This window comes from Brucella pecoris, assembly GCF_006376675.1.
GTDB classification, from domain to species: Bacteria; Pseudomonadota; Alphaproteobacteria; order Rhizobiales; family Rhizobiaceae; genus Brucella; species Brucella pecoris.
The window spans coordinates 1-56,780 of the sequence record NZ_VEWK01000010.1 but is presented as its reverse complement, the minus strand read 5'-3'; the positions used below and the strand labels follow the sequence as shown (position 1 = coordinate 56,780).

The following is a 56,780-nucleotide window of genomic DNA, read 5'->3' as shown; positions in this document are numbered from 1 at the left end:
TTTGCCGACAATATGGAATCGAACACCGCATTCTGGTCTGGGACGAGGCCAAGCCGACAAATGGGCTTGCCGCAGCCGCGCGCACGGCGCGCTATCGCCTGCTGGTACAGGCGGCACGGGATGCGGGTGGAGCCTTCATCGTCACCGGTCATACGCAAGATGACCAGATCGAAACCTTTCTGATGCGCAAGGAACGCAGCGGCCATGCCGAGGCGCGTGGGCTTGCCTCCATGTCGTCGCGCGCATGGCTGGAAGGATCGATCGAACTCGATCGCCCGCTGCTCACCGTTTCCCGGCAGGCGTTACGCGATGAATTGCGCAGCAGAGGTATCGCCTGGGTGGATGATCCCAGCAACGCAAATACGAAATATGAACGACCGCGGATTCGTCTGGGCATCGCTGCCGAGACCGACAAGCAGATGATTCTTGACCAGATTGCCGGGGCCGGGGCCGCGCGCGAGCGTGACAATGCGGCCTTGATCGCCGCAATCGCCGATCCGGCAAGCTTGCGCGTTGATGCAAACGGAGCGTTGCTCGTTGCTCCAGAACTTTACGCTGCTCTTCCTGTCAATGTGAGGCGTCTTTTCTCGGGATTACTGGCGGCAATTGCCGGTGGGCGTCGTTTCCTGCCGGGCGATAGCGAGCGGTCACGCATTGAACGGGTTCTGTCTGGGGGAGACGACAGCCATCGCCTGACGGTATTCGGTGCTTTGATCGAGCGCGGCGAGGACGATTCACCACATCGGTTCCGTCGCGAAAAGCGCAACCTGCCGAAACTGCCGCTGGAGCCGGGCAAAGAAATTGTCTGGGACGGCCGTTTCCGTTTTTCAAATGAAAGCGAAACGGGTTTTGATCTTGCTGCGCCGGGACGACAGGAACTTACGGACTTTCTGAAGTCGCAGAACATTGAAACCGAATCTCGAAAGCGTGACGCGCTGCTGGTTCTGCCGGCCCTGTATAGAGATGGCAGACTTTTCGTTTTGCCGTTCCTGCCCGATGAGAATTTTCCGCAAAATATTCATATCAAACGACATTTTGCGATCTTCGATCACGTTCTGCCAGGGCATGATTTCGAGCTCGCAATGGCCGTTGAGGCCCGTCTTGGGCGCGACTGCGCGGAAATGTCCTAATTTTTGTAAACCAGAGTGACAAGAATCGCGGATGCGGGGCCGAACGCGCCTTGGCAAGGCCATCCTTCGATCCTATGTTAGACCGAAACATCGTTCCGTGCCCGCGGAATGGCCGTGGTATCGATTGGACCCGATATGAATCCGAACTATCGCAACTTCGCCCTCTGGGCGATCATTGCTCTTCTTTTGATCGCGCTGTTCAACCTGTTCCAAAGCCCAGGTCAGCGCTCCAATTCCCGTGAAGTTTCCTATTCGCAATTTATTGACGACGTATCCAATGGTCGCGTGAAAGCGGTCACGATCACCGGTCAGCGGATCAGCGGTACCTTTGCGGATAATGGCTCCACCTTCCAGACCTATTCGCCAGGCGATACAGGTCTTGTGTCGCGCCTTGAAAGCAAGGACGTCGCTATTACCGCACGCCCTGAAACCGATGGTTCCAGCTCGCTGATCGGCATTCTCCTGTCGTGGCTGCCGATGATCCTGATCCTCGGCGTGTGGATTTTCTTCATGCGGCAGATGCAGGGCGGCTCGCGCGGCGCGATGGGTTTCGGCAAGTCGAAGGCCAAGCTTCTGACGGAAGCGCATGGCCGCGTGACTTTCCAGGACGTCGCCGGTGTGGACGAGGCCAAGCAGGATCTTGAGGAAATCGTCGAATTCCTGCGCGATCCGCAGAAGTTCCAGCGTCTGGGTGGGAAGATTCCACGCGGCGTGCTGCTCGTAGGCCCTCCCGGTACCGGTAAGACGCTTCTGGCACGCTCGGTTGCGGGCGAAGCCAATGTGCCGTTCTTCACCATTTCCGGTTCTGACTTCGTCGAAATGTTTGTCGGTGTTGGCGCAAGCCGCGTCCGTGACATGTTCGAACAGGCCAAGAAGAATGCGCCTTGCATCATCTTCATCGACGAAATCGACGCTGTCGGTCGTCATCGCGGCGCCGGTCTTGGCGGCGGTAATGATGAACGTGAGCAGACGCTCAACCAGCTTCTGGTCGAGATGGACGGTTTTGAAGCCAACGAATCGATCATCCTGATTGCGGCAACCAACCGCCCCGACGTTCTCGATCCCGCATTGCTGCGTCCGGGCCGTTTTGACCGTCAGGTCGTGGTTCCGAACCCCGATATCGTCGGCCGCGAGCAGATCCTCAAAGTGCATGTGCGCAATGTGCCGCTTGCACCCAATGTCGATCTCAGGGTTGTCGCACGCGGTACGCCGGGCTTCTCCGGTGCTGATCTCGCCAATCTCGTCAACGAAGCCGCCCTTATGGCCGCACGCCGCAACAAGCGCCTTGTGACCATGCAGGAATTCGAAGACGCCAAGGACAAGATCATGATGGGTGCGGAGCGTCGCTCCGCCATGACGCCTGAAGAAAAGGCCAATACGGCCTATCATGAAGCCGGTCATGCCATCGTTGCGATCAATGTGCCTGCTGCTGATCCGGTCCATAAGGCAACCATCATTCCACGTGGTCGTGCGCTCGGCATGGTTATGCAGCTTCCGGAAGGCGACCGTTATTCGGCGACCTATACCTGGATGGTGTCGCGTCTTGCCATCATGATGGGCGGCCGCGTGGCAGAGGAGCTGAAATTCGGCAAGGAAAATATCACCTCTGGTGCTTCCTCCGATATTCAGCAGGCCACCAAGCTTGCCCGTTCAATGGTGACCCAGTGGGGTTATTCCGACAAGCTTGGTCGTGTGGCCTATGGTGACAATCAGGAAGAAGTCTTCCTTGGTCATTCCGTGTCCCGTACGCAAAATGTTTCGGAAGAAACTGCGCAGATCATTGACGCCGAAGTGCGTCGTCTGATCGACGAGGCTTATGCCGAGGCGACCCGCATCCTGACCAAGAAAAAGAAGGACTGGATCGCGCTCGCCGAAGGTCTGCTCGAATATGAAACGCTCTCCGGCGACGAGATCAAAGAACTGATTGCGGGCAACAAGCCGTCGCGCGATCAGGGTAACGATACGCCGTCCCGTGGTTCGGGTGTGCCGAAGGCTGGAAGCCCGCGCAAGCGCAAGGGTAGTGAGCCCGGCAGCGAACCCGGTATGGAGCCGCAGCCGCAATAAACGGCTCGAAAGCGAAAGAAAGCCGGGCTTGTCCCGGCTTTTTTGTTTCCTGACGTTGTTTTGGCTCGGGCCTGCCGCAAAGGCTCGTTAAGGATTTCGGTGCATCATATTGCACCAGCTTACGACTTTGGACGTGGGAACGTTGAACCTGCCGCCAAAGGCGAAATTGCTTTTGTGAGCGTTTTCGCGTTAAGAACAGCGAAAATCTGCTGTCCAATCGACAGCCTTTGCTCACCGATCATTTCGGGCGGCATATATTTGAAGGCATAGAGAGCGTTTCATGGCTCAGCGCAAGGCGAAACAGATGACACGGAAATATTTTGGAACCGATGGTATTCGCGGACAGGCAAACAGCTTTCCGATGACACCTGAAGTCGCCATGAAAGTCGGCATGGCGGTTGGCCACATCTTCCGCCGCAAGGGTCAGGCTTCGCGCGTTGTGATCGGCAAGGATACGCGCCGCTCGGGCTATATGCTGGAAAATGCGCTGGTGGCAGGTTTCACCGCCGCCGGTATGGATGTTTTTCTGCTTGGTCCGATCCCGACGCCCGCTGTTGCCATGCTTTGCCGCTCGCTGCGTGCCGATATTGGCGTGATGATTTCCGCATCGCACAATCCATTCTACGACAATGGCATCAAGCTTTTCGGCCCGGATGGGTACAAGCTTTCCGATGAGATTGAACTCAAGATCGAAGCGATGATTGACGGGGACCTGTCGTCCTACATGGCAAGCCATGGTGATGTCGGTCGCGCCAAGCGTGTTGATGGCGATATCTATCGCTATATCGAGTTCGCCAAGCGCACCCTGCCGCGCAATATCGATCTGAATGGTCTGCGTGTCGTTGTCGATTGCGCCAATGGTGCCGGCTACAAGGTCGCTCCTGCCGCTTTGTGGGAACTGGGTGCCGAAGTCATCACCATCAACAACGAACCGAACGGCATCAATATCAATGAGGATTGCGGTTCAACGCATCCGATCGGTCTGATGAAGAAGGTTCATGAAGTGCGCGCCGATGTGGGCATTGCGCTTGATGGCGATGCGGACCGCGTGTTGCTGGTCGATGAAAACGGTACCGTCATCGATGGTGACCAGTTGATGGCCGTTATTGCCGAAAGCTGGGCTGCAACCGATCGTCTTGAAGGCGGCGGCATCGTCGCTACGGTCATGTCCAATCTTGGACTGGAGCGTTTCCTCGCCGACCGTCACCTGACGCTGGCCCGCACCAAGGTGGGCGACCGTTATGTGGTCGAGCACATGCGCGAACATGGCTTCAATGTCGGGGGCGAACAGTCTGGCCATATCGTTTTGTCCGATTTCGCGACCACGGGTGACGGTCTGATTTCGGCGTTGCAGATCCTTGCCGTTGCGCAGGAGCAGGGCAGGCCGATCAGTGAAGTCTGCCGCAAGTTTGATCCGGTGCCGCAGCTTCTGAAGAATGTTCGCACCGCTGGCGGCAAGCCGCTGGAAAACAAGCGGGTAAAGAGCGCAATCGACGAAGCGACCGAGCGCCTTGGCGTTCAGGGGCGTCTGGTTATCCGTCCGTCCGGCACCGAGCCGCTCATCCGTGTCATGGCGGAAGGCGATGATCGCGGTTTGGTGGAAAAGGTTGTCAATGACATCATCGATGTGATTTCGTCCGAAAGCAGCGCTGCGGCCTGATCATCGCAAAGACAATGTTAGCAAGGCGCGGGCGAGACCTGCGCCTTTTTGCGTTTAATAAATTAGCGAATGTTAATGAACTTGGTAAAAAAACAAGGTTAAGTTGTATTTAACTTTTGCCGAATAGTCTCCCCCTCAAATATCCGTACCCGTCGCCTGCGGCGGTACGATTCTCCGATGGGGCAGACATATGAAAAGTCTTACGAAAACTCTTTTTGCCGGTGTGGCAGCATCGGTTGCCCTGATGGCTGCGGTGCCTGTCGTTCTTGCGGCGGATATCATCGAACCTGTTCCTGAAGTTGTTGTCGCTCCGCCTGCCGTTGGTGGTTGGTATCTGCGCGGCGACATCGGTTACTCCAAGGCCAAGTTCAGGGACGCCGATTACGCGACCATCGATAATTGCGCGACTTGCGGCGGCGGCTCGCCGACTTTTGGCAGCAACACGCTCTATGGTGACCTGAAGGGCTCGTTCCTTGTTGGCGGCGGTGTCGGCTATCAGGTGACGGACTATTTCCGCACCGATCTGACAGTCGACTACATGACCCGTGCCAAGTTCAACGGTCATACCTACGGTTCGGCCTGCAACGGTGATATCGATTGCGCTTCCGACGAGCGCGGGCGCTTCTCGGCTCTTTCCATTCTCGCCAATGCCTATGTCGACCTCGGCAACTTTGCCGGTTTCACGCCCTATGTCGGTGCCGGTATCGGCGGCACGCGCGTCAAGTGGGGCGATCTGGACGATGTTCGTTATGGAGGCACGCAGGAAGGCGCTGCCAACTGGCGCTTTACCTATGCGCTCATGGCCGGTGCATCGGTCGACCTCACGCAGAACCTCAAGCTCGATGCGGGTTATCGCTATCGCCACATCAACGGTGGCAAGATGTTTGAAGGCAACCAGTGGATCGGCGACGGCCACGACAATGGCATGAATGTGCACGATGTACGCGTCGGCCTGCGTTATATGTTTGGCGGCGCAGGTCCGGTCTATGCCCCGCAGCAGGTTTCGACCATCGTAGATGGTTCCGTTTACAAATAAATAGCAAATCGCAAGATGAGATAAGGCCCGGTCATCCGGGCCTTATTTGTTTAGAGATCGCATTGTCCCACGCAAAACCGCTTCGCACTTTTGCTGGAAATGCTTGAGAAACATAGTAAAAATATCCCTATATTTATGCGATCTTAACTATGTTCATTCATACATGATGATAAATTCATAAGCGGGGATTTCATCATGTCTATGCATTGGCGTGCTTTCTGTTCGTCGGCTGCTTTGCTGGCCGGATTGTGCTTTGCATCGCAGTCTTTTGCGGCCGATCTCGATATGATCAGCTATGAGCCGGGCGTTCCGATGCAGCAGCCGGTCGAGGTGGGTTCCGGGTGGTATCTGCGTGGTGATATCGGCTACAACCTCTCCTCCAAGGTCAAGATCCAGACAGAGACGTCTTTCTGGAATGGCTCTCAAAGCTATGATCTGGCCAAGACTGTCGTGCCCTCCATCGGTATCGGTTATCAGTTCACGGATAATCTGCGTGGCGACGTGACACTCGGCTATTCCAAACAGAGCTTCGACGATTATGACGTCGATGTCCGTAGCTGGGATATGATGGCCAATGCCTATGTCGATCTCGGCAACTACTCCGGCTTCACGCCCTATCTCGGTGCAGGCCTCGGCTTTGCCAATGTGCGTTATTCCATTGATACGGCTTATGGCGAATACAAGACAGATGATGATTATTGTCTCGCCTGGGCGCTCATGGCGGGTGTCGGTATTGATGTGGCATCCAACATCAAGCTCGATATCGGCTATCGTTATGGGGTCATCGAAGGCGCGGATATTGCAAGTGCCGCAGGCATCACGCTCAGCGACAAGGACATTCAGTCCCATCAGTTGCGTGCCGGTGTGCGCTTTACGACCTGGTAATACCAAGCCTCATCGAGACTTGGTTAAGCCCGTGCGGCAATTGAGCATTTTCAGGGCGTGATGCGTTAGCATCTTAGCGCCCTGCTATAATTGCGGCGGGCCTTATGGCCCGCTTTGCAATTCATTGTTTTAGCTATTTCGAATTTTTCGTTTTCATGTGCGGCCCGATTCCTTACAGGTGACAGAACGCGACGAATGCGTGTCCTGAAAAGGGGAGGGTTATGAAAGCAATTGCAGCATTTTCAGATTTCGTAGGCCGGACATTTGCCGTCTGGGTCATTGTCTTTGCCATTCTCGGTTTTGTTCTGCCGTCGACATTCAGCGTGTTTGCGCCGTGGATCGTGGTTCTGCTCGGCATTATCATGTTCGGAATGGGCCTGACGATTTCCGGCAAGGATTTTGCAGAAGTTGCCAAAAGACCTTTCGATGTTGCTATCGGCGTGCTGGCGCAGTTCATCATCATGCCGCTGCTCGCCGTGTTGCTGACGCGCATTATCCCGATGTCGCCGGAAGTGGCGGCGGGTGTGATCCTCGTCGGCTGCTGCCCCGGTGGCACGGCTTCCAACGTCATGACCTATCTGTCGAAGGGCGACGTGGCGCTGAGCGTGGCTTGCACAAGTGTCACCACCCTGCTGGCGCCGCTGGTGACGCCGTTTCTGGTCTGGTTCTTCGCCAGCCAATATCTGCCCGTCGATGCGATGAGCATGTTCATCAGCATTGTGAAGGTGATCCTTGTGCCTCTGGCGCTTGGCTTCGTTCTGCAGAAACTGGTTCCGGGCCTCGTCAAGGCCGCTGTGCCGATGCTGCCGCTTGTGTCGGTTATCGGTATCGTGCTCATCGTTGCAGCCGTCGTCGCGGTCAACAAGGCTGCCATCGCGCAGTCCGGCCTGCTGATCTTCGCGGTGGTGTTCCTGCACAATGGCTTCGGTCTGCTGCTCGGCTATTTCGCCGCGCGTTTCGCGGGATTGTCGCTGGCAAAGCGCAAGGCGATCAGCATTGAGGTTGGCATGCAGAACAGTGGATTGGGCGCAGCTCTCGCCAATGCGCACTTCTCACCGCTGGCGGCCGTGCCGAGCGCCGTCTTCAGTGTCTGGCACAATATCTCCGGTGCGCTGATTGCAAGCTATTATGCGCGCATGGAAGAGGAGCCGACAGAGACACAAACGGTCACGCGATAATGAAATTCTACTCGCCCGAAGCAATTCGGGCGAGTTGGATGAAAATATTCCCCGAAAGCCGTATTGAGGAAAAATGCACTTTCGGCTATCCCAGTAAGTGGGCCACGTCTCCCCAACGAGACGCGTGCTATCTGAGAGGATAGAAACAACATGACGACGATTGCGAAGCCGGCAGTTCGCCCGGCTAATCCTAATTTTTCATCCGGTCCCTGTGCAAAACGTCCCGGCTGGTCGCTGAATGCGCTGGTCGATGCGGCGCTTGGCCGTTCGCACCGCGCGAAAATCGGCAAGACCAAGCTGAAAGAAGCCATCGACCTTACCCGCGAAGTGCTGCAGGTTCCTGCCGACTACCGTATCGGTATCGTGCCGGCATCCGACACCGGCGCTGTCGAGATGGCGCTGTGGTCCATGCTCGGCGCGCGTGGCGTCGATATGGTCGCGTGGGAAAGCTTCGGCTCGGGCTGGGTCACGGATGTGGTGAAGCAGCTCAAGCTCGAAGATGTCCGCACCTTCGAAGCGCCTTACGGTGAGATTGTCGATTTTTCGCAGGTCGATTTCGACCGCGATGTGGTCTTCACCTGGAACGGCACCACGTCTGGCGCGCGCGTCCCGAATGGCGATTTCATACCGGCGGATCGCAAGGGTCTGACCTTCTGCGATGCGACCTCTGCCGCCTTCGCCCAACGTCTCGACTTCCCGAAACTCGATGTCGTCACCTTCTCCTGGCAGAAGGTGCTGGGCGGCGAGGGCGCGCATGGCATCCTGATCCTTTCCCCGCGTGCGGCGGAACGGCTGGAAAGCTACAAGCCTGCATGGCCACTGCCGAAGATTTTCCGCATGACCAAGGGCGGCAAGCTGATCGAAGGCATCTTCGTCGGCGAGACCATCAACACGCCGTCCATGCTCTGCGTGGAAGACTATCTCGATGCGCTGAAATGGGCGAAATCGCTTGGCGGTCTCGATGCGCTGGTTGCGCGCGCCGATGCGAATTTTGCGGTTCTCGACGGTTTTGTCGCAAAGACGCCGTGGATTGCCAATCTGGCCGTGAAGCCGGAAACGCGTTCGAACACTTCCGTCTGCCTTACGATTGTCGATCCGGAAGTGACTGCCTTGTCTGCCGACGAGCAGGCCGCTTTTGCCAAGGGCATCGTCACCGCGCTCGACAAGGAAGGCGTTGCCTATGATATCGGCGCCTATCGCGATGCACCTTCAGGTCTGCGTATCTGGGCTGGCGCGACGGTGGAAGCTTCCGATCTGGAAGCGCTGACGCACTGGCTGGATTGGGCTTTTGCAACGCAGAAGGCTGCGCTGAAAGCTGCTGCCTGAGCATTTCATGCATGACACCGTGGTCCGCGTTGGGGCGGCCACGGTCCGCATCTCCCATTATTCATAGCATTTCCTGAAGCAGATCGGTCTGCGTTTACAGGAAATGCTTGGTCTGAAAATGTTTGAAGGAGGCCACCATGGCACCTCGCGTTCTCGTATCCGATAAGCTTTCGCCCACTGCCGTCCAGATTTTCAAGGATCGCGGCGTGGAAGTCGATTACCTGCCTGATCTGGGCAAGGACAAGGAAAAGCTTCTCGAAGTCATCGGCGATTATGACGGTCTGGCGATCCGTTCGGCCACAAAGGTCACGGAAAAGCTGATCGCAGCCGCCAAGAAGCTCAAGGTCGTCGGTCGCGCCGGTATCGGCGTGGACAATGTCGATATTCCGGCGGCTTCGCGCCGTGGTATCATCGTCATGAACACGCCTTTCGGCAACTCGATCACCACTGCCGAACATGCCATTGCGCTGATGTTCGCCGTGGCGCGGCAATTGCCGGAGGCAGACACCTCCACCCGCGCTGGCAAGTGGGAAAAGAACCGCTTCATGGGCGTGGAAATCACCGGCAAGACGCTGGGCGTCGTCGGCTGCGGCAATATCGGTTCGATTGTCGCCACGCGCGCCATCGGCCTGAAGATGCATGTGGTGGCTTTCGATCCGTTCCTGTCCGAAGCCCGTGCGCAGGAACTGGGCGTTGAAAAGGTCGAGCTGGACGAGCTGCTGGCCCGCGCCGATTTCATCACGCTGCACACGCCCTTGACCGACAAGACCCGCAACATCATCAATGCGGAAAACCTGGCCAAGACCAAGCCGGGCGTGCGTATCGTCAATTGTGCCCGCGGCGGACTGATCGTGGAAAAGGATCTGGTGGCAGCGCTGAAATCCGGCCATGTGGCAGGCGCGGGTATCGACGTTTACGAAACGGAACCGGCGACGGAAAACGAGCTTTTCTCGCTGCCCAATGTCGTCTGCACGCCGCATCTTGGTGCGTCGACCTCGGAAGCACAGGAAAATGTCGCGCTTCAGGTAGCCGAACAGATGTCGGACTATCTGGTGAAGGGCGCCGTTTCCAACGCCATCAACATGCCCTCGATCACGGCGGAAGAAGCGCCGCGTCTGAAGCCATTCGTGAAGCTTGCCGATGTGCTTGGCGCTTTCGTCGGTCAGGTCACGGACGAGCCGATTCAGGAAGTGGAAGTGCTGTTCGACGGTTCCACCGCAACCATGAACACGCGCGCATTGCTGAGTGCGACCCTGGCCGGTCTCATCCGTCCGCAGGTCGCCGACGTCAACATGGTTTCCGCACCGATCATGGTGAAGGAACGCGGCATCATCGTTTCGGAAGTCAAGCGCGACAAGTCTGGCATCTTCGACGGCTATATCAAGCTGACGGTGAAGACCACCTTGCGTGAACGCTCCATTGCCGGAACCTGCTTCTCGGACGGCAAGGCGCGCTTCATCCAGATCAAGGGAATCAATCTCGACGCCGAGGTCGGCCCGCACATGCTTTACGTCACCAACAAGGACGTTCCCGGCATGATCGGCCTGCTTGGCACGATCTGCGGCAAGCACAATATCAACATCGCCAACTTCTCGCTCGGACGTGACCATCCGGGTGGCGATGCGATCGCCATGCTCTATGTGGATGAACAGATTCCACAGGCAGCACTTGACGAACTGACGGCTCAAGAGGCAATCAAGGCGGCAACACCGCTTGAGTTCAACGTCGGAGAAGTTTGAGAAAATGGTTGAAGAGATGGTACAGCCGGAATGGCGGCGCATGCACGAGCAGGATATTGCGAGCGTGACTGCGGTTGCTAATGTTGTCCATCTCGATTTCTTCGAAGATGAGGCGGTCTTCCGGGACCGCTTCAAACTCTATCCGGCTGGCTGCTTCGTGCTCGCCCGTGACAATGAAATCCTCGGATATGGCATCAGCCATCCATGGAAGCTGGATACGGTCCCGGCTCTCAACGCCGTTCTGGGCGAACTGCCCGACGACACCAATACCTACTATATCCATGATATCGCGCTTCTGCCCGAAGCCCGTTCCAGCGGTGCTGCCACGCGCGTGGTCGAACTGATGGCCTTGCAGGCTGAACGCGACGGTTTCGTCACCATGTCGCTCGTTGCCGTCAGCGGCTCGCAGGGCTTCTGGGAAAAGAAGGGTTTTGTCGTTCGCGACCTCCCGGCGCTTGAGGAAAAGCTCAAGAGCTATTCGGATGATGCACTCTACATGGTGCGCGCCGGCTAGGTCGCAGATATTCCGTTTTTGGCGGTCTGCAAATGGCGTGATTATTTCCTTCCGGTGCTCATGTACCCGAAAGTACATTCCGCTCCGGGTCTCAAATCCCACCATTTTCGCCACGCCACAAACGGAATCTCAAGCGACCTAAGCGCCCTGCTTGCCGGACGGTGTTCAAAAATCGGGAATTTCTTGCACGAAAGAGTCGCGCAATCCCGTTTCAATCTGTATAGAGACGAGGGATCAGCACCCTGTAGCCTCAACTGGCGATGACCGGGCCGCTTTGATCCTTGGATTTTCAAATAGAAGCCAAGGAGTTTCTTCAATGGCAAATGTGGTTGTCGTCGGGTCGCAATGGGGCGATGAGGGCAAGGGTAAGATCGTTGACTGGCTGTCCGAACGCGCCGATGTCATCGTGCGCTACCAGGGCGGTCATAACGCAGGTCATACGCTTGTCATCGACGGCGTCAGCTACAAGCTTTCGCTGCTGCCATCCGGCCTCGTGCGCGGCAAGCTGAGTGTCATCGGCAATGGTGTCGTTGTCGATCCGCATCATTTTGTTGCCGAAGTCGAGAAGTTGCGCGCACAGGGCATCGACATCAATCCTGATGTGCTGCGTATTGCCGAAAATGCGCCGCTTATCCTCTCCATTCATCGTGAACTCGATGCCATGCGCGAAAGCTCCAATTCGGGTCTCAAGATCGGCACGACCAAGCGCGGTATTGGCCCGGCTTATGAAGACAAGGTTGGTCGTCGCGCCATCCGCGTCATCGACCTGACCGAGCCGGAAACGCTGCAGCCGAAGGTCGAACGTCTGCTGGCGCACCACAATCTGCTGCGCCGCGGCATGGGTCTGGAAGAAATCGCGGTCGATACCATTTTGAAGGAACTGAACTCGGTTGCCGATCAGATTCTTCCCTATATCGATCAGGTCTGGCGCGTTCTAGACGAGCGCCGCAAGGCTGGCGACCGTATCCTGTTCGAAGGCGCGCAGGGCGCATTGCTCGACAACGACCACGGCACCTATCCGTTCGTGACGTCCTCCAACACGGTTGCCGGTCAGGCTGCTGCCGGTTCGGGCCTCGGTCCGACGGCCATCGGCTATGTGCTCGGCATCACCAAGGCCTATACGACCCGCGTTGGCGAAGGTCCGTTCCCAACGGAACTCGATGATGAAATCGGCGAATTCCTTGGCACCAAGGGCCATGAGTTCGGCGTTGTAACAGGACGCAAGCGTCGTTGCGGCTGGTTCGATGCCGTGATCGTGCGCCAGACGGTTCGTACCTCCGGCATCACCGGCATTGCGTTGACCAAGCTCGACGTTCTCGACGGCCTGGATGAAATCAAGATCTGCGTCGCCTATGAACTCGATGGCAAGCGCATCGACTATCTGCCGTCCTCCATGGGCGCGCAGGCACGCGTGAAGCCGATCTATGAAACGTTGCCGGGCTGGTCGGAAACGACTGCGGGTGCGCGTTCGTGGAACGACCTCCCGGCACAGGCTGTCAAATATGTGCGTCACATCGAAGAATTGATCGGCGCTCCGGTGGCGATGCTGTCCACCAGCCCGGAACGTGAGGACACCATCCTCGTCACCGATCCATTCCACGACTGATTTTTTGCAGTCATGAACTGATATGTTCGGAGCAGCTTTTCCGGAAGCTGCTCCGATTTTGTTTTGACCGTTGTACAAAGAACGCAATCGGCAACGCAAAGCTTCGCAACAGGGTGGGTTTCGCCACTATTTCACCGCATCATTTTGAAAGTCTTCGCTAAATCGTAGCCGGAGACTTTGCTTTCCCTTGATTATTGTGATTATTGGGACATTTATTGCATCCTGTGCTTATTGTTCATCTGGACGGGCGGAAACCGGGTAAGACGGAATGGCGGATTTTGTAGCGGTACTGAAAAAGACGATCGATGCGCAGGCGGACAAGTCGCCCGAACTGCGCCAGCGTGTTTACGCGAAAGCGCGCGCCACGATCGAGCAAAAGCTTGTTACGGCGAATGCCTCGCAGGCCGTGGCTGTCCGCCAGCGCAATATTCTTGAAGATGCTATTACCGAGGTTGAAGCTTTTTATGCGCCACCAGCCGACGTGCCGGAAGAACCGGTCGGTGATGCGCTGGAAGATTTTCTGGAAGAGGCGAATCAGGGTGCAGCAACGCGCGCACCATCGCATGAAGATGATGATGAATCTGTATTCTCCGGCACACCGCGCGACGAACGCCGCGAGAGTGTCTCCCGTGAGGATGACGACGCACCGGCCTTTTCCGCAGAGCATAGCGACGACTGGAAACTGGACCGCGCCAAGGAAAAGGCGCAGGCTCGCCGCAGCGAATATATCGAACGCACAGCCAAGAAAGAACAGCGCTCCTACAAGGGCTTGATCGCCGGTCTGATTGCAGTCCTGCTTGTCGGCGGTGCCGGTTATGCGGTTTGGGCCAACAAGGACAAAATTCAGGAACTGGCATCGAGCCTCGGACGCAGCGATGCGCCAGCGACCGGTTCAGATACCGAAACGCATCCCGAAGGCACGACGCCGCCAGCCGACAACAATGCGGCGACGACGGGTGGCGAACAGACGCCCGAGCAGCCGCAACAGCCTGCGGGCGAGCCGAAAATGACCCAGCGGCTGATGCCTGATGGCAGCGAAACCGATAGTGGACCTGCTGCCGGTGCAAATGGTATCGGCGAGGGCACGTCGACCGCCGCTTCCACGCCTGCGCCTGCCGAAACGAATACGCAGACCGGCGCGCAGCCAGGACAAAACCAGACTGTAGCCGTCGGCCAGCAGGCGCTTCTTTATGAAGAACGCGGCGGCGCCGGTTCGGATTCGGTCGAGCGCGGCAATGTGGTCTGGTCCACGATCGAAGAAAGCCCGGAAGACGGCCAGCCCGCTGAACCGGCGGTTCGCGCGACCGTTACGATGCCGACCAGCAAGGTCGAGCTGAAGATGACGATCCGCAAGAATACGGACCAGTCCATTCCGGCGAGCCATCTGATTGAACTGGTCTTCACCGTGCCGGAAGGTTTCCCCGGCGGCGTGGTGGATAACGTGCAGCGCATCACCTTCAAGGATACGGAACAGGCGGCAGGCAACCCGCTGATCGCTGTGCCGTCGAAGATCGGCGACAATTTCTTCATCGTATGGCTCAACGACGCCCGTACCGCGCAGGACACCAACCTTTCGCTGATGCGTCGCCTGCAGTGGATCGATATTCCGATCTCCTATCGCAATGGTCGTCGCGCTCTTATCAGTCTTGAAAAGGGCGTGCCGGGTGAGAAGGCGTTCAACGACGTGCTGGGCACAAACTAGCTCTTACATATCGAAACAGAAAAAGGCCGCTTCGAGCGGCCTTTTTGTTTTGAAGCGATCAGGGTCGCACAGTGATTATTTCTTCTCGGCGAAAGCCTTGATGGCCTTGGCAATTTCGTTTCGTGCAGCTTCGGCGCTGTCGAAACCGCCCAGTTCAACGACCTTGCGGCCTTCCGGCAATTGCTTGTAGACGCGGAAGAAAGCTTCGAGGCGCTGCTGTTCGACCTTCGGCAGATCGGTGATTTCCTTGATATTGTCGTAGGTCGGATCAATGTCTGTGGTCGGAACGGCGACGATCTTGTCGTCCTGGTCGCCACCGTCGATCATCTTCAGCACACCGATGGGGCGAACCTTGATGATCGCGCCTGGAACAATCGGCTCACGCGTGTAGATGAGCGCGTCGAGCGGATCGCCGTCACCGGCAAGCGTGCTGGTGATCGAGCCGTAATTGGCCGGATAGATCACAGGCATGGACTGGTAGCGGTCGACGACGATGTGACCGGTCTTGTCGTCTATTTCGTATTTGGTGAAGCTGCCTTGCGGGATTTCGATGGCGGTGAAGAATTCCTTCCCGTCCTGTTCCTTCTGCGGATAATCGAGGAAGGAGACATATTCGGAAGCCGATGCGGCGGTGGCAGCGGTCAGCGCAAGGGCTGCGGCGAGCAGGAGCTTTTTCATGGGATGACCTTCGGGCTTGGGTGAAACACACCCTCGTCCCTAAAGCCAATCCATTACAGTGATTTGACAGTTTTATATCGGATGGATGACGGTCTCAGCGAGGAACCGCCTGCGATACTCCACCGGGCTGATGCCGATCTTCTGGCGGAAGTGATGGCGAAGCGTGTGGGCGCTTCCAAAGCCGACTGAAGTGGCAATGTCGTCAACGCTTGCCTGTCCCTGAGAAAGGAACTCCTTGGCAGCCGCGATGCGCTCCATGACGAGCCAGTCGCCGGGTGTCGCACCGGTAGATTCGACAAAGCGACGCAGGAAGGTGCGCGGGCTCATCCGGCATTCGGCGGCCATGCGCTCAATTGTCCATTCTGCAGCAAGATTGGCGCGCATCCTGTCCAGAACCGGGCTGATGGCGGTGCCTTCGCGCCTGGTGACCGGGCGCTCGAGGAATTGTGCCTGTCCGCCGGTGCGATGAGCGGGCATGACGAGCCGTCGCGCAACGGAATTCGCGGCAACGGCTCCAAAATCCTGCCGTACGATTTCGATCAGGAGGTCTATTCCAGCGGCACTTCCGGCCGAAGTGAAGATGCGATCATGTTCGCGATAGAGCGATGCATCATCGACATCAATCTCGGGGTGTTTTTTACGTAGCGCATCGGCGTAGCGCCAATGGGTGGTGGCAAGGCCGCCGTCGAGCAGTCCGGTCGCAGCCAGCACGAAGGCACCCGAGCAGATGGAGGCAAGCCGTGCTCCACGGCGATGCGCGCGACGCAGCTTTTCGGTGATCGCTCGCGGTACTGGAATGTCTGTGCCTTTCCAGCCCGGAACAACGATGATGTCAGCCTCATCAATGAGATCGGCGCTACCATCCGGAGTGATGACAAACCCGCCATGCGCACGCAACGGGCCATCCTCTATCGGACAACTGGCAAATCGATACCAGCCGGTTCCCATTTCCGGCCGGGGCAGACCAAAGATTTCGGCAACGATGCCGAATTCAAAAGTGCAAAGCCGATCATAGAGAAGGGCTACGACAAGCGGGCCTTCGAGCTCTTGTGCTGGGTTTGTCATTATCTTTACGTATATTGTCAATCACGCCAATTGCAAGTGAATTGGCAAATGGGCGAAAACCTTTTTGAAGATAAAGGAGAACGCCCATGGATAGTGTAGCCAGAACCGACAGGAAATCAGCCGTGACTGCTATATCACCGGCACCGAGCGCGTTGGCGCGCGATCATTTTGCGGCAGAATTTGCATTCGAAACGGATTGCTGGGATGTGTGTGATGCGCTGTTGAAAGGAGCGGATTTCGTGCTTCTCGATGTGCGCAGCCCAGTGCTTTTCGCTAAAGCGCATATACCGGGCGCAATCAATCTGCCGCATGGCAAAATCATCGGGTCCAGAATGGCGAAATGGCCGCAGGAAACGATTTTCGTCACCTATTGCGCGGGACCGCATTGCAATGGTGCGGCACGCGGCGCCTTGCGGCTGGCCAATCTCGACCGGCCGGTCAAGATCATGGCAGGGGGTGTGATGGGCTGGATCGATGAGGGGTTCGAACTCACCAAAGGTGAGGTGGATAATTAGAGCGCGTTTTGATCTGACTGAATCAGATCGGCGCTCTAACCATTTGTTTTGACGCGCGTCTTAACCGAAAACCGCTTCGCACTTTTCGGGATACGCCCCAGTTCAATCTATTCATTTTTTCACGCATTATCCTGCGCAAAACCGCTTCGCACTTTTGCTGGAAATGCTTTGAAACAATTCTGCCGCAAAATGGTCTCCCACTTTGCGGCAGTAAAAGAACTTGCTGATAATATCAGTTTCAGGCGTGCGCTTCCTCGACATGGTTCAGCGCCTTCTGCTGCTTGTAGGCCGCAGCTTTCACTGCGGCTTGCACCTTTTCAAAGGCACGCACTTCGATCTGGCGGACACGCTCACGGCTGATGCCGAATTCGCCGGAAAGATCCTCTAGCGTCATCGGATCTTCCGACAGACGGCGGGCCTCGAAAATGCGGCGCTCGCGGTCGTTCAGCGTATCCATCGCCTGTTCGAGCATGGAGCGGCGGTTTTCCAGTTCGTCCTGCTCGATCAGCACCTGCTCCTGGCTGCTGCTGTCGTCGACGAGCCAGTCCTGCCATTCGCCGGATTCACCTTCCGAAGCGCGCAAAGGCGCATTCAGCGAAGCGTCACCGGACAGGCGGCGGTTCATGGAAACCACTTCGTCTTCGCTGACGTTGAGCTTGGTTGCGATCTGCTTGACCTGATCCGGCCGGAGATCGCCATCGTCGAGCGCCTGAATCTTGCTCTTCATCTTGCGCAAATTGAAGAACAGACGCTTCTGATTAGCGGTCGTGCCCATCTTCACAAGGCTCCACGAACGCAGGATATATTCCTGGATCGAGGCCTTGATCCACCACATTGCATAAGTGGCAAGACGGAAACCGCGTTCAGGTTCGAAACGCTTGACAGCCTGCATGAGACCGACATTGCCTTCCGAGATCACTTCACCGATCGGCAGGCCATAGCCGCGATAACCCATGGCGATCTTGGCCACGAGGCGCAGATGGCTCGTTACCAGCCTGTGGGCGGCCTTGGGGTCGGTATGTTCGTGATAACGCTTGGCCAGCATATACTCTTCCTGTGGCTCAAGCATGGGAAAACGGCGAATTTCTTCCAGATAACGGGTAAGACCACCGTCACCGGACGTGATGCTTGGGAGATTCATCTGGGCCATAGAGCACCCTCCTTTATAATTTCAGGTTCCCGTTTGGCGAACCTGTCGCGGGGGCTGCCTCCTGCACTTCCCTCACGCGAGCCTTCATATATAGGCATGATTTTGGCGAAAACACGATCCTTTAACTCATGAAACAATCTGTCACTACAACGTGAACGTCGCCACGTGGCAAAGGTTGCAAAGCGCGCTTGAAATATATGGTCAAGAGCGGCTTTCATGCCAACCGCGCCCCGATCTTGATGATGAAACAGCCTTTTATTTACAGGCTGTCATCCGTTCAGCCAACCATGATGGTTGTCAGTATTATATAGAATGTTTCCGGAAGTTTTCCAGAAGGTGCTCCATGTCTTCCGGCACCGGCGCTTCGAAACGCATCAGCTCTTCTGTCGCTGGATGGGTGAAGGCGAGCAGCCAGGCATGCAGTGCCTGCCGGTGGAAACCGCGTACGGCCTCTTTCAATGGTTCCGGCAGTTTGTTGGCCTTGGTCTTGTAGGCGCTGCCATAGTCCATGTCGCCGACAAGTGGGTGGCCGATATGTGCCATGTGCACGCGTATCTGGTGGGTACGGCCTGTCTCGAGACGGCATTCGACGAGCGAGGCCAGTGCGGTGGCATCGTCGCGGGGCCCGAATTTTTCCACTGTCACATAATGGGTAATGGCGTGGCGAGCATCTTCCCGCTCTTCATTGACGACCGCCTGTTTGGTGCGGTCGCGATGCGAACGTCCGAGATGCGCGTCGATGAAGCCCTGCGGGCGTTCGGTCATGCCCCAGACGAGCGCGAGATAGGCGCGTTCCAGATCGCCGGTGCGGCCATGGTCGGCAAATTGTTCGCTCAAATGCCGGTGGGAACGATCATTCTTGGCCACGACCATGACGCCGCTCGTATCCTTGTCGAGACGATGAACGATGCCCGGACGACGAATTCCTCCGATGCCCGACAAGCTATCGCCACAATGATATATGAGGGCATTGACGAGTGTTCCCGTCCAGTTGCCGTTGCCTGGGTGAACGACAAGTCCTGCGGGCTTGTTGATCACGATGAGATCATCATCCTCGTAAAGAATATCGAGCGGTATGTTCTCTGCAATCGGTTCGGCTGGTTCCGGCTCAGGCAGCACGATGGCGATAGTCATGCCTTCGCGCAGCTTCTGCTTGGCTTCACGGGCGGGTGCGCTGTCGATGGTCACATGGCCTTCGGCAATAAGGGACTGAACGCGGCTGCGCGAGAGTTCCGGCCCCAATGCTGCGGCCAGCCACTGGTCGAGACGCTTGCCTGTGGCATCGGAGTCGGTTGTTAGCTCTTTCACTCGTGTGTTTCCTTTATGAGAGCTGTTCTGCCTTAACGAAATCGTCAGAACTGCTCTATCTCTTGGTTTTACCGCATTTATGCGGCGTCAAATGTTTCCATTTGGCTGCAAAATGCTCTATCACGCGCCACACGCCGTAACACGGCGAAGTTCGAACCGGAGTCGTTGAATGCAGGATCCACACTATCCGAGATACCAGAATCATCAGGATTCAGGCTATCAGGACTATCAGCAGGGCTATTACCCGGATGAACAGGCCGAGCCCCAGCTTGATCCAGCCATGGAACGTGTGCGCCGCAAAATGATCCGGCTTCTGGCCGTCTCCATCGGTGTCATGCTGATCGGTCTTATGGCGGTGCTTGTCGCCGTTGTCTACAAGATCAATCGTGCGCCGGAAACCCCGCCGGTTGAAGAAGCCCGTTCCGATATCCCAGGACAGGCCGTGTCCGCTCCGGTAAAGCCGGAACCGCCGAAGCTGATCGAATCGCAGATCAACCTGACGCCCGGCACCCGTCTTCTTTCGCAAAGCCTTTCCGGCACCGAACTTTCGCTGGAAACCCTGCTGCCGGATGGCGGTACGGAACTCATCATCTATGATTATCGCGAATCCCGTATCATCGGTCGCATCAAGCTCGGCAATGTCGAGTAGAACGGATAGAATCTGATCAGGGCGGCAATCAGGCCGCCTTGATTGTTTCTGCCTTCGAGGATTGCGCTTTTTCTTTTTGGCGATTATATCAGCGGCATGGCTTATGCGCCCATCGTCTAGCGGTTAGGACGGCGCCCTCTCACGGCGCAAACAGGGGTTCGATTCCCCTTGGGCGTACCAAAAACAAGCATGGCTTGGCTTTGGCCAGATCCACAAACTCAACTGCATTCGCACCGCCTCCACAACCCCATTCCAATATCTGGGAGCCCTGCACGTTCAAGCCGACGGAAGCGGCCGTATCCTGCACGAGCTTTCGATGCGATTGTCCAATTTGCATCCATGCGGCATCAGAGAGACCGTCGCTTCCCTTCCAGTGGGAATTCGATTTATGATTCTTCGAAGTTTGATCGGCCCAATAATCTTGAGCATCGGATGCGATCCTGTCGATCGATTGTCTGTAATTCAGTTTCGTCGCTGCATACGCAACTGAACGTCTGACATATTGCGCTATCGGGGTTACCATTTGTTGCGCCCTCTGTTGTGTCGCCAGAATAACAACAAAGTCTTACAATCCGTAGGTGAAACGGGGGTCGGGGACTACTCCATTGGTAGTGCCGTTCGGGGCGAAATACTAATTTCGGTTCATTGTTTTACACGTTTGCGGATGGGCGTTAGGGTGGGTCCGATGTGGGATCAACCAAACGCGGAGGAACGATGAGCATTTCAATCAAGACCGGATCAGCGAGCCTCATTTGCGACGGTATCGACAAAGGTGCGGTGGAATATAGCGTGGCTATTCCCGCCGATGGGGCGGACCTGACAAAGCGCGGCAAGTTCTGGGGCAACAAGGATGCGATCGGCGAGGCGATGAAAGCATCGGCAGTTGGCCTCAAGTCGCATGACGGCGACACTTATCCGGTGGCGGTCGAAGAACTGGATCGTGATGGAGCAGCGCTCTTTACTGTGCTTGCTTCAGCCGAGTGATGATCGCGCTCAATGGTCTTGGACAAAGCAGATACGCTTCGATTTGTTACCTGAGTGGGGCTGGTAATTGCCTGCTCATCTAATTGAGCATTTTCTGAGCAAGCAAAAAATATGCAGCCATCCCGTGTTTACGGGATATGAATGCCATATATGGTGGTGCTAATGTTAAAGCATGTGGAAAATTGGATCGAATATTTATCCTCAAATCCATAATGCTGTCAGGGTGAAAGGTGTTCTTGCCGAACCTTTCTCGCCGAGAGATGTGCGCCGTGTCGCTCCGGGCTGGCCTTACTCCAGATACTTCTCGTTCCTTGCCGAAAACTGCACCGACAATCAACCGGAAAGCGATGCGCTTTTCGTGCGGGTAGGCCGCGGGCAGTACCATCTCAACGACAAGGCTACTATGTCCGATGTGCCCGAATACGGGCAGTTGATGGACATGAGCCACTAATACCAAAACTTGATGACTTGGCTCATCGAGTTTTGGTTAAGCCTGTGCGGCGATTGAGCATTTTCAGGGCGTGATGCGTTAGCATCTCAGCGCCCTGGTATAAAGAGCATCCGCAACAATGGGTTGGGGAGATCGGACAGGCGTCAGTTGCGAAAATTTGCAACTGGCGATGTGTCGGTGCATAATCGCGGTATGAGAGAATCGTACAAGAAGCCCGATTATGAGCAGGAACTGCGTCAGGCAGGTGTCCGCATCACGCGCCAGCGCCGGATCATCCTGGACATACTGACCGAGACGGAAGATCATCCCGACGCACTCGAGATTTTTCGCCGGGCGGTCGAGATCGATAGCAGCATCTCGCTTTCGACGGTTTATCGCACGATGAAGCTTCTCGAAGAGCGCGGTGCCATTCACCGGCATGCCTTTGCCGGAGGGCCTTCGCGTTTCGAACAGGCAAGCGGTGCGCATCACGATCACATCATCGATATGGACTCCGGAGACGTGGTGGAATTTCGCTCTGACAAGATTGAAAAATTGCAGGAAGAAATCGCCCGTTCGCTCGGTTATGAGATCGTGCATCACCGGCTCGAACTTTATTGCAAAAAAATCGGAAACTGACGGAACCAAGTTTCATCTGTGGCGTTAAGCGCGCATGAAGGTCGTGACCCCGCCCCCACAACACGACTTTCAGAGTTCGCCTCAACCTCCCCGCACGAGGCGAGCGGCGAGAATGCCGCGCTGACGTCAAACGTTATGCCGCTGGCGTTCCGCAAATTCAGAGCAAGCCGCCGTGGTTCAGGTTCAGGCCTGACCATGGCGGCTTTTTTGTGGCTGGTGAGGGCGTTATCGATCCCGATCAGGCGTCAAACTGCTCTGTGGGAATAACGAGGGAATAGACTGCGCCGGTTCCGTCGATGCGATAATCGGCATGGCCGTTGACGGATGCAGGAACAATGCGTTGCAGCACGGCGCTGCCGAAGCGCGGATCGTGCTCGAAAACTTCCGGCATTGCGGGATTGGTTTCTTCCCAGTGGAATTCCAGCCTGTCATCGCCGCTGGCCACATGGGCAACCTTCGCTGAAATCTTCACCCGACCATAGGGTATCGAAAGACCGCCGAAAGAGGTCGCGTTGACCACCAGTTCATGCAGCGCAAGGCCGACATGCAATGCGGCACCGGGGAAAAGATAGGGATTGTCGCCCTCAATGGTCAGGCGTTCGTCATTGACGTCGATGTATTTCTCCACCTGCGAATGCACGAGGTCGCGAAACAGCGCGCCGCGCCAGTTGGAATCGGTCACCAGATCCTGCGAATAGGAAAGTGACTGGATGCGCCCGCGGAATTTCAGCAGGAAATCGTCGATGGAATCGGTGAAACGCGCCGTTTGGCTCGCGATGCTTTGCACGATGGCAAGAAGATTTTTGGACCGGTGGCTGACTTCACGCAACAGCGTCTTCAACACCTGCTCGCGTCGTTTCAGTTCGCTGATTTCAATGGCTGTGGTGACGAGCCCCAGTATATTGCCGTTCTCGTCGCGATCGCAGTCGATGTGGAATTCGATCCAGCGCAGCCTGTCGCCGTCATTGATGGCAAGCTCAACATTTTGCGCCTCGCCGGTCTCGAGTGCCGCGCGCTTGGCGCCGTCGAGTTTGTGCAGGCTTGCGGAGAAAATGAAATCGCAGTCGTTTCCACCGACTTTCCATTTTTCCTGCCAGTAGAGCGGGATATTCTCCCCCCATGAATAAACCAGATCGGGTGTCTGGTAGAGTACGCAGACATTGCTGTTTCGCACTGCCCTCAACAGCGCCCGCAGACGGGCTGCGTCGGGTTCGGTTTCCTGTAGGGTGAATTTTGTGCCAGCGGTCATATTTGCCCCGATTGTCCCGCAACCGAACTCAGAGCATTTCCAGCAAAAGTGCGAAGCGGTTTTGCGTCGGAGAATGCGACGAAACACATATCTGGATCGCCCATTGGCAAAACGGCAAAAACTCCGGAAATGCTGAGCGGAAATTTGCGTGCCATAACGTCCATTTCATCGACTGTTCGGCGGGTCTCGGTCGAGCGATCTTCTTGCGATCCTTGAACTGGCCCTAATTCTGGAACCGGTAAACCGCCGCATAATCGGATGCGGCGGCTAATTTCAATAAGCAGCAATATAGGCTGATATATCTTCAGGTCAAAAACAGCCTTTGATTTAATACCTGTTATGCCTTGCGGATCGCGGAAGCGATGAGCGAAACGACGAGCAGCGCAAGGAATACGAAGAACAGAATCTGCGCTATACCGGCTGACGCACCAGCGATGCCGCCGAAGCCGAGCGCACCTGCCACGAGTGCCACCACAAGAAATACGAGCGCATAATAAAGCATGTCTGGTCTCCTCTTTATTGTGTGAAGGAGAAACGACATCGAAGCCGTATTGGTTCCGTGGTTCCGGGAAAATTAAGGCACTCACTACTCTAAATACTCATGACAAGACGTAAGGCGGTGTGACTTCGGGACGGGGCAGCGCCAACAAGGAAACTCCCGAAAGGCAGACGCCTTTCGGGAGTTTATGATCTTTGGTTCAGGCTGCGACTTGCGAGGCTTCTTCGAAGAAGAGAGCCTGGCTGATCAGCGCTTTCACCATATCCGGATTGAACGGCTTGGTGACGAGGAAGGTGGGTTCCGGGCGTTCGCCCGTCAGCAGGCGTTCCGGGAAAGCGGTGATGAAAATGACGGGGATCGTATCGTTCTGCAAGATTTCATTCACCGCATCGATGCCAGAGCTTCCATCGGCAAGCTGGATATCGGCCAGCACCATGCGCGGCTTTTCCTGGTTATAAAGCGCCAGCGCCTCGTCCTTGGTGCGTGCGATGCCAACGACTTCATGGCCGAGGCTTTCCACCATCTGCTCGATATCCATCGCGATCAGGGGTTCGTCTTCGATAATCATGATGCGCGTTGCCACCTGACGCGAAATCTCGGTCGAAGCAGCCGACAGGATGCGGCTCAGCTCGGCATCGTCCAGTTCGAGAACTTCGGCGGCTTCCTTGTCTGAGAAACCTTCCACTGCCACCAGCAGGAACGCCTGTCGGGGTAGCGGGGCGATATGCGAAAGATTTCTTGCTGCCTGCTGTTCCCAAGCAAATTCCGATGTCGGCTCCGGCATGCGAACCGAGGCCGTCTTATAAAGATCGCAGAAAAGGCGATAGAGGCCGATCCGGTCGGAAGAGGCACGCGGAAAAATGCTCACATCGGCAATCAAGGCTTCGAGGGCAGCCGCAACATAAGCGTCGCCGGAAGCTTGAGAGCCGGTAAGAGCACGGGAGAAACGACGGAGATAGGGAAGGTGCGGCGCGATACGCGTCGATAACGTCATGGTATTGGAACTCCTCAACTGCCGCTTTCGTTCACTAAATGCACATTGGCGGACAAGGTTCTAAGGCCTCCCACCCATGCTTTGAGCGCAGCATTATGATACACATAACGGGGCGCTTTGAAAAAAGTTCCGAGATTGGGGGGTATATTAGGGAACTTTTTGGTAGCCCGTGCATTTCCCGGACAAGCAGGGGCTTAGATTAATAGGGTAGGGCAATCAGCCCGGAACGATCAAGATATGGCAGAAAAAGAAAACCTTCATATGAACGGAGCCGGGGTCAGGTCGCCTCGCCGCGTTCAGAGGGATATATTAGGACCAAATTGTGAAGTCGGATTGAAACTAAAGGCACTGTACACCTCGATACAGGATGAGACGATTCCGGATCGCTTCCTCGATCTTCTCGAAAAACTCGATCAGGCTGAACAGGAGAGTATGCGTGAACACAGCACCCGGTCCGTCGGTTGAGAGTAATGCACAGTTCAAGCGGGAGCTTCTGTCATCGCTGTCGAGCTTGCGCGCCTTTGCGGTGTCGCTCATAGGCCAGCATGACAAGGCGGATGATCTCGTTCAAGATACGATCATGAAGGCATGGGCCAAGCAGGAGTCCTTTGAAATGGGGACGAATATGAAGGCCTGGCTCTTTACCATCCTGCGCAACGAGTTCTACACGCAGATGCGCAAGCGTGGCCGTGAGGTTCAGGATACGGATGGCGTATTCAGCGAACAGCTTGCCGTGCATCCCTCGCAATATGGCTCGCTCGATCTGCAGGATTTCCGCGCAGCATTGGAGCAATTGCCTGATGATCAACGCGAAGCGATCATTCTGATCGGGGCTTCGGGTTTTGCTTATGAGGAAGCTGCGGAAATCTGTGGTTGTGCCGTTGGGACGATCAAGAGCCGTGTCAGCCGTGCCCGCGCGCGCTTGCAGGAAATTCTCAAGATCGAAGGCGAAAGCGATTACGGTCCGGACGCCGATTCATCGCGGGCAACTTTAAGAAGTTTCGCGTAAAGCGAGATCGCTTTAGCCCCTCTTTCCAATGGAAAGGGGGGCTTGTGTTGCTAAAAACTCAAACCATCGCCTGTTTTTGCCCGCAACGATTGCTTTTTATCTCCAGCCACTTGTAGGTTAGCGTCGGCTGATATTTCTTGTCAGCAAAGTGATCGTTTGTTTGTGGGTTGCGTCCTTGCCATCAGTTTTGTTGCAAAAACTGCTTCAATCGTCATCGAAGCCGGTTGCGGTTATCGTGTCGCTCGGTCTCGTGCTGTTATCGGCGATCATGACGCTGTTTCTGTCGTCCGGGATCAACCATCAGGTGGTTGATATCTCCCGCAATTATGCATTGCGTCAACAGGTCGACAAGGTTGCCCGCCTGGCCAGCAATATTGAGATGAGCCGTCGCGGGTATCTTCTGACGCTCGACGAGACTTACCTCGATCTCTATCGCAATACGATCCTGAGTGTCGACAAGACGCTCGCTGATCTTGAGGCTCTGACGGATCAGAATCCGCTGCAGGATGCGCGGGTCAAGCAGATCCGTGCGCTGGTGGAACGCGAGCAGGAGGACGTTCGTCAGACCGTCAATCTAGCCCAGTCGGGTGATGTGGCGGCAGCGGTTGAAAAAGTGCGCGGTGACGAGGGTAAGGTGCTGATGGATCAGCTTGCCAATACGGTCACGCAATTCATCGATGCGGAAGAACAGCAGCTTCTCGAGCGCAACAAGCGGATCAACCGCATGCGCTACTGGATGACGGCGACGTCGATCGTGGCGCTGGCTTCGGCTGCCATGCTGGCACTTTTGCTGTTTACCCGCGTTCAGCGCTATGCGCGTTCCATGTTCGAGGGGCAGACGGCGCTGCGTTCTGAAAAGCAATTGCTGGAACAGCGCGTGCAGGAACGCACTGCCGAGCTTGAGCAGGAACGCCGTATTGCCGAACGGGAGCGCCAGCGGGTCGAGCTTTTGCTACAGGACACCAATCATCGCATCGGCAATTCGCTCGCAACGGTTTCATCCTTGCTTGGCCTCCAGATGCGGCAGACGCGCAGCGAGGATGCTCGCGCCGCCCTTGCTGCTGCACGCGATCGCGTCCAGACTGTGTCAACGGCGCACCGGCGCCTGCGTCTGGGCGAGGATATGGAATCAGCGCGGGTCGACGATTTTCTGGGCACCGTTATCAACGATATTCGCAATGCCATCGGTCAGGATCGTAAGATCGAATTCTCGACGGATTTCGCGCCGCTTGACCTGAAGGCGCGCGATGTAACGACAATCGGCATTATTCTCGGCGAGCTTGTCACCAATGCGATCAAGCATGCATTCAAGGGCCGTCCAGAAGGGCATATCCGGATCAGCCTTAAGCCGGGCGAAGATGCTATCCCGGTGCTGGTTGTGGAAGACGATGGTGTCGGCTTTGACAAGGACCAGCAGAAATCCGGCGAAATGAACGGTCTTGGCACGCTGGTTATCGAACAGCTTTGTATGCAGTTCGGCGAAAAGCCAGTTTACTGCAAGACCGACAATGGTGCAGGAACGAAGGTGATTGTTCGCCTGTCGTCGCTGGCCGAAGAGGGCGATGCCCCTGTCGGTAAATAGCCGATCGGTCGCCGGAAAGAAAACGCCGACCAGTAGAGCATTTCCAGCAAAAGTGCGAAGCGGTTTTGCGTCGGATAATGCGTGAAAACAAATAGATAGAGCAATTCCGACGATTCCATTTAAACTGGAACCGCTCTAGCGGTCGGCGTCCGTGGACTTCTGTGAAGTGATTCAGCTCTGCGGAGGACGCTTCTTCTTATCCGAAAGCAGCGAGACGAGCGCGATACCGGCAAGCGGCAGGGCGGCAGCAAGTATAGGACGCTTGAGAATGGCAGGCACGGTTGCGATTGCTGCCGTCGCCATCATTGCCGACTTGTCCGTCTCAAGTTTCTGCTTGCGTTTTCTGGCTTCGGACGCAGCCTGAATTTTCAAAACGGCGAGAATGAGCAGCGCCACGATCAGCGACAATGCAGCGAGAATGAGCGCTGCCAGCGGGCCGCCATAGGTCTGCGCCAGCGCCAGAAAAGCGGCGACACAGAAGAAGGTGATCGCAATGATGGCGAAGATGGCGATTGCCGCGCCGAAAATGGCCGCACGTTTCGTTTGACCTGCGACGAATTTCAGTTCCTCGCCTGCCAGGGCAGACAATAAGGGCATGAGAGCTTTTAGCATGGTACGCCTCAGCGGCGCGAGAGCAGGGCCAGCAGATAGCCGACGCCGAGTGCAGTGGCGAGCGAGGCAATAGGACGTTCGCGCACCGTTGCCGTCAGTTGGGCTTCAACATCCTGCGCCTTGTTGCGCAGGTCGTCGATGACGTCTTCGCCCTGAATATAAGCGCTCTTGTAGGTTTCCTTCGCGCCGCGTTTTGCGTCGCGGACGGTCTGCGAACCGAGATTGGCAAGTGTTGCCGCAATGGCAGCGATGTCTTCCTTCAACTGCTCGACCTGAGCCTGAAGGTCTTCCGTGCTGGCATCGGTCAGCGCTTCTTCGATCTTTTCTTCGATCTTGCTCGTTTTCGCGGATGCACGCGCCATATCAGCTCTCCTGTTCATTCTCCGGTTATCGTTCGGATAACGTGTGGCTGGCTGAATGGTTGCATGCAAAGCCATTAGCGGCAACAACACCAGCCGGTTGTTGCAAGTCATGGTAAATGGTGGGGTGAATAGCGGGAAGAGGCGGAAGCATTGCCGATAATGCTTCCGCAAATATCGCGAAGTGTCACTCCGCTTCGCCGTGAAGGATCGTGCCTTCGGGGTCCTTCTTATAGGCTGCGTCCGAATAGGCGGGCTGTGCCTGCAACTGTTCCTTGGTGAACTGCGTGAAGACGTTCACCTTGTCGTCCTTGCTGGACGCGACGTCGAGATTGGCGATGGAAACGGCAACGGGTTTGGAATTGATGCCAAGGAAACCACCCACATCGACGACAAATGCCTCGGTCTGTCCGTCAGCGGACATCAGGACGTCGCCCACCGTTCCGATCTTCGTTTCATCCGCACCGAAAACCGTTGCGCCGATCAGTTTGTCAGCGCTTAGTCCTTCGGAGGGGACCGGCTTCATGCCGTCCGGCATGACCCTGTCGGCCTTCTGAGTCGTGATCGTCTTTTCGGCGGCTGGTGGCTCGGCGCGGGGCGCGCCGTCAGCTTCGAAAGCTGCGCTGCGATCGAATGCGGGTGCTTTTTCGAGCTGTTCCTTGGTAGCATCCACGATCAGCCAGCGCTTGCCGTCGTCGCGAACCACCCATGACAGATGATCGAAGCCGATTGCGACATTCTTTTCCCCGACACCGAGAAAACCGCCGACCCCGATGACGACTGCCTGCGGGCTGCCATCGGCACCGAGGATCATGTCATTGACTGTGCCGATATTGGCAGCATCGTTGGAAGGGCCGTTATAGACCGCCTGTCCGACAAAACCCGACACCAGAAGCTGGCCGGGTGACGCCACGACATATCCGTTCTCGCTGGCGGCCGGCTTTTCCGGTTTCTCGTCGGAAAAGATCGGTGAACCATCCTGAGCAAAAGCGGGCAGGGCGATCAGCGCGGCAAGAGCCGTGGAGGCGAGAAGTCTTTTCATGGAAACTCCTGTCGGTAATTAAGGCAAACCGAAGGCGAGAGGCAATCTCGCCGTCAACAGGAGAAAAAACGAGGGGAAACGGTTTCCGTTCCGCTCAAAATCTGTGTTATTCAAGCGTCAAAATTGTGAAACTGGTGTCTTCCCGGTGGCGAAACCGTGGCAAGCGCGCTTTTGAGTTGCAGATTTGGGTTCAGGCCAGCAGCAGGTAAGCCGCACCGGCCAGCATGATAAAGGCCAGTCCCACATGTGTCGGCTTCAATGAACGCTGTTGTACCGGCAGCGGATCGTCATTTCCTGCCATAGCGGTGCGTGCCGCATGTTCAAGCGTCTGGATATCCTTGAGCATCATTGGCATGTCCTCCAGAATCCGGCTGAATTCCGGTCAGCTCGGAACCGCATTTCCTCCCGTGCACCCGGAATTTGTTTTTAGATCCAACCCTCAAGCGCCTCGGTTGAACCTATCAGGTCTGATTTGGCGTGAATGTGCAACTGGCAAAAAGGCGAGAGCCGAAAAATGTTCGCCTATCCCTGGATTGGCGGACGAAATTGCCGTTAAAACGAAAACATGACTTGCGTCATCATATTATTGGGAGTTAAGAAGAGGCCCAACAAGCGGTGCGACGGCCTGCATGAGGGTTTAGTCATGTGCGCGCGGATTTGAACAATCAAAAGGCGATCAAAATGACTGGTTTCTGGCGAAAAGGCTTCATGGCTGCGGCGATGGGCATCGGCTTGCTGGGTGCGGCTTCTGCATTGGCCCAGAATGTGGCTCCGGATGCATCCCCTTCGACGAATGCTCCGGCGACCCCCGCTGTGGAAGCGCCGTCCAGCCCGGCTCCAGCCAATACAGCGCCTGCGAACGAACCGGGAGCTCCGGCAGCGACCGCCCCGGCTTCTGCACCTTCGCCTGAATTGATCCAGTCGCAGACCATCGCTCCCGCTGCCGTACCTGTCGGAAGTGAGAGCGGTCTGATCCTCCCGCACGATCTGTCGCCATGGGGCATGTTCATGGCTGCCGACTGGGTCGTGAAGGCCGTGATGATCGGTCTGGCGTTCGCTTCGCTGGCCACATGGACGATCTGGGTTGCCAAATCGCTTGAGCTGGCCGGTGCGCGCCGCCGGGCCACCAAGGCATTGAAGGTTATCGGCCATTCGGCAACGCTTGCCGAAGCCGTCCGTTCGCTGGAAGACGCCAAGGGACCGGGGGCGATCCTGGTTCGCGCTGCGGAAGATGAGGTTCGCCTTTCGGGGCCTGCACTGGCACGTGCCGGTGGCGACGGTCTCAAGGAACGCGTTTCTTCACGGCTGTCACGCATCGAAGCCAAGGCCGGGCGCCGTCTTTCCAAGGGCACTGGCATTCTTGCGACCGTCGGTTCGATTGCGCCTTTCGTCGGTCTGTTCGGCACTGTCTGGGGCATCATGAATTCGTTCATCAATATCAGCCAGGCGCAGACGACGAACCTCGCTGTCGTGGCGCCGGGTATTGCCGAAGCGCTGCTTGCGACGGCCATTGGTCTCGTTGCCGCTATCCCTGCCGTGGTTATCTATAACGTGTTCGCCCGTTCCATCACCGGCTACCGGTCGTTGCTGGCCGATGCGTCGGCAGGGGTCGAGCGTCTTGTCAGCCGCGACCTCGATTTCAGGACGGCAGGTGTGCGTGAAGGCACGCTGCACGCAGCGGAGTAGGTACGATGGCTGGTAAAGTTCGCGAAGGCGGCGGTGATGATCTCGAGCTGAACCACGAGATCAATGTAACGCCCTTCATCGACGTCATGCTGGTTCTGCTCATCATTTTCATGGTGGCAGCACCGCTGGCCACTGTGGATGTAAAGGTGGATCTGCCTGCCTCGACGGCAGCACCCGCGCCGCGTCCCGACAAGCCGCTTTATGTGACGCTGAAAGACGATCTCAGCATCAGTGTCGGCAACGACACTGTTGCCCGCGAGCGCCTTGGTGTGGCGCTCGACGGCCTGTCCGAGAAGAACAAGGAAGCCCGCATCTTCCTGCGCGCCGACAAGAATGTCGGCTATGGCGAATTGATGCGCGTGATGAATCTTCTGCGTGAAGCCGGTTATCTGAAGATCGCGCTGGTTGGTCTCGAAACCGTTGGCGCGGACCAGACCGGAACCGCGCCCGCCGATGCGCCAGGGCAACCGGCACCCGCCTCGCAAACGCCTGCTGCGCAGGGAGCCGCGCAATGAATGCACTTCCGCCCGACCATCCTCCTGTAAAGGTGGCTTCGGCCGATACCCCGCATCATTCCTTCTGGCATGATGCAGGGCGCTGGTTGGGTGCGGGCATTCTTGTTCTGACAGTGCACGCCGCAGGTGCCTACGCCATTCACATGGCACAGGAAGAAGACCAGCCCGATGGCTCGCAGGTTGCCGCGATGGTGGTGGAGCTTGCGCCGGAGCCGGAAGCGCCGATGGAAGAACAGGTTGCGGAAGAAGCCCAGCCTGAAACGGCTGAAGCACCGCAGGAACAGGTAGAGCCGGAACCGACCCCGCAGCCTGAACCGCAGCAGGAAGAGCCGACACCGCCGGAACCGGAAGAGGTGACACCGCCCGAGCCTGAGCCGGAACCACAAGCCGTTCAGGAGCCTGAAGAAGTCGTTCCGGATGTCATCGAGGCTGAAAAGCCCGAGGTTGCCGTTCCGCTGCCGGTCGAAAAGCCGGAAGTAAAGCCTGAACCCAAGCCGGAGCCGAAGCCAGAACCGAAAAAGGTTGAAAAGCCGAAGCCGGAAAAACCGAAGGTCGAGAAGCCCAAGCCCAAGAAGGCTGAAAAGGCGCCCGAAACCCGTCAAGCCGCTGCACCGCGCATGGACGTGGACGCGGGTGAGAAGGCTGCTGCGAATCGCCGGGGCGAGAATTCGGCGTCGGCAGGTGTCGCCTCCAACAAATGGCAGGCGAAAATGAATTCTCATATGGCCCGTAACACGCGTTTCATGCAGCGTAAGGCACGCAATGCGAAAGGACGCGTGGTCATCAACTTCGTGATTGATCCTTCCGGCAATGTGCTTTCGGTCAAGTTGGCAGGTTCATCCGGCAATCCAGAGGTCGACCAGCTTGCACTGGAAGCCGCGCGTCGGGCTTCGCCTGTGCCCGCACCGCCAGCAGCAATTGCCAAGGCGCGTATGCCAATCACCCTGCCGTTGCTCTTCAAGTAAGCCGGTACAGCAAACACGATTTCGAGGGTCGGTCTGGAACATCAGGCCGGCCTTACTGTTTCCGCCGGTTCAATATCACTCCACAAGCCCGAAGATCGGGCCATAACCACCGTGCCAGGATATGTCATTTCGCTCCAGCGCGGGAACATAGATGCCAGCGCCGCCGCCGCCATCCAGAAACAGGGCATTCGGACATTTGAGATGGTTGCGAAACAATTTTGCGAAGTCGTGGAAATTGACGGCATCCTCGCTGACTGCGAATCGGATCGCGCCGCCACTGCAAACGCCGACACCGCTGCGCCGCGTCTTGTCGGTGGAACCGATGATGAAAATCGGATTGATCCTGTCGCGGATAACCAGCATCGGTCCGGATTGGGTCGCCAGCCGAGGTTTGATCTTTTGTTTCAGGAAACGATCCGTCGGCAGGATTTCCGCGCCCTTGTCGCCGAGATAGAAGATACCGTTCGGCTTTTTGTAGAAGTTCGGCACGGGGCCGGAGCCATGAGCAGGCGTCGTCTTGCTTGCCGGGCGAAGCTCACGGCCATCTTCGATATAGAGGCCCATCGGCGAAAAATCAGGCTGATACATTCCTGCATTGAGCGCGAAAACCAGTGTCTCGCCGCGGCTCGCGGCAGCGTCAGCTACTTTTGAAAAATTGCGATAGGGCTCGTCGTCGCCATTTTTCCAGAACAGATGCAAGCCTGTACTATCCGCCTTTGCATCGCAGATGATGTAATTTGTATTTTCAAAGGCTTGGCGGTTGCAGGTCTCCGTGCGGCCCGGCTGCGTCAGCGCAGCTATCGCAGCAATCGCTATGGCTGTGACGGACAGGCCTCGCTTCAGGAGAATCATCGCCGCACTGCCTTCCGGTTTGTATTGGCTATTCCGACGACAGTGCCACAGCGGGCAGCAGGCGGGAAGCCTTGCGCGCTGGCAGGAAGCCGAAGATCAGGCCGGTGGCGAAAGCGCAGGCGAAAGCCAGCAGGACAGGCCCGACGCTGTAGCCGACCGAAAGACCGGCCCAGCCAGCGACGGCGGCAGCGCCCAGCCCGATCACGACGCCAAATGCACCGCCGATGGCGGAGACAGTGAGTGCTTCGGTGATGAATTGCAGCAGGATATCGCGCCGCCGTGCACCGGTCGCCATCCGCACACCGATCTCACGGGTGCGCTCGGTCACGCTCACCAGCATGATGTTCATGACGCCGATGCCGCCGACCAGAAGCGAGATTGCAGCGACGGACCCCAGAAACAGCGTCATCGTATTGCCCATGGCCGTTGCGTCTTCGCGGATGGAGGACATATTGGTTATCATCGTGTCGCGCTTCTTGTGGCGCTGGTCAAGCAGGTCCTGAATCTGTTCCTGCGTCGTGTTGATGAGGTCGGAATCCTTCACCTGCACGGTGATGGTGCGCACATATTTCTGGCCGAACAGCCGCAGATTGCCGGTCGAGAGCGGCACGATCACCACATCGTCCTGATCCGAACCACCGAAACCGGCGCCCTTCGGCTCCAGGGTTCCGATCACCTGAAACGGGATCTTTTGGATCAGGATATACTGGCCGATCGGGTTGCTGCCTTCGGGAAACAGCGTGTTGACGACCGTTTTGCCCAGCACTGCGACGGGCGCATAATTATCCAGATCGCTCTGGCTGATGAAATCGCCTGTCGCCACGTTCCACGATTTGGCTTCGGAAAAGGCGGGAACAGTGCCGTTTGCCTGCGACTGATAATCGACATTGCCACGGCGCAGCGTCACCGTGCCGGTAACCTCCGGTACGGCAGTTCTGATATTCGGCAATTCCAGTATGGCGTTGGCGTCTTCGGGGATCAACGTCGCTATCTGGCCAGTCCCGCGAAAACCTGCCATGGACGGGCGCACCAGAATGAGATCGGTGCCCATCGCATTGATGCGATCGAGAATGGAGTTCTGCGCGCCGGTGCCGATGGCGAGCATCGTCACCACGGAACTGACGCCGATGATGATGCCGAGCAGGGTCAGGATCGTCCGGAAGATATTGGCCCGCAAGGCGCGCATCGCCATCTTCACCGCTTCCGAAACATCGGCAATGCGGGCTGAATTGCCTTCAAGGCTCTTCTGCAGCCGGAAAGGGGCCTGCGTATCGGGAATGGCACGCTTGACTGTATCGGAGAGTATCTGGCCGTCGCGGATTTCGATCAGTCTGTCCGCACGTTCGGCCACTTCGCGAGCATGCGTGATGACGATGACCGTGTGCCCCTGCTGGTGCATGGAGCGCAGCAGCTCCATCACGTCCTCGCCGCTCTGGCTATCGAGTGCGCCGGTCGGCTCGTCTGCGAGGATGATGCGCCCGCCATTCATGAGCGCACGGGCGATGGAAACGCGCTGCTGCTGGCCGCCGGAAAGCTGGTTCGGGCGATGGTCGAGGCGGTCGCCGAGCTTCAGCGAGTTGAGCAGTTCGGCAGCACGCGCATGGCGCTCCGATGCGGGCAGGCCCGCATAGATCGCTGGAACCTCGACGTTTTCCTGTGCCGTTGAGGTCGAAATGAGGTTGTAGCTCTGGAAGACGAAGCCGAACGTGCGGCGGCGCAATGTTGCCAGTGCGTCGGCGTCCAGTGTTGATACGTCCTCGCCGTCGAGCAGATATTGCCCTCCGCTCGGGCTGTCGAGACAGCCCAGAATGTTCATCAGTGTCGATTTGCCGGAACCGGACGCACCCATGATCGCGACGAATTCGCCAGCCTGAATATCGAGCGTGATGCCATGCAGTACCTCAACGGCAAGGTCGCCATTGTGATAGGTCTTGCGGATATGATCCAGTCTGATGAGCGGCGTGTCGGGCATGGGATGGCTCATCAGAACAGTCGCATTCCGGGTCTGCGACCGCGCTGTCCTGCGGCGGCTTCGGCACCGCTGGAAGCACTGGTAACAACGACCTTGTCACCTTCCTCAAGACCGCTCTTGATCTCGGTTTGCACGCGATTGCGCACGCCTATCTGAACCTGACGTTCGGTGATCGAGCCGTTATCGCTCACGACCTTGACCGAAATCTGCGGCTTGCCTTTCTGGCTCTGGGGTCCCTCGCGCTTGTAATTCAGCGCCGAAGTGGGAACGAGCAACGCGTCCTTCGCCTCATCGAGAATGAAATAGACCTGTGTGCTCATATTGATCATCAGTTCGCCGGTCGGATTGGGGACGTCGAACAGCGCATAATAGAGCACGACATTGTTCTCGGTCGCAGGCGTCGGCTTGATCTGACGCAACGTGCCGCTAAAACGCTTTTCCGGCTGGCCGAGCAGGGTGAAATAGACCGGCATACCGGGCTTCAGCCTGCCGATGTCAGCCTCCGAAACCTGTGCTTCCACCGTCATGACCTTGAGGTCGGCCACGGTAACGATGGTCGGTGCGCTCTGTACCGCATTCAGCGTTTCGCCTTCCTTGGCGGCCTGGTCGACGACCGTGCCTTCCATGGGGCTGTAAATCTTGGTGTAGCCAAGATCGACCTTGTCGCTGGCGAGCTGGGCTTCCTGCTGGCGGATCTGCGCACCAAGTGCCTTGACGTCGGCATCGGCCATGGCAAGATCGGCATCGGCCTGATCGACTGTTGATTGCGATACGCCGCGCGTGGCAAGCAGCGAGCGTTGGCGCGCCGCATTGGCCTTCTTCAGCGTCAGTTGGGCGTCTTTGCTCAAAAGCTGCGCCTTGAGATTATCGAGCTGGGCGCTTGATATTTCCACCTTCTTCTCGAAAGGCGAAGGGTCGATTTCGGCGATAAGCTGGCCCTGCTTGACTTGATCGCCCACTTCGACCTTCACACTCTTGAGCTGGCCGGAGACCTGCGCGCCGACATTGATGCTGCGCAGTGCACTGAGCGTCCCGACGGCTGTGATGGCGTTTTCAATATCGCCGCGCATGACGGTTTCGGCGAGATAACTCGTCTTCTGGCCGCCCGCTTCACCCGAGCCGTAAAAATACCAGCCAGCACCGACCACGATTGCTGCTACCGGAAGCCAGAGCCACCAGCGGCGCGCCTTGCCGCCTACGCGCTTTTGCGAAGGTGCCGTTCGCTGCCCGGTTTTGGAAGAATCGGAAGTTGTAAGCACCGTCAAACCCTCAAGCTTTCAGAACCCCATTTCGGAGATTCATCGATATGTCCCGCAAAATTTTCTACCGCATACAACCAAAGCGAGACAGCACTTGTCAGCCATGAATTGCTAACTGGATATCTATGCTTCTCCGCTCAGGATTTCATCTTAATTATTTGTCATGCAACAATTGCCGATGCAACAAAGGCTAGCGGTTTCTCCGTCGTCACCGACAACCCATCATATAGCAAGCGATGAAGTGAGCGAAGTTGGCATCACGGTACAACTTGCAGTTATTCTTTAGAAAATTGCCGATGAAAAACACTGATGTCAGTAATTAAGTGTTCTTAAATTATCTCCTGATTAAATAAGGTCGGGAAACCACAATCTGAAAGTAGATGAAAGAATTAAAAACGTGATCTACCCGCTAAAGCGGATGGTCGGCGCATGCATGATGCATGTTGTTTCGAACTGACATGGAAATAAGGTTTCAATGCTCTTGGACGGGAGGGCAAATGGCACACCTTATTATGGAGTGGAAAAGGGTTTTATCTTCAAAGAGCAAGTCTTGCGGCCTGTCTCGAAGAATACCTTTATTGTTATTTTTCAAGCGAAATAAAAACGGTACTGCAGCGATCGAGTTTGCAATACTGGCGCCGGTTTTTCTTCTGATCCTGATGGGCATGATCGCTTTCGGTCTCTATCTGGGTGTGGCGAATGCCGTGCAGCAGCTTGCCGCCGATGCGACAAGGACGGCGCTGGCGGGTATCGATCCCTCGGAACGACAGACGCTGGCGACCAGCTACATCCAGAAGAATGCGGCAAAATATTCACTGATCGATCCGGTGAAGATGCAGGTGAATGTCGACAATGCCCAGTCGGACCCGAACCAGTTCACGGTGACGATCCGCTACAACGCGCAAAACCTGCCGATCTGGAACCTGATGACGGGCCCGCCGCTTCCGGACACGACCATCACAAGGGCATCGACAATAAGACTTGGTGGAATCTGACAGGGGCTGGGGGCATAAGATATGCGGGGTTTGGTATCGCGTTTCCTGCATGCACGGGGCGGTAATCTGGCGACGATGGCGGCGCTGGTTTCTCCATTGTTTCTGGCGATTGCAGCTTTCAGCGTGGACACGAGTTCGCTGTTTTTGGAGCGGCGCCAGCTACAGAGCATGGCTGATTTTGCTGCCGTTGCCGGAGCGGCTTCCCTTTCGCAGGCCAATGATTCGGTGCTGCGGCAATTGCGGGCGAACGGTCTCGATCCGGTATTGATGACAGGCGCTTACGATCCATCAATCGTCAACGGAAAGACGGACAACAAGACCCGTGTATGGGTGGAGAAGGGCAATTACTTTCCCGACAAGAACCGAGCTGTCGAGAACCGTTTCGTGGCGGGCGGCGCCAGCCCGGATGCGGTTCGTGTCCGGCTGGCACGTCCAGGCAATCTCTATTTCGGTCAGGCATTCATCAATCGGCCGGCGCTCGGCGCTACCGGCATGGCGGCGACAAAGGCCGAGGCGGCGTTTTCCATCGGTTCGCGACTGTTGAGCCTGAATACCGATCAGAGTGTGTTGAACGGACTTCTCGGTGGCCTGTTGGGGACCACTCTCAATCTGAAGCTTGTTGATTACAATGCACTCGCGGCAACTGATATCAACCTGCTCGGTTTTCTGGATAAGCTTGCCCCCAAAGTAGGGCTGACGGCTGGTACTTATGACCAATTGCTGAACACAGATGTTTCAGTCGGCATGCTGGCAAATGTGTTGGCCGAAGTGGTGACGAACAATCCAACGGCGAAAGCTGCTCTCGGTATTTTGGGCAAGGATGCCGTTGCACTGGCTACGAAACTGCCGGTCGGAAAATTGCTGGGGCTTGGGTCGTTGGCTAACGCCTCGATAGGCTCTGGAGCCGGATACAACATAACCGCGAATGTTCTGCAGCTTGTTTCTGCAGCGGTCATGATTGGAGGCAAGCATCAAGTCAAGATCGACAAAGGATTGAATGTCCCGGGATTACTGGGTGTTACATTGGAGGTGCTGGTGGGAGAACCGCCGCTGAACACTCCTTTTTTCCGAGTTGGCGCAGCAGGCTCTTTTGTTCGTACCGCTCAGATTCGATTGCAACTTGGAATCAGCGTCGGGGGGCAATCGGGCAATAAATTACTTGGCGTTGAACTTCTTAATCTCAATCTGCCGTTAGCAGTCGATATTGCTTCGGGTGAGGGGGAGCTCAAGAGTATCAGTTGTCCATCGGGGCCAGTGAGCGCAAACGTTACCATCGCCGCCAAACCCGGTATCGTTGGTATCTATCTTGGTGACGTAAGTTTTTTTGATGACCTGAACCGGAAGCCCTCCGTGAGAAAGACAAGTATAGCTGATGTGCAGCCATATGTTTTGGGAATTCCTTTCGGTAAACTTATAGGTCTTGATGCAAAAGCAGAGGTGAATTTAGGAGCGAAAACTACTCTTCTGCCATTCAATTACAATGATATACAGAATAAAAGGATTAAGACCGCCTATTCAAATGATTTGGTGTCTTCTCTTTCGAGTTCGCTTCTTAAGAATATAGATATAGATCTCAATCTACTGGACATTATAAAGCTACCATTGGGAGATTTGGTGGGGTTGATCGGGGTATTGCTGACCCCGCTAGCGCCTTTGATCGACAACCTTCTTTTCGGAATTCTCGATCTCCTCGGTGTCAAACTGGGTGAGGCTGACGTGCAGGTCACTGGCGTTCTTTGCCAGCGTGCGGCTTTGACGCAATAATAAACGGCACAAAAAAACCCGGCTCAGCCGGGCTTTTTTTGCGATATGTCGGGTTTATGCCGTGCCGGTCGAACCGAAGCCGCCTGCGCCACGTGCCGTAGCGGTCACTTCGGCGCGCTCCTCGATTTTCGGCTGGATAACCGGCGCAAAAACGGCCTGCGCAATGCGCATGCCCCGTTCGATGCGGAAATCGTCATCGCCCAGATTGATGAGAAGAACCTTCACCTCGCCGCGATAATCGGAATCGATGGTGCCGGGCGTGTTGAGGCAGGTGATGCCGTTCTTGAAGGCAAGGCCCGAGCGCGGACGAATCTGCACCTCAAAGCCTTCGGGAATTTCGAAGATCAGTCCTGTCGGTACCAGTGTGCGGCGTCCCGGCAAGAGAACGATCTGGCGATCTTCAGCCACAGCGGCACGCAGATCCATGCCGGCAGAACCGGAGGTCTCATAGGCTGGGAGTTCAAGGTCCTTCGCATGTTCGAGGCGGATGATGCCGAGCGTTGGCGCGGAAGAGGATGCTGCGGTCATGAGGGAGCCTTTCCTGCGAGAGTTCAAACTGACGACGCTCATACGTGAAAACCAATGAAAGGTGTACCGCCTATTTGGCGTTTTGCAATGATAGTGCGGCACAGGATCATGCTTTTATACCAATGCTCATTGATTAGAACGGACGTGCTCATACCAAGGCGCTGAGATGCTAACGCATCACGCCTTGAAAAAGTTCAATCGCCACTCGGGCTTAACCAAAGTCCATTGAGTTTCACTCAATGGACTTTGGTATCAGTCGGGCAGACCGATTGAACTGATACTGCATGGATCGGCAGTGAGCTTGTGCCATCGATTTCGGGGTAGTGGCATCAAAGTGATATTTATCTGAGAGCCTGAGTCAAAAAGCGCCATTTGCAGACCGGCATGGCGACTTTTGGAGCAGGCTCTCAGACAATAGGGTGCTTCTCATTTCATCTGACGAGCGGTTCAGTGTTAATTTGTACAGCTAAAAAAGCAATTTAAACTTTGTTCTATTATGTTTTATTTATTTAATGTCCCATTGGATTTATTAAGTAAATAAAACATAAAAATCAATACTTATCATTTATTCTATTGGAGTATTAATAATGACGAAAAGTGCGAATGCAACACCACAGCAACCGGTGAATCTCACATTCTACGGTGCTCACTTCATGTTTTTCAGCGAGCCGCGAAAAGAACTGATGGTACTAAGCAATGAAAATTTTAGCACACCATACGGACTATACTCGCTCAAAGCGAGCGATTTAGAAGAACAGAGAAGCATAGTTTCACTCTATAGGTTTCCACAGGACAACGGGCAGCCTTTTGCCGCCAATGGAACGGAGAATTTCATCTTTGCCAGCATAACATCAGGAGATGGAAGAGACTCAAGGATTACAAGAATAGCCTGGTGGGGCGACACATCCGTTTTGGTCAATGCGCCGACCGGGCAGTCGTTTGGTTCGATCGCCTATGACGAAAGCTTGGGTAAAATTTTTGCCGTAATCGGCTCGAACGAGGAGCCTTCAACGATCAATTGCTATGACCATCTCACCGGTAGGAAATTATATTCCGTCGCGGTGGGAGGTAACACAATCGACAATCTTGTCGTAGATCAAGACACGCACACACTCTATTTCTTTCCACTTGAGGAGACGCAGGTAGGGTATTTTTCGACGGAGAATCAGAAACCGGAGATCAAATATATCGAAATCCCCGGTGATGATTTGTTTGGCAATCGCGCCGCTTATGATCATCAGGCCAAAAAACTCTATATGCCGGTAGTAGAGAGTAATGGAGGAACGGCAATACAGGTGATCGATACAACGACAAACCTCCCATTGCCGACGATTCCGATTCCCTATCTTATAGGTGGCAATATTTCGTTGACCATCAATCCCTTGAAAAATGTGCTCTACGTCTTGGACACGAGCATCGGTGAAACTTCGATTTCGTGGATAGATACGCAAACATCTATGATCACACCGTTACTCACAGATGGCAGAGCTTATTTTTGTATTGGTTTGGCCGTGGAAAACATCAATGAAAGCGAAGATCGGCTCTATACGATTGAAGGAGGGCCGACTGAGAATGCTATTGTTCCGATTAAAGTAAAATATGCAAATTAGGTTATTCAGTATCGCCAAGTCGTTTTAAGTTATACCAAATCTCGATGAGCTTGACTCACCGACATTTGGTTACGCCCGAGTGGCGATTGAACTTTTTCAAGGCGTGGATAGCGTCAGCATCTCAGCGCCTTGGTATTAGAGCGCCGGGTGTTATAGTATCCGGGTTCGGTAAAGAAGCTCTGATCGGGTAAATTCACGCCCGATCGAGCGGAACCGCTGTGGTTTCTTTGATTTCTTCCATCACAAACGATGCTGAAACATCCGACAGCGGAACGCTGGCGATCAGTCGCTGATAGAGACGGTCATAGGCTTTGACGTCGGAAACGCGTGCCTTCAGCACGTAATCCAGATCGCCGGTCATACGATAAACACCCACGATTTCAGGATAACGGCCCATGGCAGTGCGAAATTTCGTCAGCCATTCGGGGTCGTGGCTCGATGTACGCACAAGGATGAAGACGGAAAGTCCGCACCCTGCCATCTCGGCATCGACCAAAGCGACGCGCGCCTTGATGATGCCCTCGTCTTCCATGCGCTTGACGCGACGCCAGCAGGCGTTGCGGGAAAGATGTACGCGCTCGGAGAGAGAATCGACGGACAAAGTGCCATCAATCTGCAGTTCATCCAATATTTTGCGATCAATTTCGTCCAGGGTGAGCTTCATATTGGGATAAATGTCTCATAAAACATCAATTATCAAGGACAAATTGAGATTTCATCTCGTCTGCTTTTGCTAAAATGATTTTCTATAACAGTGCTTATGGCGCTGGCTGAACGGGAACAAATTACTCATTGACGGGAGTATTTCCAATGACCACTCGCATCACGCGCCTCTTTACCGAACATCCTGAATCGGTTGACGAAACCTATTTCGAACATATGGCCTTTGCCGGTCGTTTTTCGTTCAAGCTTTTTTGTGCGGCATTCGCAGCACTGATCCATGCAATTTTGCCATTTTTGTTCGAGAAGACGGCGAGCACAATCGTTCGCCAGCTTTATGAGCGGACGCACAACCGGGGCCGGTAAACACCGGATCGCAAATGTGTCGTTGGGCCGCCTATCTTGGACCGGAAACCTATCTGGAAGACGTTATATCGTCTCCCTGCCATTCGCTCGTGGCGCAAAGCCACGATGCGCATGAAGCCAAAACACGTACCAATGGCGACGGATTCGGCGTCGCCTGGTATGGCCATCGAGACGAGCCGGGTCTTTATCGGGATATTCTGCCCGCTTGGTCCGACCAGAATCTCGGCAGTCTGGCGCGACAGATCCGGTCGCGCCTTTTTCTTGCGCATGTGCGGGCCTCGACCGGCGGGTTGACCAGCCGTTCCAACTGTCACCCCTTTGTTTCCGGGCGCTGGAGCTTCATGCATAATGGCCAGATCGGTCATTTCGACCGGCTGCGCCGCGGGCTGGAAAGTCACTTGAGCGATGAGGTCTACGCTCGCAAACATGGCGCAACCGATTCGGAACTGATTTTTCTGCTGATGCTGGAATTTGGCCTCGACAGTGATCCGATGCTGGCGATGAAGCGCATGGTGGCAACGGTCGTTGAGGAAGCGGTTCGCGGCGGAGTGCCGCCATTTCTACGGCTGACAGCGGCATTTTCTGACGGCAACCAGCTTTATGCCATTCGTTATGCCACCGATGCCTTTGCGCCGACGCTTTATACGGCGACGCTGGGCGGATCGTCCGGTGTATGTGTGGTGTCCGAGCCGCTGGACGGTGAGGCCGCCAACTGGATGGCCGTACCGGCAAACAGCTTTGTCACTGTTTCCCGACAAGGCCGCATTGCAATCGAGATTTTCGAGGAACCGATCTCCCGACCGCAGGATGCGGAGAGCATCCGGGCCTGACCTCACTCCGGGCGTCATGCATTCCCGATCAATATACCCGCCGCCAGCACGAGGCTACCACCCAGAACCACCTGAAGCACCGAGCGTAAAAATGGTGTCTCCATATAGCGGTTCTGGATGAAGGCGATGGCCCAGAGTTCGAAGAAGACCAGAATCGCAGCAATGCTTGTCGCGGTCCAGAAATCCTTGATCAGATAGGGCAGGGTGTGGCCGAGGCCGCCCAGCGTCGTCATGATACCGCAGGACAGGCCACGCTTGATGGGTGAGCCGCGCCCGGACAGCTTGCCGTCATCATGGATCGCTTCAGTGAAGCCCATCGAAATACCGGCACCGACCGAGGCCGAAAGGCCAACGAGAAAAGTCTGCCACGTATCTTGTGTTGCAAAGGCGGCCGCGAAGATCGGGGCGAGCGTTGAGACGGAACCATCCATCAGCCCCGCCAGTCCGGGCTGGACATAGGTGAGGATGAACTGTTTGCGCTCGGCGGCGCGTTCCTCATCCTGCACATCGCCTGGTGTCAGCGTGTGTTCCAGCGATTCAGCTTTGGCTTCGTGCTGCTTTTCCTGCTGGGCAAGGTCGCCCAGCAGTTTGCGGGTGTCCGCATCGCTGACGCGCTTGGCGGCCTCGATATAGAATCGATAGGCCTGTTCCTCCATCTCCGATGCGGCTTCGCGCACCTTGTCGATGCCGAGCGGACGCACCAGCCAATCCGGCTTGCGATCATAGTAACCACTGACATGCTCGCGGCGGATCAGCGGAATCCGATCGCCAAAGCGAGCTTTGTGCCGTTCGATCAGAGCATCGCGGTGACCGTGTTCTTCCGCTGCCATCTGCTCGAAGATTTTTGCCGATTGAGGGAACTCGTCGCGCAGGCCATCGGCATAGGCGAGATAGATGCGCGCATCGTCCTCTTCGGAGGAGATGGCAAGCGCCAGAATTTCCTGTTCGGAAAGCGAATCGAAAGGGCGGCGGTCGTTGCGAAAGAATCGGCTCAGCATTTGGGGAATCCATAGATTAGAATAGTTCTAAAATAAGAATCGACATCTGGAAGTCAAGTCTTGCAGTGTAGTCTCAATTGGAGCATTAAAACGCGGCCCTGCAATGAGGGGATCATATCAGCTACCCGATCAGAAGAGAGCGAATCGATGGCATCGACGAATCTTCACGCAAGCAACAGTCCCCGTCCGCTGAACCGGCAGGATTTCCGCACGCTCGGCCTTTCGGCCCTTGGCGGCGCGCTGGAGTTTTATGATTTCATCATCTTCGTGTTTTTTGCGAGCGTTATCGGACATCTGTTTTTTCCGCCCGACATGCCGGACTGGCTGGTGCTGATCCAGACCTTTGGCATTTTCGCAGCAGGCTATCTGGTGCGTCCGATTGGCGGGATCGTGCTGGCACATTTCGGTGACAAATTTGGCCGCAAGCGCGTCTTCGCTTTCTCGGTGTTTCTGATGTCTATCTCGACATTGGCCATGGCCTGCCTGCCAACCTATGCAACGCTTGGCGTTGGCGCGCCGATCCTGCTGATCATCTTCCGCATGTTGCAGGGCGCTGCCATTGGCGGTGAAGTGCCTGGCGCATGGACCTTTGTGGCCGAGCATGTCCCTGCCAATCGTGTTGGCATGGCTTGTGGCTTTCTCTGCTCGGGCCTGACACTTGGCATCATGATCGGCTCGCTGATCGCGACTGCCATCAACTGGATTTTCACGCCGGAAGAACTGTCGGCCTATGCATGGCGTATTCCGTTTTTCATCGGTGGTATTTTCGGCCTGTTTGCCGTTTATCTGCGCCGCTGGCTGGCTGAAACGCCGATCTTCACCGAGATGAAGAACAGCCATCTGTTGAAGGACAAGCTGCCGCTCGGCACGGTGCTGCATGAGCATATGCATGGCGTTGTCATTTCCGTGCTGCTGACATGGATATTGTCGGCGGGTATCGTTGTCACCACGCTGATGACGGCCACGTTTCTGCAGAAGCTCTATGGTTATACGCCGCTGCAATCGCTTGCCGCCACAAGCTTCGGCACGCTGTTCCTGATGTTCGGAACGGTGAGCGCAGGTGCCATTGTCGACCGCATTGGCAGCGGGCGCTTCTTTGCAGTTGCAGGCATTTTCTTCGGTGTAGCGACTTTCGTGTTCTACACTTATGCAGCGGTTTCCCTGCCGGTCCTGTTTGCGCTTTATGCGGTGATGGGTCTTTCGGTCGGCATGGTTGGCGCGGTGCCTTATGTGATGGTGCGCGCATTCCCGGCACCGGTTCGCTTCTCGGGTCTGTCGTTTTCCTACAATGTTTCCTATGCGGTCTTTGGCGGTCTGACGCCAGTGATCGTGACGTCGCTTCTGGCGGTCAACCCGATGGCCCATGCCTGGTATCTGGTGTTCATCGCCGTTCTGACCTGTGGCCTTGGTCTTTACCTGATGGCCCGCAGCGATCAGGTCGAAGGCGAAATCGGTCTGACCGAGCTGTCGGGCGGCAGCGCTGTTCCGCAGCCGAACTGAGAAAAAGGGCCGCGAAAGCGGCCCTTTTTCGATCAAAGTATCTTCTGCATGAACGTCAGATCGAGCCAGCGCCCGAATTTCTGGCCGACCTGTTTCAGCGTGCCGCAATCTGCAAAACCCTGCGATTTGTGCAGCGCGATGGATGCGGCATTGCCTGCTTCAATGCCCGCCACAAGCACATGGACTTTGCGCTCGCGCGCTTCTTCCACAAGCTCGGCCAGAAGTGCGCGTCCGATACCGCCACCGCGTGCATCGCTTGCCACATAGACAGAGAGTTCGGATGAGTGGCGGAACCCCTCGAAAGGGCGGAACGGGCCATAACTCGCATAGCCGACGACCTGTCCCTCACGTTCGGCAACCAGAACCGGAAAGCCGTCACGATTGCGGGCTTTGAGCCATTCGCGACGATTCTCCAGATCGACAAGCGTTTCGTTCCAGATGGCGAGCGTGTTCTGAACTGCATCATTATAGATCGCAAGCAGAGCAGGGAGGTCAGCTTCGTTGGCAAAGCGGATGGTGAGGGTCATTTCAGAGGCCTTTATAGAAAAGTGTGGTCGCGCAGGGGCTTCCGTCGGGATAAAGCGCATAATTCGGGATAACGCCCACCCGTTCCCAGCCGAGATGAGTGTAAATTGCTTCTGCCGGACTGCCGGTCGCGGTGTCCAGGCAGATAAGTGTCTTGCGTCGATGGCGTGCTTCTTCTTCAACGGCTTCCATCAGTTTGCGCGCTAGGCCAAGGCCGCGCGCCTTACGATGGATCAGCAATTTTTTAAGATCGGCACGATGCGGCTGATTGGGCATTTGTGCAAGGCCGAGCTGCACCGTGCCGACGATTTCGCTACGATGTTCGGCGACCAGAAGGGCCGTGTCGCCGCTATCGACTTCGTTGGCGATACGGTTCCAGTAGGGGATGAAACCCTGCCATTCACATGGTGCCATGAAACCAACCGATGCGCCGCCATTGACGCAATCTGTCAGGATTTCGGCAAGTGCCGGGACGGCGGCTTTGGCTTCTTCGAAATTGAGAAGGCGAATCATGCGTGTTGCTTTCAAAGACTGCTGCGGCGTTCGAGTACGATTGTATAACGGGCGGTCGAATTGCCGGGATTATGAAAGGTAATGCCTTCAGCAAGCGGCATATAAAGACAGTCGCCGGTATGAAGCTGATAGGCAGTTGCTCCAACGGTGATTTCCATCTGTCCATTCAGGAGCCACAAATGCTGCGTGATGCCTGCATTGGCCGCCTGTGGTGCAAAAGTGACCTTTGCGCCTGCGGGAAATTCGACTTCGATCATGTCGATATTCGATCCCGTTCCCGGTGGCGAAACAGATCGCCGGATATAGCCCGTATCCGGATCACGCCAGACGGGCTGGCGGTCATGCGTGAGCAATGGAGAAGCAGGGGCTTCCGCATCGGCAAAAAAGGCTGAGAGCGATGTGCCGAGTGCAGCACAAATGCGCGCCAGAAGCTGTGCGGTCGGGCTGGTTTCGCCACGCTCGATCCGCGAGATCATGGCGCGGCTGACACCTGACGCGTCACCAAGCGCATCCAGCGTCATACCTTGCGCAAGGCGCAGGCGGCGCAGATTTTCGCCAATGGCGTTGTCGAGCTGCTCAATACTATTTTCCATTATGTTAGAATTAATATCTATTATAATGGAGTCAAGCGATTTCGAAAACAAAAACGGCGGGATTTCTCCCGCCGCTTTCGGTCTGTCTCGTAATCCAGATTAGTCCTGAGCCTTCAGCTCCAGACGGCGGCGATGCAGGACTGGCTCGGTATAGCCGTTCGGCTGTTCGCGACCCTTGAAGACGAGATCGCAGGCAGCCTGGAAGGCAATGGACTTGTCAAAGTCTGCGGCCATTGGGCGATAGAGGGCATCGCCTTCGTTCTGCTTGTCGACGACGGCAGCCATGCGTTTCATGGTTTCCATTACCTGGGCTTCGGTCACGACGCCATGATAAAGCCAGTTGGCGATGTGCTGGGCGGAAATGCGCAGCGTTGCGCGGTCTTCCATCAGGCCAACATTGTTGATGTCCGGCACCTTCGAGCAGCCAACCCCCTGATCGACCCAGCGCACGACATAGCCCAGAATGCCCTGTGCGTTGTTGTCGATTTCGTGCTGGATGTCTTCCGGCGTCCAGTTCGGACGGGTTGCGACCGGCACCGACAGGATGTCGTCGAGCTTGGCGCGCGGACGGCTCTTGAGCTTTTCCTGAACGGCTGCAACGTCGATCTGGTGATAATGGGTCGCGTGTAGAGTGGCAGCGGTCGGTGATGGCACCCAGGCGGTGTTCGCACCAGCCTTCGGATGGGCGATTTTCTGTTCCAGCATCGCAGCCATCAGGTCCGGCATGGCCCACATGCCCTTACCGATCTGCGCATGGCCGGAAAGGCCGCATTCAAGACCGATATCGACATTCCACTGTTCATAAGCGCCGATCCAGGCGGCCTGCTTCATGTCGCCCTTGCGGATCATAGGGCCGGCTTCCATCGAAGTATGGATCTCGTCGCCGGTACGGTCGAGGAAGCCGGTATTGATGAAGACGACGCGTTCCTTGGCCGCGCGGATCGCTTCCTTGAGGTTAACCGTGGTGCGGCGCTCCTCATCCATGATGCCGATTTTCAGCGTGTTCGGCTTCATGCCAAGCATCTCTTCGGTGCGGGTGAAGATTTCATTGGCGAACGCCACTTCTTCCGGCCCGTGCATCTTCGGCTTGACGATATAAACCGAACCTTCGCGCGAATTCATATGACGGCCGTTCGGGCCGATATCGTGCAGCGCGATCAGGCTGGTGAAAGCTGCATCCATGATGCCTTCCGGCACTTCATGGCCGTCGGCATCAATGATCGCTGGATTGGTCATCAGGTGACCAACGTTACGAACCAGCATGAGAGAACGGCCCTTGAGCGTGAGCGTGGAACCGTCCGCAGCCTTGTAGGTGCGGTCGCCGTTGAGGCGGCGCGTCATCTGCTTGCCGTTCTTCTCGAACGTGTCTTCCAGCTTGCCATTCATCAGGCCGAGCCAGTTGCGATAGACGGCAACCTTGTCTTCGGCATCGACGGCGGCAATCGAATCTTCGCAATCCTGGATCGTGCTGACGGCAGATTCCAGAACGACATCGGCAATATGGGCCGGGTCGGTCTTGCCGATCGGGTGGTCCGCATTGACGACGATATCGACATGCATGTTGTTCTTGGCCAGCAGCACATTGGTCGGGGCGGCGGCGTCGCCATTATAGCCCTTGAACTGGCTTTCATCCTTCAGCGCCGTTGCCGAACCGTCGGTAAGCTTGATCTCAAGCTTGCTATCCTTGACAGCGAGACCGGCGACATTGGCCCAATTGCCAGCGGCAAGTGGTGCGCTTTCATCGAGGAAGTTCTTCGCCCAGGCGATAACCTTTTCGCCGCGCTTCGGATTGTATCCTTTGCCTTTTTCCGCGCCGTCGGCATCGGAAATAGCGTCGGTACCGTAGAGCGCATCATAGAGCGAACCCCAGCGCGCATTGGCGGCGTTCAGCGCATAGCGCGCATTCATGACCGGAACGACAAGCTGAGGACCGGCAATATGCGTGATTTCAGGATCGACATTGGTGGTCGAAACCGAAAATTCTCCGCCTTCCGGCAGGAGATAGCCAATGTCCTTCAGGAACTGCTGATAATCGGCCTGCGTATAGCCCTTATCGCGATTCTGCTTGTACCAGGCGTCGATCTTGGCCTGAAGGTCGTCGCGCTTGGCGAGGAGGGCGCGGTTCTTCGGTGCGAGATCGCGAATGATGGCGGCAAAGCCCTTCCAGAATTTTTCCGGTTCCACGCCGGTGCCGGGCGCGGCTTCCTTGGCGAGGAACTCCACCAGCTCAGGGGCAACGCGCAAGCCTTCAATCTCAACGTAATTACCGGCTTTCTGAGAAACCATGGCTCTGCCTCCTTCAAAATAAACAAATCTACCACCGGCACTTTTCAGTGCCAGCTATCATGCTGCCTTTGAACCGCTTTGGTGTGCTTTCGTCAATCGGTACGTCGGCACATCATCTGTGACGCTGCGGCGAAAATAGCTTCTATAACGACAGCCTGGCGCGAATATCGTCGGGGGTAAAGCCCTGTTCGCGCAACGATGCGAGCGCTGTATCCTGGCGGCTCTTCGACAGTTTCATCCCGTCATCGCCTAGCACGAGATCGTGATGATGATAAAGCGGCTCAGGCAAGCCGAGAAGCTTTTGCAGCAGCCGGTGCACGGATGTCGCATGAAACAGATCGCGTCCGCGCACGACATGGGTGATGCCTTGCAGCGCATCGTCTACCACCACGGAAAGGTGATAGCTGGTCGGCGTGTCCTTGCGCGCAATCACCACGTCGCCCCAGCGGGCAGGGTCGGCGGCAATGCGCCCGGCCTCGCCATCCGGGCCTTGGCCGCTTTCGTTCCAGAAGAGCGCTTCGCCAGCCACGTCGAGCGCTTTCTCCATATTGAGCCGCCAGGCATAGGACATGCCCGAGGCGATACGCTCCATTTGTTCCTTTTCGGTCAGATCGCGTTCGCCCTGCGGATAAAGCGGCGTTCCGTCTGGGTCGGAAGGCCAGTCCTTGCCCTTGGCGAAAGCTTCGCCGATCCGCCCGCGCACCTCGCCTCGGCTGAGGAAGGCCGGATAGACGAGGCCCTTGTCGGCAAGTTTGGTAAGGGCATTGCGGTATTCGCCGAAGTGTTCCGACTGGCGGCGCACAGGGGTTTCCCATGTCAGGCCAAGCCAGCGGAGATCGTCGTAAATGCCTTGTTCCAATGCCGGCGTGCAGCGCGCCGTGTCGATATCTTCCATACGCAGCAGGAAACGTCCGTTGCTCTTTCTCACCATGTCTGCGTTCAAAAGAGCGGAGTAAGCATGGCCGAGATGGAGCTGGCCATTGGGGCTGGGAGCAAAGCGGAACACGGGTGTGGTCATGGCAGCTTGTTGTCAGTTGAATGTCATTTGATTCCATTGGTACGTTGTGTGTTGAGAGAATGAAAGGCTGTGCGATGCGGCGGATCGATACATTGAGCGATATTGAGGCAGGGCTGGAGGCTCTGGTTCTCGCCGATATGCGGCTGGCCGATATTCGCAGCCGCTCCCATGCGGTGCCGCTACGCCGGTCCGAACCCGGATTTGAAAGTCTGGCTTCCATCATTGTCGCGCAACAGGTTTCGACGGCCAGTGCCACCGCGATCTGGGCGAGGCTGAAACAGGCCATCGATCCGCTGACGCCCGAAGCCTATATTGCAGGCGGGGAGGAGGCCTGGCGCTTTGCCGGTCTCTCACGCCCCAAGCAGAGAACGCTTCTGGCAGTCGCGCAAGTGCTTGCCGAAGGTGGTCTCGACCTGCACGGACTTTGTGATCTGCCTGCGGAGGAAGCGATCACTGCACTGACGGCGATCAAAGGCATCGGCCCGTGGACGGCGGAGGTCTATCTTTTATTCGCTGCCGGTCATCCAGATGTGTTTCCGGCGGGCGATGTGGCCCTGCAGACGGCTGTTGGCCACGCCTTCGCCCATGAGACCCGGCCCGATGCCGTTGCGCTGCGCAAACTGGCCGAAAGCTGGGCACCGTGGCGCGGCGTGGCGGCGCGATTGTTCTGGGCTTATTATGCGGCGATCAAGGGACGCGAGGCTGCGCCGCTTCTGTAGATGCTTCTGTAAAACTTGCGTGTTTCCCGACGCATAAATGCGTTTCCGCTTCACAATCCTGTCACGTCGGGCTTACATTATCTCCATCGGCTGATGACGGAATTTCGATTCGCAGAAGCTTGATCTTCTGCTTTCGCGGCGCCGTCCTCACGAGTGTGGTGGATTTGAAGTTCCTGTCTGTTGTGTGGCATTCACGTTCAGGAACTTCAAATCCGTCAACCACACTCGATTCAATAGTTGTTAGTGTCCTTTCAATTCTGAAATTCGTCACCTGTGTTGCTCCAAAGCGAAACGAATTTCAGAATTAGGACACGAGGTTGGAGCGTCGTTGTTGCGCCCAAAATGGACGCGCGGCGCTTCGACGAAAGCGCAATTCCGCATGGAGAGCCATTTCGCCCTTTTTTCGGAGTTGCTCTGAAGGAGGTGCGCCTTTGACTGTTGCCGTCTCACCCAGAACCGTCTCGACCAGTGGCTTGCCTGCGCTGGTTCTGAATGCTGATTATCGTCCGCTCAGCTATTATCCCCTGTCGCTATGGTCCTGGCAGGACGCGATCAAGGCGGTGTTTCTCGAACGTGTGAATATCGTGGCGGAATACGATCACATCGTTTCATCGCCATCGTTTTCCATGCGCGTTCCGAGCGTGATTTGTCTGAAGGATTATGTGAAGCCGCCGCGCTATCCGGCGTTTACCCGCTTCAACCTCTTCCTGCGTGATCGTTTTGAATGCCAGTATTGCGGCTCGCCGCATGACCTGACCTTTGATCACGTTACCCCGCGTTGCCATGGCGGCGAGACGACGTGGGAAAATGTGGTCGCCGCCTGTTCACCATGCAATCTGCGCAAGGGCGGCATGATGCCCGCCGTCGCGCATATGTGGCCGCGCCAGAAGCCGGTCACGCCGACCGTGCAGGACCTGCACAATAACGGCCGTCTTTTCCCGCCCAACCATCTGCACGATAGCTGGCTCGATTTTCTCTATTGGGATGTCGAACTGGAGCCATAAGCATGTTGCGCAAAAGTGCGCAGCGGTTTTGCGATAACAACATGCGACAAAAGAAGAAACAGCACAAGAAACAGCCCTACAGCTTCCCGCTCTTACTTCCCACTTTTCGCAAAAGCACCGTAGTAGCCGATAGCTGCAAAGAGCAGGCTTGCGACGACGTTCCATCCGGCAAAGGACAAGCCGAGGAAGTGGCCCGGCGCGCTGTCGCATGCGGGCGGACGCGTGGAATTGAGATCGCTTAGGAGATTGCCCGCATCCAGCGTGACCTTCATCGTTGCGGCGCTGCAGTCGATCGGCCCCGGCCAGTACTTCAGTTCAACGCCGGTATGATAGATGGCGAGCGTCAGCCCGAAGGTCATCAGGAGCGCGCCGATCAAAATAAGACCGCGTGTCAGGATCGGAGGCCATTTCAGGCCGTAGGAGACCCATGCCGCAGCCAGAACCGGAACGCCTATATAATAAGGCGTGCGTTGTTCGAGGCAGAGCTTGCAGGGCATGAAGCCAGCCAGATGTTCGAAGCCCAGCGCCGTGCCGACAGTCGCGGCAAGGCCAATTGTCATGATGCCTGCGGTCCATGCCTGAACTTTGCCGACCGGATTAGTGAGTGCAAACGCCATATAAAATTCCCTGAAAAGGCTTTCTTATTCTTAAGGCAAATAGCTGACTTGTCTCCAAGCAATTTATTTTGACCGAGTTTGGGCGAACCCTTCAGGCGTGAAGATATTTCACAGCAAAGAAGAGCGCGATCAAGGCCACGGCCACGAGGCTTGCGATCAGGCCGAGGCGCTTTTCGATGAAGTCGCGGATCGGCTCGCCATAGCGGCGCAGCAGCCAGGCGAGGAAATAGAAGCGTGCGCCGCGTGCAACGATTGCCGATGCGATGAAGAGCCAGATATTGATGCCGGCCGCACCTGACAGGATTGTCACCACCTTGATTGGTGGCAGATGCGCAAGGCCGGAGGTGATCAGCATCAACAGAATGGTGTCGGCGCTGGTCGTACCGCGCAATTGCTCGAACGCGTCCAGCTTGCCGTACATTTCGAGCACCGGTTTGGCGATCTGTTCATAGGCGTGATAGCCGAGATACCAGCCCGCAATGCCGCCGAGGACGGACGAAACCGTCGCGATGAAGGCATAGCGCCATGCGCGTTCGGGGCGGGCAAGCGCCATGGGCAGAAACAGGACGTCGGCCGGGACAAGAAAGACGGAGCTTTCTACAAAGGCGATGATGGCAAGCCACCATTCGGCGGATTTTCTTGCGGCAAGCGAAATCGTCCAGTCGTAAAGGCGACGCAGCATATATTTTCCGGATTATCTCTGGCGAAAGCCATATTAGCAGTTGCACCGTCTATAAATAAAAAAGATGGCGCGAACAATGCGCGCCATCTTCTTTGATACTGCTTTGCACCGGACAGCTTGGGAACGGTATGAAAAACAGCAGTTTTTAACGCTTATAGGCGCTGCAGATATATTTGGTCTCGAGATATTCCTCGATGCCGTATTTGGAGCCTTCACGACCGAGGCCCGACTGCTTCACGCCGCCAAAGGGTGCGACTTCGTTGGAAATCAGGCCGGTATTGTGACCGACCATGCCGTATTCCAGCGCTTCGCTGACGCGGATCGCGCGGCTGAAATTCTCCGTATAGAAATAAGCAGCCAGACCGAAGATCGTGTCATTGGCCATGGCGATGACTTCTTCTTCCGTGTCGAAGGCAAAGAGCGGAGCCAGCGGGCCGAAGGTTTCTTCCCTGGCGACGATCATGTCGGAAGTCACACCAGTCAGCACGCCGGGTTCGAAGAACAGGCCGCCGAGTTCCTTGCCGCCTGTGATGAGCTTTGCGCCCTTGGATACGGCATCGTCGATATGTGCCTTGACCTTGGTGATGGCCTTCGGCTCGATCATCGGGCCGATGATGACGCCCGGCTCGGTGCCGTTGCCGACCTTGAGTTCCTTGACCTTGGCCGCAAGCTTTTCGGCGAATTTGTCGTAAATCCCGCGCTGCACATAAATACGGTTGGCGCAGACACAGGTCTGGCCCGCATTGCGGTATTTGGAGATCATGGCGCCATCGACGGCTGCGTCCAGATCAGCATCGTCGAACACGATGAACGGCGCATTGCCGCCAAGTTCCAGCGAGATGCGCTTGATGGTCGGGGCGCATTGCGCCATCAGCAGGCGGCCGACTTCCGTCGATCCGGTGAAGGACAGCTTGCGCACAATATCGTTGCTTGTCAGCTCGGCGCCGATTTCGCGCGCCTTGCCGGTGACGATCTGGAGAACACCTGCCGGAATGCCAGCCTTTTCAGCGAGAACACCAAGCGCAAGGGCAGTCAGTGGCGTGAGGTCGGCAGGGCGCACGATCATGGTGCAGCCAGCGGCAAGTGCAGGTGCTGCCTTGCGGGTAATCATCGCCGCCGGGAAGTTCCATGGGGTAATCGCTGCCGTCACGCCGACAGGCTGGCGGATAACGGTCAGGCGCTGCCCGGCCTGCGGAGCAGGGATCATGTCGCCATAGACACGCTTTGCTTCTTCCGCGAACCATTCGATGAATGATGCCGCATAAAGAACTTCGCCGCGTGCCTCAGTAAGCGGCTTGCCCTGTTCCGATGTCATGATAAGAGCGATATCATCAGCATTGGCAACGATGAGATCGAACCATTTGCGCAGGATCGCGGTGCGCTCCTTGGCGGTCTTGGCGGCCCATGCCGGGAAAGCCTTTGCGGAGGCGTCGATGGCTTCCTTGATGGTCGCGACAGACAGGGAGGGAACCGTGCCGATGACCGAACCGTCTGCCGGATTGGTCACGTCGATCTTGGTGCCGTCCGTGGCGTCTATCCAGCGCCCGTCAACAAGGCATTGCGATTTGAGCAGCGAGGGGTCTTTCAAAGCGAGCATATTGATTTCCATCCCAGTCTTGCAGAGAAAGCATGTTCAGTATATTGAACAGCTTACGATATTTTGAATTAAACAGGCCGTGATAACCAAAGTCAAACAGTTAATCAGGCGGTCTATCGGGTGAATGGCAAAGCTATGACGAAAACGGTGAGCGACGAGGAGAGTTCCCAGAAACTGGTGCCAGCGGTTATGCGCGCGGCACAAATTCTGGATCAGATTGCTAAATCCGCACAGGAAAGCGGCAAGGGATCAGTGGACGGGCTCAAGCTTTCCGATCTTGCTCGCCGGACCGGCTTGCCAAAAAGCAGTGTGCACGGACTTTGCCAGACGCTGGTGCATCTCAAGCTCTTAAAGCTCAACAGCGACGGAAGCTTCACAATGGGGTCACAATCGGTGCGTTGGGCCAATGTATTCATGGCAGGCAGCGACATTGTCGATGCGTTTCATGCGGCGGTTGCGGAGGCGGACGGGCTTGGAGCTCATACATTGACGCTATCGCATCTTGAAGGACCGGATGTCATCTATCTGTCTTGCCGCAACTCGACAGCGCCGCTGGGAATCACATTCCGCATCGGTATGCGGGTTCCCGCTGTCTTTACGGCGACCGGTAAGGCCATGCTGGCGGCGATGTCGCCACAGGAATTGGCGCGTCACCTGCCGTCCGAGTGGCCGGAACTGATTACGCCGGCAAGTGCTCATTCACTACAAGTTCTGCAAGCGGAGATGGCTGAGGCGAAAGCAAAAGGCTATTCACTCGATAATGGCCAGTTGCGTGAAGGCATGTTCTGCATCGGCGCTGCGATCTGTGATCGCCCGTTCCATCCTGCTGCCGGGATCGCCCTGTCCATGATGGCGGCAGAGGCGCGCGCCGATATTATAGAGGACATGGGCACGCGGGTGCGCGCACTTGCGAATGATGTGGCGGACCGGATGGGGTGGCTCTCCACCTGAAGCGGAATGGACACTTATATAAAGGGCTGTTTTAGAGCGGCTCTTTTTGTTTGTTGTCCTGTGGAAAGAATTTTTGGAAAAAGAATGGAATGATCGTTGACAGTTTGGAATGATGGGGTCTATATGGCGCCACAACGAGGGCGGCGACGCTGCTAGCGGCAGACTGGTTCG

The 56,780-nt window shown here is 56.2% G+C and carries 56 protein-coding genes and 1 tRNA gene (1 of these 57 running past the window's edge); 32 read left to right on the top strand and 25 right to left on the bottom strand.

All coding sequences use genetic code 11. The features are described from left to right. The 11 genes from tilS to FIB18_RS17425 form a co-directional block, all read left to right on the top strand. Positions 1-1,130, top strand: the 3' portion of a protein-coding gene (tilS, locus tag FIB18_RS17480; RefSeq protein WP_140021929.1) for a tRNA lysidine(34) synthetase TilS. It extends 226 nt beyond the left edge of the window; the window shows 1,130 of its 1,356 coding nt (coding positions 227-1,356); the start codon falls outside the window, past its left edge; the stop codon is at positions 1,128-1,130. A gap of 135 nt (positions 1,131-1,265) precedes the next feature. After that, a complete protein-coding gene (gene ftsH / locus FIB18_RS17475; protein ID WP_140022060.1) occupies positions 1,266-3,194 on the top strand; it encodes an ATP-dependent zinc metalloprotease FtsH in 1,929 nt (642 codons plus the stop codon). A 304-nt stretch (positions 3,195-3,498) separates the two neighbouring features. After that, positions 3,499-4,854, top strand: a complete 1,356-nt coding sequence (glmM, locus tag FIB18_RS17470) for a phosphoglucosamine mutase (protein WP_140021928.1) — start codon at positions 3,499-3,501, stop codon at positions 4,852-4,854. A 190-nt stretch (positions 4,855-5,044) separates the two neighbouring features. Next, the gene (locus FIB18_RS17465; RefSeq protein ID WP_140021927.1) at positions 5,045-5,890 is read left to right on the top strand and encodes an outer membrane protein; all 846 of its coding nucleotides are present in this window, start codon (positions 5,045-5,047) and stop codon (positions 5,888-5,890) included. A 195-nt stretch (positions 5,891-6,085) separates the two neighbouring features. Then, positions 6,086-6,775: an outer membrane protein gene (locus FIB18_RS17460; protein WP_140021926.1), complete on the top strand. Its 690-nt coding sequence runs from the start codon at positions 6,086-6,088 to the stop codon at positions 6,773-6,775. A 221-nt stretch (positions 6,776-6,996) separates the two neighbouring features. Continuing rightward, positions 6,997-7,953 carry a bile acid:sodium symporter family protein gene (locus FIB18_RS17455; RefSeq protein WP_140021925.1) on the top strand — a complete coding sequence of 319 codons (957 nt, stop codon included), beginning with the start codon at positions 6,997-6,999 and terminating at the stop codon, positions 7,951-7,953. Between the two features lie 150 nt (positions 7,954-8,103). Beyond that, positions 8,104-9,279: a phosphoserine transaminase gene (locus FIB18_RS17450; RefSeq protein ID WP_140021924.1), complete on the top strand. Its 1,176-nt coding sequence runs from the start codon at positions 8,104-8,106 to the stop codon at positions 9,277-9,279. Positions 9,280-9,416: 137 nt separating this feature from the next. Beyond that, a complete protein-coding gene (gene serA / locus FIB18_RS17445) occupies positions 9,417-11,018 on the top strand; it encodes a phosphoglycerate dehydrogenase (RefSeq protein WP_140021923.1) in 1,602 nt (533 codons plus the stop codon). Between the two features lie 4 nt (positions 11,019-11,022). Then, entirely contained in the window at positions 11,023-11,532 is a 510-nt protein-coding gene (locus FIB18_RS17440) for a GNAT family N-acetyltransferase (RefSeq protein ID WP_140021922.1), read from the top strand. 316 nt (positions 11,533-11,848) lie between these two features. Continuing rightward, a complete protein-coding gene (locus tag FIB18_RS17430; protein ID WP_140021920.1) occupies positions 11,849-13,138 on the top strand; it encodes an adenylosuccinate synthase in 1,290 nt (429 codons plus the stop codon). A gap of 268 nt (positions 13,139-13,406) precedes the next feature. Continuing rightward, on the top strand, positions 13,407-14,840 hold the full coding sequence (locus tag FIB18_RS17425) for a transcriptional regulator (RefSeq protein ID WP_140021919.1): 1,434 nt from the start codon (positions 13,407-13,409) through the stop codon (positions 14,838-14,840). A 75-nt stretch (positions 14,841-14,915) separates the two neighbouring features. Here the strand turns inward: FIB18_RS17425 and FIB18_RS17420 are convergent, their stop codons facing one another. Both FIB18_RS17420 and ftrA read right to left on the bottom strand, forming a co-directional pair. Next, positions 14,916-15,518 (bottom strand): inorganic diphosphatase, encoded by a 603-nt coding sequence (locus tag FIB18_RS17420; protein ID WP_140021918.1) that lies wholly within the window; start codon positions 15,516-15,518, stop codon positions 14,916-14,918. 72 nt (positions 15,519-15,590) lie between these two features. Continuing rightward, positions 15,591-16,583 carry a transcriptional regulator FtrA gene (ftrA, locus tag FIB18_RS17415; RefSeq protein WP_140021917.1) on the bottom strand — a complete coding sequence of 331 codons (993 nt, stop codon included), beginning with the start codon at positions 16,581-16,583 and terminating at the stop codon, positions 15,591-15,593. A gap of 86 nt (positions 16,584-16,669) precedes the next feature. Between ftrA and FIB18_RS17410 the strand changes: the two genes are divergently transcribed. Further along, positions 16,670-17,098 carry a rhodanese-like domain-containing protein gene (locus FIB18_RS17410; protein ID WP_140021916.1) on the top strand — a complete coding sequence of 143 codons (429 nt, stop codon included), beginning with the start codon at positions 16,670-16,672 and terminating at the stop codon, positions 17,096-17,098. A 238-nt stretch (positions 17,099-17,336) separates the two neighbouring features. Here FIB18_RS17410 and rpoH read toward each other — a convergent pair whose 3' ends face one another. Both rpoH and FIB18_RS17395 read right to left on the bottom strand, forming a co-directional pair. Next, on the bottom strand, positions 17,337-18,248 hold the full coding sequence (rpoH, locus tag FIB18_RS17400; RefSeq protein ID WP_140021915.1) for an RNA polymerase sigma factor RpoH: 912 nt from the start codon (positions 18,246-18,248) through the stop codon (positions 17,337-17,339). A gap of 303 nt (positions 18,249-18,551) precedes the next feature. Further along, a complete protein-coding gene (locus FIB18_RS17395; protein WP_140021914.1) occupies positions 18,552-19,556 on the bottom strand; it encodes an RluA family pseudouridine synthase in 1,005 nt (334 codons plus the stop codon). Positions 19,557-19,725: 169 nt separating this feature from the next. On the opposite strand from FIB18_RS17395, the gene FIB18_RS17390 reads away from it, so the two are divergent. The 5 genes from FIB18_RS17390 (at position 19,726) to FIB18_RS17370 (ending at position 22,258) form a co-directional block, all read left to right on the top strand. Then, positions 19,726-20,205, top strand: coding sequence for a hypothetical protein (locus FIB18_RS17390; RefSeq protein ID WP_140021913.1), 480 nt, complete (start codon positions 19,726-19,728; stop codon positions 20,203-20,205). 105 nt (positions 20,206-20,310) lie between these two features. Next, a tRNA-Glu gene (locus FIB18_RS17385) sits at positions 20,311-20,385 on the top strand. 534 nt (positions 20,386-20,919) lie between these two features. Next, on the top strand, positions 20,920-21,189 hold the full coding sequence (locus FIB18_RS17380; RefSeq protein ID WP_140021912.1) for a hypothetical protein: 270 nt from the start codon (positions 20,920-20,922) through the stop codon (positions 21,187-21,189). Positions 21,190-21,361: 172 nt separating this feature from the next. After that, positions 21,362-21,640, top strand: a complete 279-nt coding sequence (locus tag FIB18_RS17375; RefSeq protein WP_140021911.1) for a hypothetical protein — start codon at positions 21,362-21,364, stop codon at positions 21,638-21,640. A gap of 192 nt (positions 21,641-21,832) precedes the next feature. Continuing rightward, positions 21,833-22,258, top strand: a complete 426-nt coding sequence (locus FIB18_RS17370) for a transcriptional repressor (RefSeq protein WP_140021910.1) — start codon at positions 21,833-21,835, stop codon at positions 22,256-22,258. Between the two features lie 238 nt (positions 22,259-22,496). On the opposite strand, the gene FIB18_RS17365 is transcribed toward FIB18_RS17370, so the two are convergent. The 3 genes from FIB18_RS17365 to FIB18_RS17355 form a co-directional block, all read right to left on the bottom strand. Next, positions 22,497-23,507, bottom strand: a complete 1,011-nt coding sequence (locus FIB18_RS17365) for a sensor histidine kinase (RefSeq protein ID WP_140021909.1) — start codon at positions 23,505-23,507, stop codon at positions 22,497-22,499. A 337-nt stretch (positions 23,508-23,844) separates the two neighbouring features. Further along, complete coding sequence (locus FIB18_RS17360) at positions 23,845-24,009, bottom strand: DUF1328 domain-containing protein (protein ID WP_007876538.1); 165 nt, start codon at positions 24,007-24,009, stop codon at positions 23,845-23,847. Positions 24,010-24,205: 196 nt separating this feature from the next. Further along, positions 24,206-25,000, bottom strand: a complete 795-nt coding sequence (locus FIB18_RS17355; protein ID WP_105542627.1) for a response regulator — start codon at positions 24,998-25,000, stop codon at positions 24,206-24,208. Between the two features lie 237 nt (positions 25,001-25,237). On the opposite strand from FIB18_RS17355, the gene FIB18_RS17350 reads away from it, so the two are divergent. From FIB18_RS17350 to FIB18_RS17340, 3 genes are all read left to right on the top strand, one after another. Next, on the top strand, positions 25,238-25,465 hold the full coding sequence (locus FIB18_RS17350) for a NepR family anti-sigma factor (protein WP_140021908.1): 228 nt from the start codon (positions 25,238-25,240) through the stop codon (positions 25,463-25,465). Then, complete coding sequence (locus FIB18_RS17345; RefSeq protein WP_140021907.1) at positions 25,437-26,009, top strand: RNA polymerase sigma factor; 573 nt, start codon at positions 25,437-25,439, stop codon at positions 26,007-26,009. Before FIB18_RS17350 ends, FIB18_RS17345 begins: the two co-directional genes overlap by 29 nt. A gap of 175 nt (positions 26,010-26,184) precedes the next feature. Beyond that, positions 26,185-27,591, top strand: coding sequence for a sensor histidine kinase (locus tag FIB18_RS17340; protein ID WP_140021906.1), 1,407 nt, complete (start codon positions 26,185-26,187; stop codon positions 27,589-27,591). 171 nt (positions 27,592-27,762) lie between these two features. Here the strand turns inward: FIB18_RS17340 and FIB18_RS17330 are convergent, their stop codons facing one another. The 4 genes from FIB18_RS17330 to FIB18_RS25010 form a co-directional block, all read right to left on the bottom strand. Continuing rightward, on the bottom strand, positions 27,763-28,203 hold the full coding sequence (locus FIB18_RS17330) for a phage holin family protein (RefSeq protein ID WP_140021904.1): 441 nt from the start codon (positions 28,201-28,203) through the stop codon (positions 27,763-27,765). A gap of 8 nt (positions 28,204-28,211) precedes the next feature. Continuing rightward, the gene (locus FIB18_RS17325) at positions 28,212-28,565 is read right to left on the bottom strand and encodes a DUF883 family protein (RefSeq protein ID WP_140021903.1); all 354 of its coding nucleotides are present in this window, start codon (positions 28,563-28,565) and stop codon (positions 28,212-28,214) included. A gap of 184 nt (positions 28,566-28,749) precedes the next feature. After that, on the bottom strand, positions 28,750-29,604 hold the full coding sequence (locus FIB18_RS17320) for a PRC-barrel domain-containing protein (protein WP_140021902.1): 855 nt from the start codon (positions 29,602-29,604) through the stop codon (positions 28,750-28,752). 190 nt (positions 29,605-29,794) lie between these two features. Further along, complete coding sequence (locus FIB18_RS25010) at positions 29,795-29,953, bottom strand: hypothetical protein (protein ID WP_167522198.1); 159 nt, start codon at positions 29,951-29,953, stop codon at positions 29,795-29,797. A gap of 296 nt (positions 29,954-30,249) precedes the next feature. On the opposite strand from FIB18_RS25010, the gene exbB reads away from it, so the two are divergent. Genes exbB through FIB18_RS17305 form a run of 3 tightly spaced genes read left to right on the top strand, consistent with a single transcriptional unit; the run spans position 30,250 to position 32,770 of the window. Beyond that, positions 30,250-31,290 (top strand): tonB-system energizer ExbB, encoded by a 1,041-nt coding sequence (gene exbB, locus FIB18_RS17315; RefSeq protein ID WP_140021901.1) that lies wholly within the window; start codon positions 30,250-30,252, stop codon positions 31,288-31,290. A 5-nt stretch (positions 31,291-31,295) separates the two neighbouring features. After that, positions 31,296-31,805, top strand: a complete 510-nt coding sequence (gene exbD, locus FIB18_RS17310; RefSeq protein ID WP_140021900.1) for a TonB system transport protein ExbD — start codon at positions 31,296-31,298, stop codon at positions 31,803-31,805. Continuing rightward, a complete protein-coding gene (locus FIB18_RS17305) occupies positions 31,802-32,770 on the top strand; it encodes an energy transducer TonB family protein (protein WP_140021899.1) in 969 nt (322 codons plus the stop codon). Before exbD ends, FIB18_RS17305 begins: the two co-directional genes overlap by 4 nt. Before the next feature lie 75 nt (positions 32,771-32,845). Here the strand turns inward: FIB18_RS17305 and FIB18_RS17300 are convergent, their stop codons facing one another. From FIB18_RS17300 to FIB18_RS17290, 3 genes are read right to left on the bottom strand one after another with little or no spacing between them, the layout of a single operon-like run. After that, positions 32,846-33,622 carry a phosphodiester glycosidase family protein gene (locus FIB18_RS17300; RefSeq protein WP_140021898.1) on the bottom strand — a complete coding sequence of 259 codons (777 nt, stop codon included), beginning with the start codon at positions 33,620-33,622 and terminating at the stop codon, positions 32,846-32,848. A gap of 28 nt (positions 33,623-33,650) precedes the next feature. Continuing rightward, on the bottom strand, positions 33,651-35,594 hold the full coding sequence (locus FIB18_RS17295; RefSeq protein ID WP_140021897.1) for a MacB family efflux pump subunit: 1,944 nt from the start codon (positions 35,592-35,594) through the stop codon (positions 33,651-33,653). A gap of 11 nt (positions 35,595-35,605) precedes the next feature. After that, positions 35,606-36,853 carry an efflux RND transporter periplasmic adaptor subunit gene (locus tag FIB18_RS17290; RefSeq protein WP_140021896.1) on the bottom strand — a complete coding sequence of 416 codons (1,248 nt, stop codon included), beginning with the start codon at positions 36,851-36,853 and terminating at the stop codon, positions 35,606-35,608. A 578-nt stretch (positions 36,854-37,431) separates the two neighbouring features. On the opposite strand from FIB18_RS17290, the gene FIB18_RS17285 reads away from it, so the two are divergent. Beyond that, on the top strand, positions 37,432-37,848 hold the full coding sequence (locus FIB18_RS17285; protein WP_168436415.1) for a TadE/TadG family type IV pilus assembly protein: 417 nt from the start codon (positions 37,432-37,434) through the stop codon (positions 37,846-37,848). 21 nt (positions 37,849-37,869) lie between these two features. Further along, positions 37,870-39,612 carry a pilus assembly protein TadG-related protein gene (locus FIB18_RS17280; RefSeq protein ID WP_140021894.1) on the top strand — a complete coding sequence of 581 codons (1,743 nt, stop codon included), beginning with the start codon at positions 37,870-37,872 and terminating at the stop codon, positions 39,610-39,612. Positions 39,613-39,666: 54 nt separating this feature from the next. Here the strand turns inward: FIB18_RS17280 and dut are convergent, their stop codons facing one another. Beyond that, positions 39,667-40,140 (bottom strand): dUTP diphosphatase, encoded by a 474-nt coding sequence (gene dut, locus FIB18_RS17275; protein WP_140021893.1) that lies wholly within the window; start codon positions 40,138-40,140, stop codon positions 39,667-39,669. A 587-nt stretch (positions 40,141-40,727) separates the two neighbouring features. Between dut and FIB18_RS17270 the strand changes: the two genes are divergently transcribed. Continuing rightward, entirely contained in the window at positions 40,728-41,750 is a 1,023-nt protein-coding gene (locus FIB18_RS17270) for a YncE family protein (RefSeq protein WP_140021892.1), read from the top strand. A gap of 193 nt (positions 41,751-41,943) precedes the next feature. On the opposite strand, the gene FIB18_RS17265 is transcribed toward FIB18_RS17270, so the two are convergent. After that, positions 41,944-42,414 carry an Lrp/AsnC family transcriptional regulator gene (locus FIB18_RS17265; RefSeq protein ID WP_140021891.1) on the bottom strand — a complete coding sequence of 157 codons (471 nt, stop codon included), beginning with the start codon at positions 42,412-42,414 and terminating at the stop codon, positions 41,944-41,946. A 146-nt stretch (positions 42,415-42,560) separates the two neighbouring features. On the opposite strand from FIB18_RS17265, the gene FIB18_RS17260 reads away from it, so the two are divergent. Then, the gene (locus tag FIB18_RS17260; protein WP_140021890.1) at positions 42,561-42,776 is read left to right on the top strand and encodes a DUF6356 family protein; all 216 of its coding nucleotides are present in this window, start codon (positions 42,561-42,563) and stop codon (positions 42,774-42,776) included. A gap of 14 nt (positions 42,777-42,790) precedes the next feature. Continuing rightward, entirely contained in the window at positions 42,791-43,606 is an 816-nt protein-coding gene (locus FIB18_RS17255; RefSeq protein ID WP_140021889.1) for a class II glutamine amidotransferase, read from the top strand. A gap of 14 nt (positions 43,607-43,620) precedes the next feature. On the opposite strand, the gene mbfA is transcribed toward FIB18_RS17255, so the two are convergent. Beyond that, complete coding sequence (mbfA, locus tag FIB18_RS17250; RefSeq protein ID WP_140021888.1) at positions 43,621-44,604, bottom strand: iron exporter MbfA; 984 nt, start codon at positions 44,602-44,604, stop codon at positions 43,621-43,623. A 147-nt stretch (positions 44,605-44,751) separates the two neighbouring features. Here mbfA and FIB18_RS17245 point away from each other — a divergent pair, with 147 nt between their 5' ends. After that, complete coding sequence (locus tag FIB18_RS17245; protein ID WP_140021887.1) at positions 44,752-46,104, top strand: MFS transporter; 1,353 nt, start codon at positions 44,752-44,754, stop codon at positions 46,102-46,104. 32 nt (positions 46,105-46,136) lie between these two features. On the opposite strand, the gene FIB18_RS17240 is transcribed toward FIB18_RS17245, so the two are convergent. From FIB18_RS17240 to gluQRS, 5 genes are all read right to left on the bottom strand, one after another. Beyond that, entirely contained in the window at positions 46,137-46,631 is a 495-nt protein-coding gene (locus FIB18_RS17240; protein WP_140021886.1) for a GNAT family N-acetyltransferase, read from the bottom strand. Between the two features lies 1 nt (position 46,632). Beyond that, the gene (locus FIB18_RS17235) at positions 46,633-47,142 is read right to left on the bottom strand and encodes a GNAT family N-acetyltransferase (protein ID WP_140021885.1); all 510 of its coding nucleotides are present in this window, start codon (positions 47,140-47,142) and stop codon (positions 46,633-46,635) included. Positions 47,143-47,153: 11 nt separating this feature from the next. Continuing rightward, positions 47,154-47,735: a helix-turn-helix domain-containing protein gene (locus tag FIB18_RS17230; RefSeq protein ID WP_140021884.1), complete on the bottom strand. Its 582-nt coding sequence runs from the start codon at positions 47,733-47,735 to the stop codon at positions 47,154-47,156. Between the two features lie 99 nt (positions 47,736-47,834). Beyond that, entirely contained in the window at positions 47,835-50,021 is a 2,187-nt protein-coding gene (locus FIB18_RS17225) for a malate synthase G (protein ID WP_140021883.1), read from the bottom strand. Between the two features lie 142 nt (positions 50,022-50,163). Further along, a complete protein-coding gene (gene gluQRS, locus FIB18_RS17220) occupies positions 50,164-51,039 on the bottom strand; it encodes a tRNA glutamyl-Q(34) synthetase GluQRS (protein WP_140021882.1) in 876 nt (291 codons plus the stop codon). Positions 51,040-51,113: 74 nt separating this feature from the next. Here gluQRS and FIB18_RS17215 point away from each other — a divergent pair, with 74 nt between their 5' ends. Both FIB18_RS17215 and FIB18_RS17210 read left to right on the top strand, forming a co-directional pair. Beyond that, on the top strand, positions 51,114-51,758 hold the full coding sequence (locus tag FIB18_RS17215; RefSeq protein WP_140021881.1) for a DNA-3-methyladenine glycosylase family protein: 645 nt from the start codon (positions 51,114-51,116) through the stop codon (positions 51,756-51,758). 431 nt (positions 51,759-52,189) lie between these two features. Continuing rightward, positions 52,190-52,762: an HNH endonuclease gene (locus FIB18_RS17210; RefSeq protein ID WP_140021880.1), complete on the top strand. Its 573-nt coding sequence runs from the start codon at positions 52,190-52,192 to the stop codon at positions 52,760-52,762. A gap of 92 nt (positions 52,763-52,854) precedes the next feature. Here the strand turns inward: FIB18_RS17210 and FIB18_RS17205 are convergent, their stop codons facing one another. The 3 genes from FIB18_RS17205 to FIB18_RS17195 all read right to left on the bottom strand — a co-directional run bounded on the left by FIB18_RS17205 (position 52,855) and on the right by FIB18_RS17195 (position 55,658). Then, positions 52,855-53,379, bottom strand: a complete 525-nt coding sequence (locus tag FIB18_RS17205) for a disulfide bond formation protein B (RefSeq protein ID WP_140021879.1) — start codon at positions 53,377-53,379, stop codon at positions 52,855-52,857. A 91-nt stretch (positions 53,380-53,470) separates the two neighbouring features. Further along, entirely contained in the window at positions 53,471-54,061 is a 591-nt protein-coding gene (locus FIB18_RS17200; RefSeq protein ID WP_140021878.1) for a YqaA family protein, read from the bottom strand. A 145-nt stretch (positions 54,062-54,206) separates the two neighbouring features. After that, positions 54,207-55,658, bottom strand: a complete 1,452-nt coding sequence (locus tag FIB18_RS17195) for an NAD-dependent succinate-semialdehyde dehydrogenase (protein WP_140021877.1) — start codon at positions 55,656-55,658, stop codon at positions 54,207-54,209. A 135-nt stretch (positions 55,659-55,793) separates the two neighbouring features. On the opposite strand from FIB18_RS17195, the gene FIB18_RS17190 reads away from it, so the two are divergent. After that, complete coding sequence (locus FIB18_RS17190) at positions 55,794-56,609, top strand: IclR family transcriptional regulator (RefSeq protein WP_140021876.1); 816 nt, start codon at positions 55,794-55,796, stop codon at positions 56,607-56,609. Positions 56,610-56,780: the final 171 nt, after the last annotated feature.

Coding starts and splice junctions, on each gene's coding strand:
- FIB18_RS17460 (WP_140021926.1), top strand. CDS start 6,086: ATGTCTATGCATTGGCGTGCTTTCTGTTCGTCGGCTGCTTTGCTGGCC.
- FIB18_RS17305 (WP_140021899.1), top strand. CDS start 31,802: ATGAATGCACTTCCGCCCGACCATCCTCCTGTAAAGGTGGCTTCGGCC.
- FIB18_RS17245 (WP_140021887.1), top strand. CDS start 44,752: ATGGCATCGACGAATCTTCACGCAAGCAACAGTCCCCGTCCGCTGAAC.
- FIB18_RS17265 (WP_140021891.1), bottom strand. CDS start 42,414: ATGAAGCTCACCCTGGACGAAATTGATCGCAAAATATTGGATGAACTG.
- ftrA (WP_140021917.1), bottom strand. CDS start 16,583: ATGACAAACCCAGCACAAGAGCTCGAAGGCCCGCTTGTCGTAGCCCTT.
- FIB18_RS17430 (WP_140021920.1), top strand. CDS start 11,849: ATGGCAAATGTGGTTGTCGTCGGGTCGCAATGGGGCGATGAGGGCAAG.
- FIB18_RS17320 (WP_140021902.1), bottom strand. CDS start 29,604: ATGAAAAGACTTCTCGCCTCCACGGCTCTTGCCGCGCTGATCGCCCTG.
- FIB18_RS17410 (WP_140021916.1), top strand. CDS start 16,670: ATGGATAGTGTAGCCAGAACCGACAGGAAATCAGCCGTGACTGCTATA.
- FIB18_RS17325 (WP_140021903.1), bottom strand. CDS start 28,565: ATGGCGCGTGCATCCGCGAAAACGAGCAAGATCGAAGAAAAGATCGAA.
- FIB18_RS17365 (WP_140021909.1), bottom strand. CDS start 23,507: ATGACCGCTGGCACAAAATTCACCCTACAGGAAACCGAACCCGACGCA.
- FIB18_RS17240 (WP_140021886.1), bottom strand. CDS start 46,631: ATGACCCTCACCATCCGCTTTGCCAACGAAGCTGACCTCCCTGCTCTG.
- gluQRS (WP_140021882.1), bottom strand. CDS start 51,039: ATGACCACACCCGTGTTCCGCTTTGCTCCCAGCCCCAATGGCCAGCTC.
- ftsH (WP_140022060.1), top strand. CDS start 1,266: ATGAATCCGAACTATCGCAACTTCGCCCTCTGGGCGATCATTGCTCTT.
- serA (WP_140021923.1), top strand. CDS start 9,417: ATGGCACCTCGCGTTCTCGTATCCGATAAGCTTTCGCCCACTGCCGTC.
- glmM (WP_140021928.1), top strand. CDS start 3,499: ATGACACGGAAATATTTTGGAACCGATGGTATTCGCGGACAGGCAAAC.
- FIB18_RS17440 (WP_140021922.1), top strand. CDS start 11,023: ATGGTTGAAGAGATGGTACAGCCGGAATGGCGGCGCATGCACGAGCAG.
- exbD (WP_140021900.1), top strand. CDS start 31,296: ATGGCTGGTAAAGTTCGCGAAGGCGGCGGTGATGATCTCGAGCTGAAC.
- FIB18_RS17450 (WP_140021924.1), top strand. CDS start 8,104: ATGACGACGATTGCGAAGCCGGCAGTTCGCCCGGCTAATCCTAATTTT.
- FIB18_RS17355 (WP_105542627.1), bottom strand. CDS start 25,000: ATGACGTTATCGACGCGTATCGCGCCGCACCTTCCCTATCTCCGTCGT.
- FIB18_RS17370 (WP_140021910.1), top strand. CDS start 21,833: ATGAGAGAATCGTACAAGAAGCCCGATTATGAGCAGGAACTGCGTCAG.
- FIB18_RS17260 (WP_140021890.1), top strand. CDS start 42,561: ATGACCACTCGCATCACGCGCCTCTTTACCGAACATCCTGAATCGGTT.
- FIB18_RS17360 (WP_007876538.1), bottom strand. CDS start 24,009: ATGCTTTATTATGCGCTCGTATTTCTTGTGGTGGCACTCGTGGCAGGT.
- FIB18_RS17190 (WP_140021876.1), top strand. CDS start 55,794: ATGACGAAAACGGTGAGCGACGAGGAGAGTTCCCAGAAACTGGTGCCA.
- FIB18_RS17300 (WP_140021898.1), bottom strand. CDS start 33,622: ATGATTCTCCTGAAGCGAGGCCTGTCCGTCACAGCCATAGCGATTGCT.
- dut (WP_140021893.1), bottom strand. CDS start 40,140: ATGACCGCAGCATCCTCTTCCGCGCCAACGCTCGGCATCATCCGCCTC.
- FIB18_RS17465 (WP_140021927.1), top strand. CDS start 5,045: ATGAAAAGTCTTACGAAAACTCTTTTTGCCGGTGTGGCAGCATCGGTT.
- FIB18_RS25010 (WP_167522198.1), bottom strand. CDS start 29,953: ATGATGCTCAAGGATATCCAGACGCTTGAACATGCGGCACGCACCGCT.
- FIB18_RS17225 (WP_140021883.1), bottom strand. CDS start 50,021: ATGGTTTCTCAGAAAGCCGGTAATTACGTTGAGATTGAAGGCTTGCGC.
- FIB18_RS17390 (WP_140021913.1), top strand. CDS start 19,726: ATGCAGGATCCACACTATCCGAGATACCAGAATCATCAGGATTCAGGC.
- FIB18_RS17200 (WP_140021878.1), bottom strand. CDS start 54,061: ATGCTGCGTCGCCTTTACGACTGGACGATTTCGCTTGCCGCAAGAAAA.
- rpoH (WP_140021915.1), bottom strand. CDS start 18,248: ATGGCCCAGATGAATCTCCCAAGCATCACGTCCGGTGACGGTGGTCTT.
- FIB18_RS17330 (WP_140021904.1), bottom strand. CDS start 28,203: ATGCTAAAAGCTCTCATGCCCTTATTGTCTGCCCTGGCAGGCGAGGAA.
- FIB18_RS17230 (WP_140021884.1), bottom strand. CDS start 47,735: ATGGAAAATAGTATTGAGCAGCTCGACAACGCCATTGGCGAAAATCTG.
- FIB18_RS17205 (WP_140021879.1), bottom strand. CDS start 53,379: ATGGCGTTTGCACTCACTAATCCGGTCGGCAAAGTTCAGGCATGGACC.
- FIB18_RS17455 (WP_140021925.1), top strand. CDS start 6,997: ATGAAAGCAATTGCAGCATTTTCAGATTTCGTAGGCCGGACATTTGCC.
- FIB18_RS17425 (WP_140021919.1), top strand. CDS start 13,407: ATGGCGGATTTTGTAGCGGTACTGAAAAAGACGATCGATGCGCAGGCG.
- FIB18_RS17280 (WP_140021894.1), top strand. CDS start 37,870: ATGCGGGGTTTGGTATCGCGTTTCCTGCATGCACGGGGCGGTAATCTG.
- FIB18_RS17295 (WP_140021897.1), bottom strand. CDS start 35,594: ATGCCCGACACGCCGCTCATCAGACTGGATCATATCCGCAAGACCTAT.
- FIB18_RS17350 (WP_140021908.1), top strand. CDS start 25,238: ATGGCAGAAAAAGAAAACCTTCATATGAACGGAGCCGGGGTCAGGTCG.
- FIB18_RS17270 (WP_140021892.1), top strand. CDS start 40,728: ATGACGAAAAGTGCGAATGCAACACCACAGCAACCGGTGAATCTCACA.
- FIB18_RS17195 (WP_140021877.1), bottom strand. CDS start 55,658: ATGCTCGCTTTGAAAGACCCCTCGCTGCTCAAATCGCAATGCCTTGTT.
- mbfA (WP_140021888.1), bottom strand. CDS start 44,604: ATGCTGAGCCGATTCTTTCGCAACGACCGCCGCCCTTTCGATTCGCTT.
- FIB18_RS17255 (WP_140021889.1), top strand. CDS start 42,791: ATGTGTCGTTGGGCCGCCTATCTTGGACCGGAAACCTATCTGGAAGAC.
- FIB18_RS17375 (WP_140021911.1), top strand. CDS start 21,362: ATGTGGAAAATTGGATCGAATATTTATCCTCAAATCCATAATGCTGTC.
- FIB18_RS17380 (WP_140021912.1), top strand. CDS start 20,920: ATGAGCATTTCAATCAAGACCGGATCAGCGAGCCTCATTTGCGACGGT.
- FIB18_RS17235 (WP_140021885.1), bottom strand. CDS start 47,142: ATGATTCGCCTTCTCAATTTCGAAGAAGCCAAAGCCGCCGTCCCGGCA.
- FIB18_RS17420 (WP_140021918.1), bottom strand. CDS start 15,518: ATGAAAAAGCTCCTGCTCGCCGCAGCCCTTGCGCTGACCGCTGCCACC.
- FIB18_RS17215 (WP_140021881.1), top strand. CDS start 51,114: ATGCGGCGGATCGATACATTGAGCGATATTGAGGCAGGGCTGGAGGCT.